This is a genomic window from Chryseobacterium sp. YR221 (assembly GCF_900176315.1).
Taxonomy (GTDB): domain Bacteria; phylum Bacteroidota; class Bacteroidia; order Flavobacteriales; family Weeksellaceae; genus Chryseobacterium; species Chryseobacterium rhizosphaerae.
The window spans coordinates 1-57,671 of record NZ_FWXM01000002.1 but is presented as its reverse complement, the minus strand read 5'-3'; the positions used below and the strand labels follow the sequence as shown (position 1 = coordinate 57,671).

Genomic DNA, 57,671 nt, shown 5'->3' with positions numbered 1-57,671 from the left:
TTTTCCATCCTTCAATTAATGATTAACCATTGAATCATGAAAATATATCTATTAGCTGCTTTATTATTTTCTTCTTTAGTATGGTCTCAAAAGATACAGCTGAAGAAAGACAAGATCCTGGTCAATGAAAAAGAAGCCGGAATTCTAAAATCTCCTTACCGGGATCACTTTGAGTTTTATACCTTAGCCAACGAAAAAGTTTTCGATGCCGATCTCAAAGGGGTTACCCTGGCAAAGGACCAGTTTCTGTATTACCTGGATATGAAATCGGCAGATGGAAAGACCACTCAGATTCCATATGAAGTATTAATCACCTCTTTTAAACCGGACAGAATTGTTGCCCATCAATTAGCTGTAAAATACCATCTCTTCGGTGAAAATGGTTTTGATAAAAATGAGGTGGAGAAATTCTTTGCAACACCGAGAGAAAATTTAGCGGATAAATACCTTACCGCAAAAACCAACAGCATTGCAGAAGATAATGAAAGAAAGAGCAGACTTGATAATATCAGAAGTCTTTATAACCCAAGATTGGGATCAAAAGGTGAAATCCTGATCAATAACGGAAATTATCCCGCTAAAATAATCGGCTATGCCAAAGGGTACAGCTGCGCTGGATTTAATACGGCAGGCTCATGTCTGGAGGTAAGTGATCTGGATGGGATTAAGGTAGCTTCAATGTATCAGACACAAGGGATCAAAACATATGCAGTAAGAACTTTTGATCATAATGAGTTTACTTTTACTGCGACAAGACCGTACGCCCAGTCGGATTATGCTTTTGTCAACGAGTTTATAGCCAACCTTTTTATCCAGGGTTATACACTGGAACATCAGGCGTATTATAAAAATCAGGAGCTTCAGCATGCAAAAGTGACAGATGCCGTCAACCGCAGTATCAATTTATATGATGCTCCGGGGTATCTGGTAGAAAAATCAGGGAAGAAGACGGAAGGAACGATCACGATCTGGTTTGAAATGCTGGATACTGAAAGAACCGGTCAAAAGCTTCCTGAAGGAGGGGCCGACTTTTTTGGACAGCGGGTTACTTTAAAGAAGCAACTGCCGGGAATAAGAAGTATGGCCACCAAAATCTATGATGCAGACTCCGGTGTATATTTTTGTGTTGCTGCCAATGGAAACGAAGAATGCTATTACGGATTGGATGTAAAAGGGGAGTTCATGAAGAAAATGCAGAACTATGGAAGCCTGCACGGTAACAATTCCTATTTCTACAGGCTGATAGCGAAAGAGAATAAAATCATGCTGCTCCAGGATCCTGTTGAGCTGCAAAAATATGTCGTCAAAACAGACCTTCAGCCCAAAGGGCAGATGCTTGATAACAGATCAAACGATAAACTATCAGAAAAGCTGGCTGATTATCTCAAAGATTGTAAAACAGTTTCTGATCAGTTGAAAAAAGAAAGCTTTGATCTTAAAAACGAAGAAAACCTTATGCAGATTATTTCTGACTACAGTAAATGTAAGAAGTAAATAGCAGATCAATACACAACCCGTAATCCGGCAATAGAGCTCTCATTCTATTGCCGGATTATTATTTATAGGGGAAATCATAAGATTTTAATTTTCTTTCAGAAAAAATTTAATGCGTCAAGTTTTGACGTTGAGCGCCTATACTTTTGTTTCAGAAATAAACAACAAGCTATAATGATGATACCACTTTTTATGAAAATGATATTCACATGTCCGAAAATCAAAGATCATAACGAAGGAGTGTAAAATTTTCACATTTTTTTATTACAAAATATAACACGTCAAGTTTTGACGTCAGCCTGAAATAGCTTTGCTTAAGAATCAAACACCAAATCACAAAATAGTAATCATCCATGGATAAACCAAGTGAAAACAGAATAAGAAATCTCCATCCATTGGTAAGGCAAGAAGTCACACAAATTGTAAAAGAATGTGATGAAGCCCTTACCGGGAGAGCAAGAGTGAGGATTACCCAGGGGTTAAGATCCTTTAAAGACCAAGATGCATTATATGCGCAGGGAAGAACAAAAGCCGGAAAAAAAGTCACCAATGCCAAAGCCGGACAAAGTATTCACAATTACGGATTAGCGGTAGATATCTGCCTGATTATCGACGGAAAAGTAGCAAGCTGGGACACTGCGAAAGACTGGGATAATGATGGCGTAGCCGACTGGTACGAATGTGTAAAGATCTTTGCAAGACACGGCTGGGACTGGGGCGGAAACTGGAAAACCTTTAAAGACCTGCCACATTTTGAACGAAGCTCCATCTGGAAAGGCGAGCGAAAGATCAAAGCATCCTGGAGAAACTTACAAAATTTACCAAAAGATAAAGACGGATATGTAATTTTCACCAAATAACCCCGGGATTATTTCACAGTGAAAATCAATAATACAATCAACCGGAATGATTGTAGAGGAAGGGGTTTGTCTTTACCGGAAAAAAAATAGACCTCTTCTTAATTGAACAGTAGGTAAAATCTGAAAAAATTCTGAATAATAAAATTATTGAAGCAGCTAAGATACATGAAGAAAAATCATATTGCCTTTTTAAGGAAACACTACTTAAAAAGCAACCAGGCTTAGTATTCTTAAAGCCCTAATTGACCTTAATCGTTCAGAATGCTTTTCAGTTTTTAGGAGACTGATCATTACTACCGTCTTATCTTTTACTTAACACCAAAAATCACAAAAATGCCACAAAATATTCCATCGGGAAGCTTGTCAACAGCTCCCGACAGCAAAGGGCTTAACGTACGGCCAGATCTGTTGCCGGAGTCTTTCTTCTTCCTGGAGAAAGGAAAGATTTTCTCGCAAGACCCGGCCGGAAAATTTGGAGCCAATGGGACTGTATTCAGGACCACCTCCAAAGTAAGCTTTACCGGCAAAGTATATACCATTTGCCAAGGGCAGGTATTTTTACAACCTTGTGGTGCAGATACCACTAAAGTAAATGCGATCCTGAAGCCTTTTAATCAGCCGATTAAAGGACTAGCGATCAAATATATCGTATACAGAGGCCTGAACAGGTCAGATTTCTTTGAAGGCGACCTGATCAAATCGACAGCCACCACAGGTTTTGTAGACGTTATCAGAAAAGAATTCACAGGACTCTATAATATGCTGGGAATTACTGTGCCTCCGTTTACCGCTCAGCATATCGGGTTTCCGGCAGGAACTAATCAGTCAGTAGATGATCTTATTGATGATTATTTCCTTAAGATTTCTAAAGTTGAAGTCACGGGAAGTACTGCTACTGAACAACCTAAAAAAGCTTTTGAACTGCCTATGATCCCAAGAGGAACCCATCTTGGAAATGTCACTGGAAGCATTGGAATTGATATTGTACTGAACGAAGGAGACTATACGATAGCAAACGATCCGAACCCATTTCAATTGAATCTGGCTTTTGCCCGAAATCCTGACCATGTTTTAGATCAGGCTATTGGTAATACAGCTTTTAAAAAGAAACTGATCAGGGAAACAGCCACCCAGTTCCTTGATATTGCCGCCTTTTATGGCTTACATACTCAGGGAAAAGGAAAAATTCATATGAGTGACAATTCTGTCCTGCAAACGGTAGAACAGATTGCCAGTCAGATTTCAGGCTTTAAAACAGCTGAGACCACCTATTTGTATATCCAGGGCAGCAGACAGAGATCTTATAATTTCTACGGAAATCAGAATCTGGAAGGAAGTACTGACAATATTAAAATCGGACCAACAGCTAGTAATCTTTCCTTAGAGCAGTTTGAAGCAGGCTGGCCGGTAAAAGAGCTGGTTGCACAGCCATCATTGGTAATGCAGCTTACAACTGATAATAATGATGCCGCTGCCATGTACGTAAAACAAGGTGTTTTACATGCAGATACAGCCAATGAAGATTATTTTATCAGAGGTAAAAACTTATTGCAGGAAGAAGGAAATGGAGTAGATACCAATTTTACGAAGCCTATTACTTTCAGTTTAAATAAAACAAGTGCCAATAAAACGGTTGCTTCGTTTATACAGTTGATTTATGAAGGGAAAACAGTGAAAATCACTTCTGAAACGCCAGGTCCAAACCCTGGTGATCCCGCTGTAAGCACAAGCTACGATTTGAAAGACATTGATGACATCTTTGGATTGATTAATGTAACTCCTAAAGTTCAGTCTAAAGGAGGTAATGAGCTTGCTTATATAATTGATCAGAATTTATTATTGATTGATTTTGAAAGTAAAACACGAAGAAAAGACATTGCAACGGTGACCACTAAAAAGGTTGAGGATCTGATCATGAAAAATGATACAGAAAGTTTGCCAAGAGTTACTTATGAAACCTTGTTGAACAATATCCGTCAGAATGTAGGTGGTTTTTTTGAAAGCAGAGCAGCTTATCAGGATAATTCTAATAGTGGAACAATTTCCTATAGTGATAAAAGAAATAATTTTTATCAACTTGCTTTTCCATATTATTTGCAAACAGAAAAATATTCAGGAGCGAATGGGGTACAATTTACTGGAGTATCATTATATATGGATAATGGGACATTACCAAGTAAAAAAGTTTTGGGAATCACTGAAGATGAAAATAATAAAATTAAAACTCTGATTTCAGATAAACTTCTGAATAATCCAAAATTTTATTTTAAAAATGAACTTGAAGAAGAAAGTGCTTTTTATCAATCTTCCGAAGGAATAGAGTATAAAAAATATTTTCTGGCAGTATTAGGAGAGGATCAAGAAGGAAAGCTCACTATTGCTTTTCCTGATACTCCTGTATATGTTACAACTTTAGATAGTCTTGCTTTTTGTTCAGAGGAATATGGCAAATGGCTGCCAATTACAAATAGTATTAACACAGAACCCATTAATTTAAAAATCTTATAACATTATGGAAGCATTATTTTTAGCAACCAGAATTGCTGTAAGAAAAGAAGGTAAAACACCAAATGGAGGATCATATAATCTTTTGCCGACCGGAGCTAATAATACATTTGTATTAACGCCAGAAGGGCAAGTACTCGAATTTAGAATTCAAAAAAGTCCAACTACTTTTCTTACCTATATTTACATTGGTTATGAACTTATTCTGGATACGGATAAACCATTATTAACAGATAAAAAAAAGTATAAATTCGGACAGTTCGGTGGATTTTGTTTGAATACAGTATATGAACAATATAAAAATTTTAAGTTATCACTGGAAAAATTTTTACAGAGCGATAATTGGTTTGATAATAATTTTGAGTATGCGCAGAACTCGGATAGTATAACAATAGATAGACTAGAGTTTAATGAACCGGCTAAATATTATAAACAAAAAAAATACTTTTTAACGGTTACAGAACCTGACATGGACTTTTTTTCGCCGGAGAAATATACGGATTTTGTATTAGACCGATCGGAAAATTTATTACCAACTCCATCAGGAAGATTTTATCAAAAGAATATTCCTGCTATTGACAGTGAGCCAATTAAGAAACAACGTTATACCAAAACGATCACACTTATTGCCTTTCGTGCAGACCTGATTTGTAGAGATATTTTTGGAATTATTTCAAAGGAAAATATTTCTACTATTAAACAAGCTGTTTTCAAAAAATATCAACAAGGTGACGGCTCACAATATAACAGCCTTTTGAAAATTGATCAAATCATTGGAGAGCTATTAAAAGATTGGGGATATATAGATCAGGTAGAACCTACTTATATTTTTGATGGTAAATCTTGTGAGTTTGCAGAAGCCTATTATAATTCGATGTCAAGTTTTTATAGTTCGCTGAGAGGAGCTGATAAAAATACATATTTTGGATATGATAGCCACAATAATCCGTTAGATTTTAATGGAAGACCTATAACTAACGATGGTATTATACAACCGGGAGGAGCTATGGGACAGGCTACTCAACAGGAAAAAAATAAAGCAGATAATGAAAGGAGAATTAATATTTTATTAAAACATCTTACAACTGCGGGAATTGGTTTATTAGACTATGACACAAGGTTGGGCTTTGTTGCTGATATTCTTAATAAGCCTTCATTACCAAAAGAAAGTGGAAGCGAGCTTACCCAAAATAATATTTTAAAAGTTATTTCAACGTTTGCAAATCCAGATGATGCAGATCCTTTTTTAAATTATCTTCTAAAGAAAAATAATGGAAATTTATTAAATTTTCAAAACCTTTATTACAAAATTATTGAATATATTATTGAGATAGACATTCCTGTATTGGGTATTCCGGTAGGAAATAAGGAAAGAAGTAGAAAGGTATTGGTTTATACGCTATTTACAATATGGAATTATTCTAAGTATAATCCCAGCTATATTCCTGCTGGAGTAACACCCAATTCAGAAGGGCTTAATCCAAATAGTTTCTTTTTAACAACTCCGGGAAAATATTATTTTGAAAAACAAAATGGAGAGCCTGCAACAGATAAGAGTTTGGAATTTGAGGCTATTGAAGTAGGGCAAGATGTCATATTTAATTATTATAAAGTTGACGAAGAATTTCATCAGGAAAAAATTCGTATTAGAAAATATGAAGGAAGGATTTATAATATTCAAGACAAAGTTACTGATTTATGGTATCATCTGTATCAGCCGATATTTATTATGGGTTACCAGAACGTAGAATCAGACAAAAAAGAAAAATTCTGTATACCTGAATTTCCAAGAGTTCCTGCGTTTATGTTCTTTTATTTTAAAGAACTTGAAGAAAAGAAAAATACGAATGCTCTTATTAATCTGGGAGTGCAGGTTACTTCTGATATCTTATTGATGTATTTAACTGGAGGAGCTTCTGAATTAATGGAAATTAGATACCTTAAGTACTTATCAGAATCAGGGAAGATTATTTTAAACCCGAATCTTTATAAAAATGCAAGCAATGTCGTAAAATTATGGAATGTTGTAAATACTGCTGAACAGATATCTTTTGTTGCTTCTACATTCGCAAATTTCGCCACTTATCTGGGGGAAACCTCTAATAATCCAAAAGATAAGGAATTTTATGAAAGAATGAGAAACCTTGCATTCTTGGTGATGTTGGGAACAGGTTTTGGATCATTAGTAGCACAGGGAAAAGCTGTAAAAGAAGCAGATGTCATTTTAGGCATGCTAGGTTTACCTGAGGTTACAGTTGTATTGAATGAGGATGCTAAAAAGTTTTTAATATCTCTTGCACAAACGGAAAAGTATTTGGAAAGTATTATAGATAAAATTTCAAAGACTTTCCTTCCAAGTACGGGAATTGATGGAACACCTTTGCTAAATGCAGTTCAAGCTTTGACAAAAGAACAGAAGGTTGCTTTTTATTTTGATTTTATTCATTTGGGGAAAGAAGATCTTCTTAAGATGGGAAAGGTTGTGAATGGTGAAGTTATTGCTGTGTCGAACTGGAAAAAATTACTGGCAGTAGGTTCGTCTGATCGTAATACTATAGCTATCATTACTGATATCTCAAAAACTAATCTGATGGAAAGGTTTTATAAAGAAATTCCAATCAAAAAAATTCTTGAAGCATCTGGATATGATAGAAGATGGACTTTTTTAAATAGCTTTAAAAATATAGATTCTGCAACTTTTAATAGGATTAAACTTTATCCAAAATCTATTTATGTATTTTTTAATCATAATCCTGAAGGTCAAATATCATTATCGCAGAATGCGAATGTTTGGTTGAAATATTTTGAAGCTAGAAAACTATATAAAAATCAGCAATGGAGTGAGATTGCTCATTTATTCCATCCATCAATGAATTCTCCAATTAATGCTTCAGTAACATTCAATAGCTTGCCAGGGCAGAAATGGATAAATGATGGTGATATAGAATTTACGGAGCAAATAGCACATGGAATCTCTGATATCATAAATAATTCTAATGATGTTTCAGCAATTGCGAAATATTTGAATGTATCTGAAAATATTGTTTCATTTGCAAAAGAAAACTTTTTCAAAAAAGATAGGTTTTTGCTTGTAGAGCTTCCTGATGAGACTTTAAAATATTCTTACGGAAGATTTGTTAAGACTACGGAGGATTTACTTGATTGGAAAAATGCTGTTGAAGGAACTCTTGAAGATATAAATTCATTTAAATGTTTTATTGCACATGAGTATATTGAAGGTAAATTAATAGATAACTATGGAATGGGATATAGATCATTTGATGTGTTTGTTGATTTTCAACCATTCTCATTTGGAGCTCATGATATTGCTGTTAGAATTGATAACGGTAAATATGTTCCAATTTCTAGAATAACAGATCCTCCACAGCTTAAATCTGACTTGACAAATGTTGACGAAATTGTAAAGTGGTTTGAAGAATTTTATAAATTAGATTAAAAAAAATAATATGAATTTAAAAGGAATAAATGAAAAAGTTCAAGATATGTACAGTATAGATCCTAAAACTTTTTCTAAGAATAATAATGATAATGTCTCAAGCATTTTATTATTTAAAGATTATATATTTCGTTTAAAAACATGGAAAGATGTTTTAAATATAGAATATGTTCCATTTGGAAAATCTCTCAACTTAGATAGAAATAATCTTTTGACTGATATTAATTCAGAGTGGAATGATGGAATGATACCTTATTCACATTTTAGTAATCATTTAAGTGAGCACCTTAATATAAGTATTCCTCAAGGTCGAATTCAAAACTCATTATTTATTTACTTATTTGCTTATTGGGAAATATATAAAAATGATCTGCAAATATTGCAAATAATGAAAGAAAATCCTCAATTATCTCATCCGTATGAAGGTATTATTAAGATGTTTCGAAATGATTATATCTATACGATGGAAGGAATCAATATATCTGGTATAACAATGAGAAATAGTAGTATGAATCTTATATTACCCTCAATAGAAGATTCTTTTTTAGAATATATTGATTTAGAATGTCAATTAACAGGAAGTGATGGAATTCCTAATCAAGAAAAAGTAAATGAATTATGGCAGCATTTTCAAAGTTTGTAAAGATTATCAATATATAAATTTTTGCTAAAAATCAACAAAAACTTTATATATTTATCTTGACTTATAATAATTCAAAAGATATTTTAAACACTTTTGTTTATTGAAATGCTAATAATGTAAATTTAGAAAGGTTATTATTCTATATTTTTATAATATAAAAATAATTCTACCTAAAAAAACATTACATCCCCACGGGAAAATTAAGTAACCCCTACTTAATAAGGCTTTTGTTTGCCTAAACGAAAGCCTTCCACTCACCCAAACACAAAATTATTTTTATGTCAAATCAAACACCGGTAACACACAGGTATTACCCGAGGTTATCCTCTGTGGTTACAAAAGACGACATCCCGGACATTCTGGGATTCTTAAAACCGGGGATTACTAACCTCCTCGATAAAATCTATTATAAAGATTTACAGTATAGTAAAGGGCCGAAAGGAGATTCCGCGTTTTACAGTTTATCTGTCGTTTCCAAGAGAATCGATATTGAAATTCCGGGAACAGGGATTTCATTAGTCCTGAACGGAACAGATGACACCGCTATCTCCGCATTTCCCATTACCGTTGAATACCAATGGAAGATCCTGGCGTATTTACGCTACTTCAGCTTAGGAAACTTTTCCTTTGAACCTCAGCAGATCTTCGAGGTGGCACTAAGAGTGCTCAACGTAACGGAAGAACAGGCCATCGCGCACTTTGTGAACACATTTGTCTCTCCAGCTAATCAGAATATCACACCTCTGATGCAGTTTGTGAAGGATATTAATGACTCACATAGTTTAGGACTTGCATTACCATCCAATGCCACAACGGTTACAGACGTGGTGCAGGATATTTTTAATAAAACGGCAGGAAAGTATGCTTCATTAGTTGCTTTTGCAACCTACTTGCTTTCCAGCGACATGCAGGAGACAGCAGAAAAGGTAAAAACCTTCTTCAAAGCTTTAATGCCGCAGGATATTGATGAGTTCATCAAAGAAGTAGCCATTCCGAAATTTAAAGCAACCTTAATGCTGTCGGCAGCCATTGAGTTTCCAAGAAGTATTTTAAAACCGGTAAATCCATTAAAGCACCCGACTGCTCCTTTAGAAGTCATTGAAGATGAAACTAAAAAAGTAACCCTTAGTTTTGGGGAAGCTTTATTCTATGCGGATACTGAAAAAGGTTTCGGATACAATATGGATCTTGTTTTGAATATGAGCAACCCTGCTCAGATTGGAAACACAGGTTTTATCATCGATATTCACAACCTTAAAATTGACCTCAGCAAAACGGAAAATATTGCTGAAGCTGATGCAGACGGAAGACCCAAGGAATTTATGGGCGTATATATGGAATACACCGAAATTTTCCTTCCTAAAAAATGGTTTAAAAAGAAAAATCCAGAAGGAAATACTCAGCAGACTATCGGTATTTCAGCCAATCATATGCTGATCGGAACCGGGGGACTTTCAGGAAATATTGCTATTAGGCCTACCTATGCTGTAAAAACAACAGGAACCGAGACAAAAGTTGTTGATTATTTCAGCAAGTTTTTTACGCTGGATTATACTAATCTGAAAGTGAAATCCATGAGCAGTTCTAATGAAACGGCTATTCATAACATGGATGAATTGAAGAATTTCATGAACAGTCTGGCATCGCCTTCTGAACTTAAGTTTGTTTATCCAATGGGATTAAGAACCGTTGCAGGAGATTACAGGGAATTCCAGAAAGAAGAAGACTATTACAAGTTTCTGGCAAGTCTGTCTGTTGATAGTCTTGATAAAGATAACCGTACCTTATGGTTTAATCTTGGGAAAGATACCGAGAAATCATGGGAATTAGGATTCAGTAAATTTGATATTGATTTCCATCAGGGACAGGTAGTACATTCCTCATTACATGCCGGGCTGAAAATCAAAAAATTCAAAGATTATAATGGTCTGGATATGGTCATTGATGTTGTTGGAGAATGGGAAAGCAAAGAAAATTTCAAACTTTCTGCAGCTATTCTGCCTTTTGGTCTGCGAATGAACCTTTTTAACATCCTTAACTTTTATTTACAAAGAATAGAAATTGGAAAGAAAAATGATAATTTCTATGTTGAAGCAGATACCAAAATTACTTTCCCTGAAGATTCATTCGGAGAAAGACTGTTAGGAAAAGAAGGAATTGATCTGCCGGCTATCCGTTATTACGCCAACGGTAAATTTGAAATTGCAGGCGGAAGTTCAATCATTCCAACCAACCTTCACCTGAATTTAGGTCCGGTACGTATGGCCGTTACAGCCATCCACATGGGAACTATACAGCGAATGTATAAAGGGAATATGCGTACTTATAATTACGTGGGATTTGATGGTGGTATTAATATCAATCCATTAGGTCTTGATGTAAGAGGTAATGGGGTAAAATATTATTATACTGCTGATAATGATGAGTTCGGTGGAACTAAAGACGATTATTTCCATATTTCAACCTTAGAAGTTGACTTGGTGATTCCAGGAACGGCGAGTGCAAGTGCTGCAGTAGCCATTATCAAAGGGGCTCTTACCATTCCGGAGCCAGGAAAGTCTACAGAATATAGAGGAAAAGTTTCTCTTCAGTTGCCGAAAATGAATATTTCCGGTTCTGCAGAAATGGCTTTTGATCCTAAATATCCGGGATTCCTGGTAGATGCAAGCGTCGAATTGCCATTCGTGATCCCATTAGGTTCATTTGGTATTTTCGGATTCCGAGGACTCATCGGATACCGATATGTAGCCCATAAAGAGGCAATCGGAATGACAGAAAACGATACCTGGTACGATTATTATGTACATCCGCAGCGAGGAATCAATACAGATAAATTTATCGGCCCTCAGTTTACTCAAAAGTATAGTGCACCTTTCTCCTTTGGAGCAGGAGCTTCACTGGCCACCTTAGACGGGCGTCTTGCCTCATTACGAGCAATGGTATTGCTTTCAGTACCAAGTATGTTTGCCATTGATGCCGGATTAACGATCATTAGTGAACGTCTTGGATTGACAGAAGATGATCCTAAAGTTCCGCCATTCTATGCATTCGTTATCGTAGGTGATAATTCACTGGAAATCGGAGCGGGAGGTAACTTCCAGCTTAACAAAAATAACGGATCATTCATTGACATTAAGGCTGAAGTTCAGATGGGCTTCTTCTTTAAAAATCAAAGACCATGGTATGTTAATTTCGGAACGAGAGACAAACCGATCAGGGCCAGTCTGTTCAAAGATTCAGTGAATATTAAGGCAGAGTCTTATCTGATGATAGCCGCCAAAGGAATTGAAGCAGGAGCAAGGGTAGATTTTAACCTGAACCTGATTATTGTAAAAGTTTTTGCGGCTATTGAAGTAGGAGCCCATATCAGTTTCGAAAGACCTCAGGTAGGAGGATACATTTACGTGGAAGGAGGAGCAGAGATCAATCTTTATATTGTAAGTGTTGCCTTATTTATCTCGATCTATTTCAGAGTGGAACTTATATTCCCGTTCCTGATCCTGGCAGAATTTAAATTCGAACTCAAAATCAAACTGGCGATCTTTAAAATTAAACTTAAAGTTCATTTAAGTATTAAATGGGAGAAAGGGGAGAATCAAGTAGATACAAGTGCTGTTCCACCTCTTACCTACAAATCAGACCCACCAGGGATTGATTATCCGAAAGAAGAGCGATTGAAAAATGCCGTAAAAGGGGTTCATATGTTGACCAATGAGACATTTGATCTTCCTGTCGTTCAGGTTTTCAATGCACCGGAGCCATCCATTAAAGATGATGATAAACTGCCAACGATTCCATTGGATACCTACATCGATATTAAAATTGAAAAAGGACTTATTCCAACGCCGGTTGCAGGTGAGAAAATTGGAGGACATACCAGCGGAGCAACTGAATTTACAGATCTTATCCCGCCTCAGAAAACTCAGCCGGGAGGACATGTACTTCGTCAGGTGAAACACCAGTATTCCATTGAAGATGTAGAGATTAAGATTCTAAATCAACAGCAAAACGTATGGAAGAACTATAATCCTTACAGGGCAGTATTGACTAACGATGAAGCAAACAGCATTGCTAATATTGATAAATTCAAATTAGGATTCTGGCAGAAAATCAATGATAAGTATGACACGATCAGAATTTTGGCGTCTACACCATTCTCATTCTTAGATTCTGCACAGCCGGGATGGTTTATTCCTGAACAGTATGGAATTACGGCTTCTTCATTATTCTGTACACAAACTGAGCCTGTATGGCATGAGTCTAATGTACTGGATAAAACAGTAGGAACGGTATATTACCAGCCGGCGGGAGCACCGTTTAACTTCATTAATGGAGCTTATTACAATCTCTTAGGAACGGTATCAGATGCTACGGATTATATGGCGGTTTCGAATGCTTCCAATCCACATAATTATGCGAAGTCATTGAAGATCACCAATGGAAATACCATGGTTCTTCTTCTTCCGGAAGCCTCTGCTAAAGTAAGATTATTACTTTCTACAATGGCAAGTACGGTGACGATCAGATATTATAAAGATGTATTCTCTACTGCCATTTATCAGAACTATGCTATAATTGATGAGGTAACGAAGACAAAAGCAGAATTAGGAGCAGAGCTGATGTACGATGCAGCTAATTTCGGAGGACAGTATGTAAGTAAGATTGAAATTATTCCATACAATGCTAATCAACAGGAAATTGATGATATCAATGCACAAATAGATCTGATTTGGGCGAATGCTACAGCCAACACGACAGGTGAGGTATCCAGCGTAGTTCTTTCTCCAACGCAACAGGCTGAATACGATAAGCTTGTCGAAATAATGAAGGAATTGAAAGCCGGAGGATGTACCACTGCTCAGTGCAACGAACTGGACTTTGATGTGATGCATGTTGAAAATGGATATAACGGTGCTTTCGGATCAGGTATTGTAAACTTTGGACTGTCTAACGTAGCCACTAAGTGGGCAGATTATGAAACACAATATATGATGATAACAGGAGATACTCCTCCATATGTTGACTTTAATACCCATTCTGTGATCTTCTTGTTTTTACCTGACAGCCCTCTTGCTCAATTTATCAAGCATAATAGTGTTGTCTCGAAAATTACAGACAAAGCCGATGGTATTGATATCTGCTATTCAAGTGATTATCCGAAAGAGAGAACCAACAAAGTAGCGATCATTAAAGTGAGTAAGACCACTCAGAAGCCTCTTAATTTGAAGTTTACCCCTGATTGCGGTTGTGATGCAAAACCGGAGCCTTGTACAAAAGATGTGAGACTTTGTGATTTCCTTGCAGGGCTTATGTATAATCTTAAACAGTGTGTTCAATATCATGGAGTAGATGATGTAAGCGAACTGAGGTATAATATGAAGTGTTTCTTAATCTTCATCGATGCGATCAATAGTTTTGATAAAGAGTTCCCACAATACAACCTGGTTCAGGGTATTGGATATGTAAGAGCACATTTAAAGAAACTGACTGACTATCTTAATACTGAAGGATCCACATTATCAGGAGCACTCCAGTTAACAGAACAGATTCGTGAAATTATCTTTAATCTTGGAAACTGTGGATGTGGTGATGACGATGATAGCGGAAATACAGTTACCCAATGCTATACTTTATTCCATAGAGTGAACTGGATGACTGTTACAGACTACGAATATCAGCAGACGATTCCGTCACAGCCAGCCATACAGGCAGATATGGGACTGATGCAGGAAGCGATGAGTAAAGTGATACAGCCGGTTTGGAGACCTAATAGTGTCTATTACATCAATCTTAAACTGAAAGATAATGTGAACGGAGATACACCAAAGATTATTGACTATTACTTTGCCTTTAAAACAGCAGGGCCTATCGGACATTTTGAAAAGAAAAATGAGAAATATATTGAATACCTTAAAGATGCCAATGGAAATCTGACAGATAAGAAGAAAAATGCAGATGAATACCCAATTACCACTCTGAAATCATATATCGATATGAAAAAATCATATCCGAATGCAGACGGAGATCTTCTGATGGCAAAACCATTATTCTATGGTAACGAGCAGTGTAAAATAGAATTTTTCTTTACCAAGCCTTATATCTATAATATGCTTAAGACATGGCCTGCCCATACAGGAATGGGAGTTAAGGAGATCATTGGAAGTATTAATATTATGATTAAAGATCCTGTAACTAATGTTAGTCTTGAATATCCTTTACCTCAGAACTGGACAACGCAGGAAACAGTACCGGTAACTCAGGAAAGCTGGGCTGAAGATGATCCAAACTTACCGTTGGGAATCCAGCAGATGCTTAACTATGTGAACCATGTTAACCAAGGGAATACGGGTATGGCTTGTAACATTGATCTCGGAGATCCTGTTGTGCCAAAATCATATAAATATTCAGTTGAGCTCACGAATCTGAATCCGGAAAAATTATATACCGCTATTGTATACAATGCCTTTGACGATGATGGAGACGGACATTATAAACCACAGATTACACCGGTACCGGGAAAACCTGATAAGGTATATGAAGAAAACCAGAAGATCCACGAGTTTGTATTTAGAACTTCAAGATATAAAGACTTTAAAGAGCAGGTGGAAAGTTATAAACTTAAAGAATATGATGATAAAGGACTTGTCGTAATAGGACAGAAAGATGCAATATATGAAGTGAAAGCAGATCTTAAGCAACAGCAGCTGGACGACCTTTATATATTAGCTTCAAAAGGTACCGAAAACCCATATTTAAAAGGACTTGCCAATACCTATTCAGAAGTATTTGACCGTGCATTTGAAGGTGTGATGGGATTAAAACCATTAAATCCACCTACCAATACAGAATTTGTCAAGATTGTCAATACAAATAATGACGTAGTTGCCTTACTGATCAGAAATCCGGAACCATTCAATGATCCTAAAATTCCATTGGATGATATGGCAGACTGCTTTAAGGTTCTTAACGCTGCGGGTAATAATGATGACAATTTCAAAGTAATCTATGCTAAAGATTATTCTCAGATTTTAGTGATGCACAAGAGCAAAAAGATCAGAGATCCAAAATTAAAACTGGAATTTATCTATAAGACCTGGGATGGAGTAAAATACGCTAAACAGGGATTGCCAGTAACAATCAATGAATTACAACTAAACAATTAATTAAATCTAAAATGAGTTTTTTTAAATATCATAATTATTTCAATTCCAGTGCCAATTCAGGAATCAATTCTTCTACGAAAAACCAGGGAAATGTAATGCAGGTGGGAGCGATGGACACATCAGGATTGATTACAGTTCTGGATGAAAGCGGTAGCCTGAAATGGAATAAAGTGTTTACTTCTCTTCTGGGAGGAGACACCAAATTTATCAAGGTAATGCCATTTACAAACGGTGAGTTTGCGGTTTTGGGAATGACCTCCTATAAAACTCCTGTTGTGATGAGAATCAAAGGAAATGGAGAAATACTATGGTGTAAAAGTTTTCCATCGATTGAAACCGATGAAAAACGCATTTATGCTGATATATTTATCGATTCAATGGTTTATCTTACTTTTTACAATGTAAACACAAAGACCAGCGGAACTCTTATACTGGGCTGGGACGGAAAAATAGAGTCAAGAGCAGATATTATTAATAACGGTACTCCAGGGGCAACCCTGGAAGTTACCGGAATCAGTACCTACAGTGAAATAGTTCATATAAGCGCCAATGAAACCCTTAATGGAGTAAAACGCGGAGTATCATTATATGGGCAGGTTAGTGCACCGGTACTCACTGCTGATTATGTATCAGCCGGTGGAACTCCTATTGTTCTGAATGGAGTGCATTGCCGCCTTACTCAAGGCGGATATCAGCTGCATATGTCCGGTAAGTTAAATACAACTCCTGTTTTGTTGGGAGCTGATAAAAAAGTATTTTTATATGAAGCCTGGGAAGGTCAGCTGGTAACATTTACCTATGGAAAAGACTTTTTCTATGCCCGTACAGGTGCTGGTCAGAAGTTTTGTTTCTCTTCTTATGATTATATTCCTCAATGGGTGAAAAAATCAGAAGGTAAAGAATTTGTGATTGATCAGATTGTAGGTAATGAGGTAACCGTTAGAGGTTTGTATAACTCTTATTATACAGGGCTTGTTGCCAATACAATTAATACCTGTAACACTTCGCCGATCAGTAATTTCCAATTGTCAAAAAAAGATCTCCAGACAGAAAAGGCCCCTTATGGTTATTCCACAGTAAATGTTAAGGAAGAGGATATCAATTTTAATATTACCGATAAACCTTATACCAATACAAATGCGTGTGGTTCAGATGGAGGTGATGGAACGACAGTTACTTTCAATGAATTTTCAGGATTGCAAACCCCTAATTTATATCTTCAGGCTGCCGGATCCAAAGGAGACGACAGTACAAAAGGAATTCACCTGAGATGGGGGTTCGGAGGTGAATTGGGAGAAAATCACCTTCCTAAAGGGAAATTGGCATCTACTAAAAATAATTTCAACAAACCTGATGACTTTGTAAAAGTATACAGAACCCTTTATACAAAGGAAATTTTTACCCTAGACTTTAAACAGGCTCCTCAGCTTATTGATGAAAGTAAGAAGATGTGGATGTATAAGTTTAATAATGACAATAGAATTTTTTATGTCTATTTCAAAAATAAAACAAAATACACACAGGTAAGACAATCTGTTAATCCGATGGCTGATCCACTTAAATTCATGCAGCTATATGGTAATGAGATTGTAGAAGTTCTTTGTAAGACAGATATTTTCTTTGCTGCAGAATTAAATGTAAATGATCAGAATCCTAATTCACAAGTTGAATTGGAGGCACTTTCTGTAGCAGAACCCAATAACTTATCCCAACAGCAGCTTTCGTATAGAGCAATGCCTTATGGTAATGATCTCGCTAATACTTATTTTAATGCTGAGAACGGAAAGACACTGCGCTTCAGGCCTACCAACTGCGTGGTTACAGGAGTTAAATTTGAATTCTATTCAGATTTTATCATCAGTAGAAATAATGCTAACGCATGGAAGCTAATGGGTGAATTCTCCCTCACTTCTGAAAGAGACACTGCTTTTGAAAGATTAGATCCTTTACCTAAGGAAAATCCTGTTCATGGAGCATGGTTAAGATACAATGATGAAGCCTACGTAAATACTAAAAATTACCATACAAAATGGGAGCATCCTTCTACAGGTCCTTTGGATAGAGATATTCAGACGGTAGTCAAGAGATATGTAGAGCTGAGTAATGATCAGCCGAATCCAAAAGGGAATGAAACGATTTCAATTAATCTTTCGCCTACCGGTTCACAACAGGTGGTTGATATTAGCACGAATCTTCCTCAGGAAGGGGATATGCAGGTTTCCAATCTGGATATTTTAAATATTGCGGCTCTGGATTATCATGTAGCAAGAATGCTGGGATTAGGATATCTTGATATCAAGGATGAAGTTTTCGGAAACGAATATATTTATATCACAGAATATTATACCAATAAAAACCTGGATATCAATTCGGATGATAAAACGTATCAGTTACTTTCAATGTCTCTTCCTGTTTCTACTGAAATCGAAAGACTTTCATTGCCGGTAAAGCTGATGAAGCTGAATAAGGGAATGGACTCTGGTAATCCACAGTCTGCAGGTTTATACGATGCAGAAGGCTATTCTCATAATGGAAAATACCGTTATATCAGTATTTATAATCAACAGGTTCCTGAACTCGAAGTAAACCCTGCATTTATGGGGTTGTATCAGAAGTTTGATGCTTCTTCATTCACATTTCCTGTGTACGGAGGTTTGGAGTATCGCGTCGTAGAACCTGGTAAAACAGATGATTATATCTGGATTAAACCGGAGTTGTGCCACGATACCAAATATCTGAATGTAGATAACTCAGCAAATGCAGCTAATTCTTGGGAAACATTACCTCTTCAGATTCCGGATACCTATGCACCACTGTATATGCATAAGCAGGATAAGAGTGGAACCTATTTTTATAAAGGATATGGGATCAACTGGTTCTCAAGAGCACAGATTGGTGGAGAAGAATTGTCAATTGATACGAAGATTAAACCTAACAACAGATTATTACCTCCTACAGCAACCACAGCTTTCCTTATCCAGAAAGAATATCCTGCAACTTTAACTTCTCAGGGAGAACAGGACCGCAGAAACTTGATTGCAGATACAGATAAGACGTTGGTAAGACTTGGTTTTGATCATCATATTTATCAGGATGAAGTCGTATATCCTATTTCATTTGACTCTACATTGCCAAATGATTATTACCTGGATCCGAATACAATTTTCCCGGATGATAAAGAAGTAATGGCAGATGAAGTGGAGATCTTCTACAGGAATTATACCATGAAGGAGATTTCTGCAAAGGTTGTAAACATAGAACATCATCCTGTTAACCAGCTTCTGGCGGATATTAGAACAGCAGATTATATTCTTCCAAGTTCAGGGGGAACTATTCCTTCAGGATCAGGAACACCTGCTCAGCCTTCAATTCCAACCCATATTTTAAAATCGGAAATTCCGGCAGGAACAACCATTAATGATTTTATCGGAGGAATTTTCTTATTGGATTCTGTAAGTTATATCATTAATGGGATCGAAGTAGAGCCCTCAGGATTGAAATTTACCGTGTTCAAAAAAGTACCAAGTGCGGCTATTATTTCAGGAACTTCACCGGTAATTGACCAGAGCAGTCTGGTACTGCCTACATTCAGTCCTGGGACTGAAGGGTTGTTCAGTGCTACTGAAAATATGCAGAATACATCAACCTGGGGCGTGAAAAACCCAAATTCATTAAAAGTGAAGATTGGAACCAATGATTGGGGAATCCACAGGGAAGTTATTAATACGCAGCAATCGGACGGATCTGTTCAGAGATTCCTTGAAAAAAGTAGAGGATTCTGGAAAACAGCAACAGTGGAAAGACATTTTGAAAAAATTACAATATATCAGAATAGTAAGAATGAGATTATTGAATTTCAGTCTCCTTATCCTATGGTCCATCAGGGAGTTTATAAAATCACATTCCCAGGATTCAAATTGGCTCAGCATTCTCAGTATTCACCTGGTTTGGATTCTGTAGAGTGGGTAAACGGAATTGTAAGATTATTTACAAATGAGCATTACAATAATAATCAGCCTATTGAATCCAGATCTATTTTTAAAGTTGTGCTTACAGAAAATATAGGAACCAATAATGATTTGGTAGTATATGTTTATGATGAAAACTTCAGAATAGAAGAAGATGCTAATAAGCAGCCAAAATTCATATATGATAATGTCACTTCGATAAAACCTTCTGAGCCTGTAATGGGAGCTAATCTTAAGGTAAATTACTATCCTTCTTACAGAGTATATCTGTATAAAAACGCGGCTAATAATCTCATTGAAGATGCTGTGTTACCACCAGAAGGTGTTGATGTAAGATATTCGATCTTTGGATTTAAGAGTGTAGATCATGACAATGTGGATATGCAGGGCGCTCAGTATAAATCTAAATTCAGTGTTCCTGCTGTGATGTTTGCCAACAGGATTGTTGAACCTAAGCCACCAAAACAGCCAAAAGGTTCTAAATATGCAACCAGACCGGATAAATATGGAAAGGCTACTTATAGTTTTATCACGGAATATGATCATAAACCATATTCAGTACAATTCTTCAGAGCGAATAATGCAGTATTACTTGCCTCATTATACGAATCTGACACGATTATCGCCATTAAAGAAATGCTGAATAGCTTAGGAGGAAATGATGAAGTCTTTTTCAATAACAGATGGATGAATTTTGTGGATTTCGATATGCTTACAAAGGGTGAAAAAGATGCCTATGAAACTTTCTCTGACATTATGGATGATACTTTACCATTGCCAGACAATATAGTTTTCTTTGCTGCTATTAATGCGTTTATTAAAGAACATAATTCCCATTATGTATTAACCCCTGGTAACCCGCTTTATTCCCACCCGATTGAGGATACGGCAATAGGAAAAATATCCCTTAATGAGCCTATCATTAAAGAGCTTCCAGGTGTTTCTTCAGTATTGTATTTAGGGCATTTCATCAAAGAAGCGATCGTCAACTGCTTCCTGCCACTTACGGAGGTGCCTATTATTTATCAGCAGATTCATAATTTTGATTTCAATGATATGACAGGTCACAGACCTAAAAATAAAAAACAGAGTATCAGGGACGCTTCGGGGTATTTATTACCTACTACTCATCCGGATTTTGACATGGCTCCAATGGCAGCTGTATACAGCCAAGGCCAGGGAGGTACTGCCCATTCGACATTGTTTACCGATTTTACCCTTGACGGGGCTTCGGATAACTTCTACTTCTATGGAGTAAGAGAATTAGGAAATCAGATGCAGATGAGCGAATTCAGTAAATTCCAGGGACCAATTAAACTGGTGAATACCAACCCTGCCGAACCACCAAAGATCTTAAGCTTATTGCCGGTTGTAGACAATGCAACATTAGGAATCTCTGCCAAAGTAAGAATTGAGGTCAATTCTTATACAGATGTACACAAGATCAATGAGATTTCGGTGTACAGGGCAACCAATAAACTGGATGCAGATTCAATATTGAGCATGAAACACATTAAGACAGTGAAGATTACTGATGTAGAAGTGAATCCTGTAAACGGATCGTGGACAGTGTATGATGAATTTGAAGATCTGGATGAAAAACCTTATGGTGATCCTCTTTTCTATCGTGTCGTTGCTTCAAGAAAAGTAGAGTACACAACCACAAATTATGCTGTTTCACCTCCGGCAACTAAAAATGTACAGGAACAGGCTCCGTCGTTACCTTCAAAAACTACGGTAACGATGCTGGTAGAAAATTATAATCCACCAGCGCCAGTGTTGAGATATCATTCTGAGCCGGTAGACTCTGATGTGATCAATTGGGTGATTCTGTCCTGGGATCAGGTTTGCTATAAAGGGAAATATCACCTTTATAAAATGAGCCCTCAGGGGAACTGGAAAGAAATGGCCAGAATAGATACAGATGAAAAAGATACTTCAAAAGCAAAATTGTATCTGTACGGTAATAATCCGGCAACTAATAAAGAAGAATGGTTCTTTAAGGAAGCATTTGATATGACAGGAAACGAGTTTTTCCTTCCTGTTGAAAAATTAGGACTGGACCCTATGAAAATTAAGGATGCAGAAGGAAGAGTACTTTACCATCATTTCAAAATGGTATCTCAGAATACTTCCAATATGTTCAGTACCGAAGAAAAAATCCTTACGATCTATAAAGAAGAAACCTGGACGGATATCGGAGGTATTTCACATGACGGAACAGACGGAATGATCTTACAGGGAACATTCATTGTAAGACCCTAACTAAATCCTATGTATTAATAAGATGAAAAAAGTTCCTCCTTTCCTATTAGGTGAGGAGGAACTGATCATCAACAAACAACAAATTATGGCAAAAAAAACAATAGCTGCTTTAAAAGAATATTTTAGAGCAGGAAAAAGACCAACAGAAAGCCAGTTTAGTGATTTGATTGATAGCTATGTGCATATGGATGCTTTTAATCCTAATGCTTATTTGCCGCTATCGGGAGGAAAAATGTCAGGAGTCTTAAGTTTAGGGAATACAAGTACAACGTGGATTTCCAGGGATTTGTCAGATGTATCGGTTAATAGTAATTTTTCCAGATATTTTACAAAACTGATAGGTTCTAATGGAGATGTTGACAGTTTTGGATATTATGGAGCTGTAACCAATACTGGATCGGTAACGATGAATTGGGGATTTATTGGTGGAATTGCCTATAATGGGAAAAATGCCATCAGATGGACTCCGGATCAGAGAGTCGCCATAGGAGGAAGTGCTGCCGTAATTCCAACGACCGGATATGCATTAGATGTAATAGGAAATGCGTATGTAAGAGGAGATGTAACCTTTGCCGGTGGCCTGAATACCTATCAGGGTTCGTTGCAGGTTCAGCATCTAAATGTTAATAAACTAAGAGCAGACAGTGCTAACACTATATTGTCGGCAGGATCCAATAGTGGAACAAGTGGAATATTTTTAAGACCTGCAGGAGATACGGTTACCACCAATCAAGTTATCGTTAATGCGAACGGAACTCAATATGTAGATAATTATAACGTACTTTTTGGATCTCAGACAACCACAGGATCATCTGTTTTTCATACCAATGTTTCAGGAGTTAATACCCCTGGTTATGGTATATGGATGGCGCATAATCTTCAGTTTAACGGAACAGATTTTATTCAGCCAAGAGCCTCTTTGAATTCCTGGGCTTTCACAGTTAATAATCATAAAGGTTTTTCATTTAACAGAGCGAATAACAGTACAACAAATGGTTCAGCAGTATCACTTATTGAATTGGTAAAGATATCAGGCACAGGAGTGATCAGTACTTTAAATAATGGAAGTTCTGACCAATGGAATGCAGCTTATGGCTGGGGAAATCACGCAGGAAAATATGTACCCATAAATCATGCTACTCCGGTTAGTGCATTACCTTATCAAAACGATATGTTAGCAGTACCGGTAGGAACGTATGTAGCAGCAGTGAGCTCGGGATCTCCCAATTTACCTTTCACACAGGCAGGTGGATTGATCTCTTTTGGTAATACAGCTGTTTCAACGAGATTACTTGGAGCCAGGGATAATTCAGATAATTTATGGTTTCAGTCCGGTGATGGCAAAGGAGCATGGAGGCAACTTGCATCAAGAGATTGGGTGATTACCCAGCTAGCTTCGGCATCAAGAGCTAAAATGTCATCAGCTGAAGTATCCTCTGCACCAGTAGGGGAAACGAATATGCCTACTAAGAAAGAGTATGAAATTGATTCAGCCTCTTATCTGGAACTAAACGATGAGACAGAGTTCATTACTGTTACAGGTAACCAGCTGTCCGATATGATTTGTAATATAACGGAAGTATATTCTCAACAGGACATTAAAATTATCAATCTATCCACTTCTTCTTTGATTAAACTTCAGATAAAAGGAAGTTCAGCGGTTGTAGTAGAGCCAATGAAATACATGAACATCTATATCACAGAGAATGTAAAAGTAATTAATCTTGGACAGTTTGCTGTAGAAGTTTTGGCTTAAATAAATTAAAATCTTTCCTGTTAAGCCAATAAAAGGAAAGAATAATCATCAAAAAACAACAAATTATGGCAAAAAAAGTAATTACGGCTTTAAAAGAATATTTTAAGGCTGGAAAAAGGCCTACAGAAAGCCAGTTTAGTGATCTTATAGATAGCTATGCCAATTTAGAGGATAAAACTATTTTCCCGGATAACTATAAACATAAAGATTTATATTTCGAATTTCCTGATCAACAAGCCGATATGGCAATAGATGTCCTTCTGGGAAATAACTATCTGAACGGAAGTTTAGTAATTGAAGTTGCAGGTACATTTGCATATCAGACAAGTGTTGGTATTATAAAAAAACAATTTGAGATCGGGCTTAATCCTGATGGAAATCTTTGGTATCCCACTACTTCCAGAATTGTAGAAGCGGAAGGAACTATTTTATATAATATTTACATTGGAGATATTGTATGGGATTCAGCAAGAAATGAATATAAACTAACTATTTACCATACAAGCAACCGACTGAATCCATATGCTATAAGAATCACACAGTTTTCTTACGATAAAGCATTTGTAGACCAGGCGAGACTTTCTGATGTGTATCATAAACCACTTATCGGACAAAAGAAACACTCGGTACATTATAATGAAAATATAGGTATTGGAACAGATAATCCTAAGGCCAAATTAGATGTACGAGGAACCGTTTTTGCAGGCCAGGGTGATGGTACACAAGGTATCAATGCATTTGCTATACGATATGAAAATGGATCTGTAAATAACTGGGGCTCATTAAGAAGTGGTGCAGAAACGTATATGAGCTATGGCGCTAAAGCTGATAATCAGACTGCTTATGGTTGGGTCTCAGGTGATGGTACTTTCGCTGGATGTAAGACTGCTGTAACCCTTGGTAATGAAGGAATTAAATTTTTATCTTCTAATTATCTGCAAGTGCCCCAGGACTCACCGGTGGCGATGTCAGAGCTTATGAGAATAGTTCCCAACGGAAATGTAGGAATTGGTACAGAAAGCCCACAACAAAAGCTTGATGTACATGGAACTATACTATCTCAGATAAACAGCAATGAGGGTGGATCTCTTTTTTTAGAGAATCATAGTAAAACAGCTCCGGGTACAGCCAACAGATGGGCACTCTATAATATGACCGGAGGTTATGGGAATGGCCTTCAGTTCTGGAGTTATTCTGCAGATGGAACATATGGTCCGAAATTATTCTTGTCAGATGCCGGTAATATGGCATTATATGGTAAAATTGAAGCAAAAGATGTGGTCATCACAGCAACACCTACAGCAGATCATGTGTTTGCTTCAGATTATAATTTAAGGGGAATAAAAGACCTTGGAAAATTTATTACTGAAAATAATCATCTTCCTGAAATTCCTTCAGCTAAAGAGATGACAGATGATGGGCTTTCCGTGGGAGATTTCCAGATCAAACTGCTTCAGAAAATTGAAGAAATGTCTCTCTATATTATTTCTCTGGACAAAGAGATTGATATTTTAAAATCAAAATAATCATGGCAAAAAAAACAATTGCTGCTTTAAAAGAGTATTTCAAAGCAGGGAAAAGACCCACTGAAAATCAGTTTGGAGACTTAATAGATAGCTATGTGCATGTAGATAGTTCATCGGAGCTTTCAACCATTGTAGAATTTCCTGCAAATTATCAGGTAGGAGACTATATAGAATTTTTAAATTTTACACCTTCGAATGCCCAGGCAAGTGGTTTCTATGAAATATCTCTGGCATATACCAGAGGAAATATTGCTTGTGGAGCAACCCATATTGCTGCAGTTTCGCATTCAAATCCTAATATCTGGAGAGAATGTGGTGCTATCAATAAAAATAATTATATAGACAGTGAACCTAACTATAGTTTTACGGTTGATGTCAATGGTGGGATAGGTAAGTTTCGTGTCCGGGCAATCCATACTTATGGATCTGTAGATCAGGTGCTAAAAGTTTATATTAAAATAAGATCTATTAATAAAAATGACTCATGGACAGTAACAGATAACAGAGGTAATAGTCTTGCCGCTGTTCCTCTTCAGCCCATGACCAATGAGTGGAACGTCTGGGTGGGAAATCTGAATTCTGCAGAAACAGCCAAAATAGGACTGAAAGTAAATGCACAGGGAAATGTTGGAATAGGAACAGCCAATCCTGAGACAAAGCTGAATGTAGTGCATGAAAACTCGTTGAATCAAAATTCGACGATTGCTAAATTTACTACAAACGGTGCGACAGGAGGTAGTAATATTGTGAGCCTTTCTTACCATAACAAAGCCAATCTGGAATTAAATTCTGGATTTTCAGGCTTAGGAAGAAGATACGGGGATTACTTTGACTTTAATATAGAAAATGATAATTCTTATGATCCAAATTTTGGGTCTATCAATTTCGTGACAAGTCAGAATATTCAAATGACCATAAGACCTGGTGGGAATGTAGGAATTGGGACAGCTAATCCAACATCCAAATTAGATGTTTGGGGAAATGTCCTTGCGGGTAGAACTGATGCTACGGAAGGAATCAATGCATTCTCCATTCGTTACGAAAATGGTTCGGTAAATAACTGGGGCTCATTAAGAAGTGGTGCGGAGACTTATATGAGTTATGGTGCTAAAGCAGACAATAAGACTGCTTCAGGCTGGTTATCAGGTAGTGGTTCTTATGCCAGTTATAAAACGGCGGTCACTGCTGGTAATGAGGGGATCCGATTTTTAGCTTCAAATTATCAGAAAGTTGCCCAGGATTCACCAGTGGTTATGTCAGAACTTATGAGAATAGTTCCCAATGGAAATGTAGGAATTGGTACAGATAGTCCGCAGCAGAAACTTGATGTACAGGGAGCAATCATGTCACAAATCAGTAGCAATGAAGGAGGGGCTATCTATTTGGATAACAAGGCTAAAACAGCGCCAAGTAGTGCGAACAGATGGGCTATCTATAATATGACAGGACAATACACCAATAGTTTACAATTCTGGAGTTATCTTAACGATGGTGGAGGTGGAGCCAAACTCGTATTATCAGATGCCGGTAATATGGCACTCTATGGTAAGCTTGAAGCAAAAGACGTAGTGATTACAGCCACGCCTACTGCCGATCATGTTTTTGCAGCCGATTATAACTTAAGAGAGATCGGCGATCTTGAAAAATTTATTTCTGAAAAAAGCCACCTTCCGGAAATCCCTTCTGCTAAAGAAATGACAGACAGTGGATTGTCAGTAGGGGATTTTCAAATCAAATTACTTCAGAAAATTGAAGAATTAACATTGTATATCATTTCTCTGAAAAAAGAGATTGATTTAAAACCTAATTAATCATGGCAAAAAGAACAGTTACACAATTAAAAAATTATTTTAAAGCAGGTAAAAGACCTACGGAAAGCCAGTTTGGGGATCTTTTGGATAGTTATGTACATCTGGATGACTCTACCATATTTCCAAACACTTTTAAACATAAAGACCTAACTGTCAGATTTCCCAATCTGGAAAGTAATTTGGCAGTAGATATTTTACTGGGAAATACAGTCAATGGAAATATTGAAGTACTTGTTGTAGGTGCCTGGAACAGTGAAAACACTGTAGGGGTTATCAAAAAGCAAATAGTGATTGGAGCAAATCCTAATGGAGGTATCTGGTATCAGCCTTTATCGAGAATTATAGAGGCTTCGGGACCTATCACAGATCATATTTATCTTAGTGATATCGTATGGGATAGTACTATTGCACAATATAAACTGACACTGTATCATACACGTCAGTCTGGAAATGTATATGCAATCAGGCTGATACAGCATTGTAATTCAACTGCTGTAGTTGATAAGGCAGTATTGTCTGATATTTATACCAATGTCCTTACCGGCCAGAATAAACATTATGTCAATTATAATGATAGTGTAGGAATAGGTACCAAGAAACCGCTTGCTCCCTTAGATGTTCAGGGACGGATTTTGTTGAATGCCGGGTCTAGTGTGGTAAGCGGTGTGGGAATTGTTGGGTACACTACCCAGTGGGCCAGAGGATATAACTTTGTCTCACCTGATAATACACAACATTTGGGTGGTTTCGGAGCGTTGGGGACCAATAACCAGATTGATCATTATTTTATAGGAAAATATGGTGGAAGTATCGCAAAATTTTTCGTGGGAGATGATCGTACTTTCCTTAGGGGAAATGTAGGAATCGGAACCGAAGCTCCCGCAACAAAACTAGATGTAGTGGGGGAAGTACTGGCAGGAAGCAGATCTGCAACAGAAGGAGTAAATGCTTTTGCCGTACGATATGAAAATGGATCTTTTAATAACTGGGGTTCTTTAAGAAGCGGTGCAGAAACCTATATGAGTTACGGGGCAAAGGCATCACCTAGCACAGCCTATGGATGGGTATCAAGCAACGGAAGTTTTTCCAATTATAAAAATGCGGTTACCCTGGGAAATGAAGGAATAAAGTTCCTGGGAAGTGCCAATGCACAAAGCGCTATCAATTCACCCGTTGTTATGAATGAATCGATGAGGATCACTCCTAATGGAAATGTCGGAATAGGAACAAAGAATCCTGATCAGAAGCTTGCCGTAAAAGGAAAAATCCATGCTGAAGATGTTATCGTTGATACCAATGTTCCTGCTGATTATGTTTTTCAAAAATATTTTGACGGACAATCTTCTATCAGGCCGGATTATCAAATGCCGACCATTAGTGAACTGGAGTCTTTTGTAAAAGAAAATAAACACCTTCCGGAAATTCCTTCCGGAGAAGAAATCGCAAGAGATGGTGTTCCCTTAGGAGATTTCCAGATGAAATTACTTCAGAAAATCGAAGAATTAACACTTTATATCATCTCTCTGAAGAAGGAGATGGATTCAAAACTAAATTAATCATGGCAAAAAAAACAAGTACAGAATTAAAGGAATATTTTAAAGCAGGGAAAAGACCCACAGAGGCACAGTTTGGGGACGTAATGGATAGTTTGGCCAATCTGGAAGATCCACAGCTGTTTCCTAAGAATTACATTAAAAAAGGACTAAGTATTGACTTTCCTCATCAGGTATCTGATCAGGCTGTTGACATCCTGCTTGGAAACAGGGGAATGTCAGGGTCGGTTGAAGTAGAAATTGTGGGAACATGGATGTACACAAATACTGTCGGAAATATTAAAAAACTGTTTCAGGTGGGATTCAATCCGGATAATTCTGTGTGGTATACACCTACGTCTAGAATTGTGGAAGCGGCAGGACCTATTCTTAATCATATTTATATTGGGGATCTGGTTTGGGATGCTAATACTAATCAATATAAGATAATTATTTATCACACTCATGATACAGGGAATATATATGATGTCAGAATTACTTATCATTGCCCATTTAATACACAGGACTTTAGTGAGGTGAAAATTTCAGATGTCTATACCCATCCTCTTATAGGGCAGAGGGTGCATTATATCCATTATAATGATAACCTGGGAGTAGGTACCTTATTACCGGAAACAAGCCTTCATGTAAAGGCACCAAAAGATCGGGGACATTCCAATGTTGTAGGCGGGTTGTTTGACAGAAGTGAAGCTGCCGGGGGAAGTAATATCGTACAATTGAAATATCATTCCACTGCCGATCTTGAACTGAACTCCTTTTTTACAGGAACTAATTTCAGATATGGCTCGTATGGTGATTTCAATATTGTTAATAATATTGATGGCGGTGTTCATGGTGCTGTTAATATGGTCACCAACGGGCAAACAAGATTAAGCGTAATGCCTAACGGAAATATTGGTGTGGGAACTTCAACGCCGCAAGCAAGAATGAATATTGTTTCACCAATGCATACTGCGGATCAGGAAGGGACATTGATAATAGGAGATGTAAACCAGGCTAATTTAAGATTGGGTTGCAGCGAAAATCATACCTGGATACAGGGGCATGCAGGAATGCCGTTGCATATTAATCCGATTGGTAACAATCTTATTTTAAACAGAGATGCAGGAAATGTAGGAATAGGAACCAACAATCCGGATCAGAAACTTACTGTAAAAGGAAAGATCCATGCTGAAGATGTTATTGTGGATATGAATGTTCCGGCAGATTATGTGTTTCAAAAATATTTTGATGGTGAATCTTCTATCAGACCAGACTATCAGATGCCAACCATTAGTGAACTGGAATCTTTTGTAAGAGAGAATAAACACCTTCCGGAAATTCCTTCAGGAGAGGCTATCATGAAAGATGGTGTCAATTTAGGAGATTTCCAGATGAAATTACTTCAGAAGATTGAAGAGCTGACTCTTTATGTCATTTCTCAGAACAAAGAAATAGAAGATCTGAAAGCTATTATTAAAAAATAGTACTATTCAATGTTATGTTTAACAGTATTTAAAATAAGAACTCCCTCAAATTAATTTGAGGGAGTTTATAGTTTATCAGGATTGCTTATCATAAATGCAAAAAAACCTCTGACTAATCAGAGGTTTTAAAGTGGTTTCTCCAGGAATCGAACCAGGGACACATGGATTTTCAATCCATTGCTCTACCAACTGAGCTAAGAAACCATTATATTTTTGTTTGACTTACTTCGTTGTTTTAAAGTGATGCAAAAGTATAATATTTTGTAATACCGTGCAAGTTTTTTAGGTTATTTTTTCAAAAAAAGATATTTATGGGTAGATCTTTTTTTTAATGAGTTGAGGCACAGTTGATTTATTTTTTTTCTAAGAAACTTATTAATTACAGGCTTAGGATAGCTAATCGGGAAAATATTTAGTGAGGTTCTTTGGTGTAAGCCCCTAAAAACAGTAATTATTTCAAGAATAAATATCACTTCAAGCGATTGTTTTATTATATTCTATATAATCTGTTTATGGTGGTTTTGTTGGGGTTAAATATTACAAAATGCAGAATATTTAATACTAAATATCAAAATATTGTGAAATAAATTAAATTTGTATTTGTAATATTTTTATATTAGTAATCAGTAAGTTAATACTAAAACCATAATCATGAATACTGAAAAATTTAGTACACTTGAGCTGCTTCATAAACAGTTCAGGTACCCGTTCCCAACGTTAAAAAATCCCTATGCAGAACAGCTGCAGGAAATTACCGAAAGTCAATGGATTGATGGTGAATACCTCTGGCTTTATGAGCAGAATCCTGATCTTCGCAAAAAGTACAAGAAGACTAAAACAGCTCATATTGCTGCTCAGTGGTTTCCCACCGCAACCCCCGAACGATTCAAGCCTATCTGCAGATTGATGCTTTGGACACTTTATAATGATGATTTGTATGAAGAAAGTGAACCTGAAGATATTGGATATGTCCATGCACAGTCAATAGCAGTATTAAAAGGAGAAGTAAGTGGTGAAGATTCAGGAATTCCTTTAGGAAAGATGCTGGCTTCTCTAAGATTGGAACTGCTGCAGTTTATTCCGGAGGAATCAATCTTCCGTTTTACACAAATGATCAGTAGATATTTTATAGGCTTAGAAACTGAGTTGAAATACAAGAAAAATAAAACGTATCCTAGTGTGTCAGAATGCATTGCACTGCGTGAAAATTCCATATGCTTATATCCGTTTCTTCAGCTTACAGAAGTAGAAACAGGTGTCACTCTTCCTCCGGAGATTCATAATCATCCGGTGATCCAACGCTTGCAGGCCTTAGCCTGTCATTTGGTTACTTTTTTCAATGAAGTACAGTCCGTAATAAAAGATGAAGCAACAGGCAGTATTTATTACAATATTGTAAAAGTAATCCAGAACGAACACCAAATGTCTTTGAAAGAAGCATGTCTTGAAGATTTGCGTCTGCATAATAAGGACCTGAAAGAGTTTTTAGAACTACAAGCTTCTCTGCCTGATTTTGGGGTATGGCAGGAAGCTGTGGTCAACTGGGTGCATTATATGAGTATGGTGCTCAGCGGTTGGAAAAATATTTCTACCAAACTGGATCGCTACAATAGCATGGAGTTTCCCGATGCTGCTGAACTCCGGGAAAAGCTGAACAAAATATAAATAAGAACGAGGAATAAACTTAACCATTACTATATCATACAAAAACTAAAACAAGATGAAACCCGAAGAATATCATTCAAAAGATTACTTGCCACGTGGCCATTATCCATGGCCGGACCTTATCAATCCACATGCAGAACAAATGGGGAAAGATATGGATGGATGGATTGATAATGACTACACTTTCCTGACAGAAAAACAGCGTGAAACATACAAAAAAATGAGACTGCATATGTGTACTGCACGTATGTGGCCCGATCTAACCTATGAGCAGACCATTCCATGCAACAGATTTATGCTTCAGTATGTGGCTCTTGACGATCAGGTGGAAAATTCTTCTCTGGAAGAGATTCAGCAGTTACGGATTCGTTGTGTTGATATCCTTAAGGGGGATCAGCCAAGAGCAGATGAAAACGCACTTTATCAGCATATGGCGCTCATAAGGGATGAGTTCCGTGCGCTAATGCCTGATCTGTGGGTTGAACGTTTTATTTATTATTTCTACCAGTCTTTCAGATATGGGATTGAATTGGAGTATCCTTATAAAATAGCGCAACGTCCACCGTCACTTACCCTTTTTAAAACCATTCGCGAGTATTCCGTTCTGATGCGTCCATACCTGATCTTAGGTGAAATTGAATCAGGTCTTGTTCTTCCGGAGCATATTTTTGAGCATATTGTTGTTCAAAAAATGATATCGCATATGACTCTGGTAGTTGCCTGGCAAAATGACATTCATTCTCTGCCAAAAGAAATGGCAAAGGGAACTGAGGTTTTTAACCTGGTTTTTGTACTCCAGCAGGAATATAATCTTTCACTGAAGGATGCTTGTGACCAGGCATTTCGGATACATAATGAAGAACTGGCAAAATTACTTGCCTTACATGCTGAATATCGTGAGTTTGGAGAGTATCAGGAGCATGTAGATCAATTCGTTTATTATGCGGGAGTGGGCCTTCAGGGAGTGAATTCCTTTTATCTGGAAACCGAAAGGTACCGGCATGGAGGGGTGGGTTTTGCCTGGCCGGAAATCAGCAAATGACGACCGAAATCCAAAAATCTGGATGACCTTGTTGGTGAATGCTGATAGGGTAGACCATAAGAAATACTGAGATTATTTTATATACCCCTTAAAATTAAATTTTGAGGGGTTTTATATTGAAGCTGGCTATAGAAGATTGTTTACATCTCATATCCTGGATGAGAATCTGAATGATAAGCACTTTAAACAATCTGTTAAAAGATATTACTGAAAAGGATTATTCATAATATTCTTTCATAAGGCTTTTCCGTTCTTTAGTTTCCAGATTGATATATTCAAACTTTTTATATTGGCAGAATGATCCCATATCTTTATCGCCATTAATAAAAATGCCCCCTACCAAAATGACATACTTGCAGGGATAGCTGGTTTCTTTTACCAATACCTCGATACGTTCATCTATAGCTTCATACATCACTTCGGTAGCTTCGAAAATCTGATTCTCTGCATTCAGGATTCTGTCTTTCTTGTGGAGGAATATCTGCTCAATGGTATTCATCTGAAAATCCAGTGAAGTGATATTGCCCTCAATGATTTGCCCGGCTTCCAACTTTCCCAATGCTCCTTTTGCTGCTCCACAGCAGGCAGAATTATTATGTTGTCCTATTCTGCTTATTTCTCCAATTTGTCCGCTTTTGGTAATCCCAATATGAGGGGCGTAAAAAATGACTACAGCTCCGTCCTCAGGAACATGATGAGCAAAAGCTCCCATTCCTGTAAGGCCGGCAAAAGGGAAACCATCAAGTCCTCCCAGGTGAAACGGGCCAAGCATTTCATAAGCCCTCGGTGGATACTGTATTGCATTGACATCATCACAACACATACTGTCGGCATGCATCAGCTGATTAGGTTTTAGTTCTAAATGCTTTTCAAGGGTATCTAATAGTCGGTTGACTGTATCAATAGATGTTAAAGCTTTTGGGTACCATTTTCTTACAGATTCTATACTCATATTTTTGTTTTTTTTTGTACTCAATTTTACCAGCGATATATTCCTGATTTTTACATTAAAATATTATTAACAGGCTGTATAGCAGGAGGCAGTTCTTTTTCTCCAAACATTTCACGTAAATCAATTTCTATATTCCTGCTGATTTGTGTAATTGAAATATCATTTGCATTTCCTTCGAATGGGTTTTCTGTATTTTCGCCAATCTGTTCCAGAACCAAAAATACCCAGCCCAGCAATACACTGAAAGGAACTGTAAACCAGATGATGCCTTCACCAAATTTTTCTACCATTTTTGAAAATTCGCCTATAAACCCCAGGGGCAATAGCAAACACAGAGCATTTGTAAAATACAGATTAATGCTGGAGAATTGCCGTGGATAAGGAAAGTTTTTGATCCTTTCACATTTCCCCTGCTGATCATATAATTCTTTAAACTGATTCTCCAGAGCTGTATAATTATAATCTGAAATCTTGCCCTCTTCATTCAAGGTTCTCAAATGAGTAGACTGTAAAGAAATGATTTGAGTCGCCCGGTTTTTTGTTGTAAGGATATAGTCCAGCTCAGCTTTGTTTAAAAAAGGTTTCAACTCTTCCTCAATAGTATTTTCCCATTCCGGAACTGTATAATATTTTAAATATTCTCTGTTATAGCTTTTTGTTTTTACATGTTCCCAGCTCTTGGTTTCTCTGAGCTGAAATCTTAATGCCGTAAGCCAGGCAAAATGACGGTAGATAATCTGCTGATGTATGGCTGCTTCTTGTGTTTTATCATCAACTCTTATAAAATCCTTTACCAGCATGCCGAAACTGCGGCTGTTATTGATGATTGCCCCATAAATCTGTCGGGCTTCCCAGCTTCGGTTGTAGGTTTGGGTGTTTTTAAACCCCGAAATGAATGCTGCAGCGGTTCCCAGCAGTGCTACAGGAACCCATGGAATGGCCAGCCACTTCCATCCGAGAAAATAAAATAAAGCTGTAGGAATAATGCTTACAATAAGCATTTTATAGATTTTTTTCCTTGTCCATGGAATGAAGTGATAAAGCTTGTAATGTGAGCCTGTATTCATAACAAATTAATTTTTTGATGAAAATTTACTGATCAGAATGCCCACGAGCACTACCGTATAGAACTGCCCGGCTATACCCACAAAAGCTGTTATCAGTTTTGTAACATGGGTATTGGGGGTAATATCTCCAAACCCAATACTTGTAAATGTTATAGAGCAGAAATACACAAGATCAATAAAAGTAAGAGCAGGAGAAGATATATCAACCCCCTTAAAAGAAGCGTGGTTACGATATTGGAAAAACTGCAGGGAAAAAACTGCAATTTCAATCAGCAACATGTATCCGCAGATGGAAGCAGAGATAATATCCGTATTGATGTATCCCGGTTTTATAAGAAACCGTAAAACTTCCATAAAAAGAAAACAGAAGAAGACTACATAATTAATGTTCAAAAATGTAAAATACCAGGAAATGTCTTTAAAAAATGGAATGCCAATAGGCAGTAATAAAATAACAATGAAATGTAGATTTCTGAACCAGTGTTTCCAGCTATGTTTTCCAATAAATAAGAAAACAGACCCCAAACCTAGAATCAACATATTAATTGGCCATATGACATGGGTGTAAAAGTCCATGTCTGTAAGAAATACTCCCACAAATAAATGCTGTAGCAAAGCGAATAGAAGGATCTCATATTTTCTTTCCTGTAACTTTTGGCTGGTCTTTCTTATAAAACCCAGACTCTGCTGTGGATCTTCACCATGTATGGTAATCATTGTATTTTTTTAATATCATCAAAATACAAAAGTGAACTATTAAAATTAAAATAACATGGTGAATTTTTCTGAACTTTCAGTTCCCTGATTATTTGAATCCGATCATAAAGAGATGGCTGATTAATTGAGAAATCACAAGAATTGTTACCTGTAAAATGATAAAGACAAAGAGAGGGGGTGAAATTTGGAATTTCAGGTGTTCCATTGCTGAATATAAAAAAACAAAAAAACCTCTAAATAATTTAGAGGTTTTAAAGTGGTTTCTCCAGGAATCGAACCAGGGACACATGGATTTTCAATCCATTGCTCTACCAACTGAGCTAAGAAACCATTATATTTTTGTGTGTCTTACTTCGTTGTTTTAAAGTGATGCAAAAGTAGCAAGTTTTAGTATACAAAGCAAGTATTCATCGTACTTTTTTTTACTAAAGTTAAAAACCTACTGATTATCAGCTGGATTATTTTCCTGCTCTTTTCTGATTTGTTCACTCATCTCTTCCAATACCGGTTTAATGGTGTTTTCCGGAAGATCACTGATCCTGATATACATTAATCCGTCAATGGCATCATTGAAGTTAGGGTCAACGTTGAAAGCAATTACTTTCGCGTTTTGCTTAATATATTTTTTAATCAAAACAGGCAATCTTAATTCAGGCTCTAAGTCATCAATAATCTTATCAAGCTTATTAAGATCAGACTCCATTTCTTCAAAGAAGATATTCTTATCCCTGTCACGTAGCTTTACCTTATATTCATTTCTTGGAGTGATATATTGAGCCACCGCCGAGTCAAAATAATTGGAACGCATAAATTCAATCATCAGAGATTTGGAGAACTCCGAAAACTTATTCGAAATACTTACCCCACCCATCAGAAATTTATGATCAGAATTTCTCAGGCAGACATGTACAATCCCTCTCCATAAAAGGAAAAGAGGAAGTGGCTTTTGCTGATACTCCTGGCAGATATATGCACGTCCCATTTCAATCACCTTTTTAAAGAAAGGATGAATGTCCTGCTCAAATTCAAATAAAGAACTGGTGTAAAAACCTTTGATGCCATATTTTTTCATGACCTCTCTACCCAGAGCCATTCTGTAAGCTCCCGCCAGTTTCTTTTCACCATTGTCCCAAAGGAAAAGGTGATGGTAATGTTTGTCATATTCATCAAGGTCAAACGGAAGATTACTCCCTTCACCTACGGCACGGAACGTAAGCTCTCTCTGACGTCCTATTTCCCTCATGATAGAAGGTATCTCTTCATAAGTGGTAAAGTAGATCTCGTAATTTCCGTTACTGAATAACATCTTATCAGTACCTCTTAATTTGTCAACATCCTTGATAATGTCCTCTTTAGGTGTTTCATCAATAATGTTCTGAACAATATTTTCTTCTTTTAATAAAGGAAACTTTACGGACAGATTCTGAAGATTGATGCTTTGGGCCAGAGATTTTCTTTTTTCATAATAAGATTTCATCATATAAACCTTACGTTTCAGAAACTCTCCCAGTTCTTCAATCGTTTCCATTTCGTCCATTGCCTTTAATGTAATAGGCCTCCCGATTCTGATTCTGATAGGTCTTTCCCTGTCATTCATCATTTCAGCAGGCAGCATCAGGGTCTGTAAACTCGGATGAAGTTTAGCAACCTGATAAAAAAGACGGCTGTTTTTAGCATGGAAATACATAGGAACTACCGGCACTTTAGCCATTCTTATAAGCTTAAGTGCCGTTTTTTCCCAGTCTTTATCTAAGATTTCTCCGTAAGGGTTATTTTTATTGGAAACTTCCCCTGCCGGAAAAATACCTACACAGCCTCCGTTTTGGATATGCTTGAGCGTTTCACGCATTCCCGAAGAACTGCTGTAGACTTCTTTTCTGTTTTCAAAAGGGTTTACAGGAATTACGTACGGTTCCATAGGCTTGATCTTTTCCAAAAGGAAATTTCCCATGATTTTGAAATCCGGACGAACCTCTGTAAGGATCTTGCACATTAAAATTCCGTCAATAGCACCCAGTGGATGATTGGACACCAGAATAAAAGGTCCCGTTTTGGGAATTTTTGCAAGATCTTCTTCAAAAGCTACATAGCTTAGGTTTCTTTCTCTCACAAATGAGTCGAAAAAGTCTTTACCTTCCTTATCTTTTAGTTTGTCGTATAGTTTATTTACTTCGTTTATTTTAGCAATGCTCATCACAGCAGATGCTACTGGATTCTTTAGAAATCCAATTTTACTTAAGCCGGAAGCTTTGATCAGATCGTTTTTCGAAATTAAACTCATGTGTGTTTAGTCGCAATTAAAATTATTGTGTTACCATTTGAAGTGTATTCTTGGAAATTTGCTCCAGTAATACATTTTTTTCATGGTAAAATTTTTCAATATGATCCATCTTCGCATTTCTTACTGTGAATAAAGATACATTTTTAATTGCTTCGGTTTTAAAAATTTTATGAAGCTCTTCGTTAAGTTCTTCAATGTGGTTAAATTTATCCTCCAGACATAAAGCCAATGAAATAGCAGAATTCTGCATCAAGGAAACTTTAATTTTGTACTTGGATAAATAGCCGAATATAAGGCTCATATGATCCTCTGCGATGAAAGAAAAATCTCTTGTTGAAATCTTCAATAGAGCCTGGTTTTCTTTTAAAATATAAGTTTCTTCCTGTTGGTTTTTGTCTGAAGCGCCTACTTTGGTTCCTTCTTTTGTAGGATCTACGAAAGATTTTACATAAAAAGGAATGTTTTTCTGTTGTAGCGGCTGTAATGTTTTTGGGTGTATTACACTCGCTCCGTAATAAGCCATCTCAATAGCTTCCTCATAAGAAATATTGGAAAGAAGAGTTACATCGTTGAATTTTCTTGGATCTCCGGTCATTACACCCGGTACATCTTTCCAGATCGTCATTGCTTCTGCATCTAAGCAGAATGCAAAAATAGCAGCAGAATAGTCAGAACCTTCTCTTCCTAAAGTTACCGTGAAATTATTATCATCTGAACCAATGAATCCTTGGGTAACATAGCAGATTTCAGGATTTAAATTTGAAATAAAATCCTCAGTTTTTGTCCAATCTACATTACCTTCCCTGTAAGAATTATCTGTTTTAATGTAATCTCTGGCATCCAGCCATTGATTGGTAAACTGGATCTCATTCAGGTATTCACTTACAATTTTAGTTGAAATCATTTCTCCGCAACTCACCACCTGATCATATACAAAACTGTAATTAGGAGATTTGTTTCTTCTTAAAAATGAATCTATATCATCAAAAAAGAGATTGATTTCTGCAAAAACTGCATGATTTTCAGGAAAGAGACCTTCCGCTACCTCAATGTGTTTTCGTTTTATCTTTTCAATCTCTGTTTGATAGTTATCCTTCTTGAAATAAAGTTCTACAACCTTTTCCAACTCGTTCGTCGTTTTGCCCATTGCTGAAATTACCAGCAAGCATTTGGCAAATCCCTGGCTTTTTAGAACCATAGACACGTTTTTTACACTTTCGGCATCTTTTACCGATGCCCCACCAAACTTGAAAATTTTCATTAAATTGTTAAAAATAAAATTGTTAGATAAAAAATTACATGAGTTTTTTACGGACGTCAAAATTATAAATTTACAACGAGATATGAAATAGTCTAGGCATGTGATGAAATTAAGATTTCCTTAAAATGAGAATAATATGGCCTTAATGACAGAAATTTGGATAGGGAATGAGCCGTTATTACTCAATGTTATATTGTTTTTAAGGTGTATGGTGTTGAAAAACAGCGAGTACCGTCTTTTGTAATTAAATTTTCCTAATGCGATAAATTTTCCGAAATTTGGGGAAAACGTAAAAAGAAAAATATGTCAAATCAACCATTACAGACTTTAGGAGAATTTCTTATAGATAAACAGGACGATTTTCAATATTCTACAGGTGAATTTTCTCGTCTTCTGAGCGCAATAAGATTGGCTTCGAAAGTGGTAAACAGAGAAGTAAATAAAGCCGGAATTGTAGATATAACAGGAGCTGCCGGCAACCAGAATATTCAGGGTGAGGAACAGCAAAAACTTGATGTGATCGCTAATGAAATTTTTATTACGGCTTTGTCTCAAAGAGAGGTTGTTTGTGGTATTGCGTCTGAGGAAAATGATGATTTTATTGATATTAAATGTGGGGAGAACGGTCACTTAAGTAAATATGTAGTACTTATTGATCCGCTGGACGGATCTTCCAATATTGATGTAAATGTTTCTGTGGGAACGATCTTCTCTATCTACAGAAGAGTTACTGAACCTGGAACTCCTGTACAGCTGGAAGACTTTTTACAGAAAGGGATTAATCAGATTGCAGCAGGATATGTTATTTACGGTTCCTCTACAATGATCGTTTATACTACCGGAAACGGAGTAAACGGATTTACACTGGATCCTTCTTTGGGAACTTATTACCTTTCTCATCCCAATATGACTTTCCCAAAAACAGGTAAAATCTATTCTATCAACGAAGGAAACTATATCAAATTCCCTCAGGGAGTGAAAAACTACCTTAAATACTGTCAGATGGAAGAAGGAGACCGTCCTTATACTTCAAGGTATATCGGTTCTTTGGTTGCTGATTTCCATAGAAATATGCTGAAAGGTGGAATCTATATTTATCCGTCTTATTCTCAGGCTCCGAACGGTAAACTGAGATTATTATACGAATGTAATCCTATGGCATTCCTTGCTGAGCAGGCAGGTGGAAAGGCAACAGACGGATTCAGAAGAATTTTGGAGGTCGAGCCAACAGAACTTCACCAAAGAATTCCATTTTTCTGCGGAAGTGTAGACATGGTAGAAAAAGCAGAAGAATTTATGCGTATCGATAGTGTGAAATAAACAGCATAGTATGGAAGCGTCTTATTTTAGATATCTATTACAATTTAAACGCCCGAGTGGAACATCTCGTGGCGTTTTGCTTGATAAGGAAACCTTTATTCTTGAAATTTCAGAAAATGGAAAAAAAGGAGTAGGAGAGTGTGCCATTTTCAGAGGATTGAGTTTTGATGACCGACCGGATTATGAAGACAAGCTAAAATGGCTTTGTGAAAACATTGAAAAGGATTTTGCTGATCTAAGAGAAGAACTGAAAGACTTTCCGTCAATATGGTTTGGCTACGAGCAGGCGATTTTGAATCTGAAGCATGAAGGCAGTCTTTATTTCCCAAGTGAATTTACTGAAGGGAAATCTGCTATTACCATCAATGGTTTGATATGGATGGGGGAGATCGGGTATATGGAAGAACAGATTGAAGAGAAACTTGAAAAAGGCTTTCATTGCATCAAACTGAAAATCGGTGTCAACTGGAAAGAAGAACATATCATTCTTCAGAAGCTTAGAGAGAAATTTTCTAAAGATCAGTTGGAACTGCGTGTAGATGCGAATGGAGGATTTAATAAAGAAGAAGCAGTACTTGTTTTGCAACAGCTGGCAGATCTTGATATTCATTCTATTGAGCAGCCTATCAAAGCGGGAAATTGGCATGGTATGAAAGAATTATGTTCAAAAACACCTACACCAATTGCATTGGATGAAGAGTTGATAGGCATAACTGATCCCGATAAAAAGAAGCTTCTGCTAGAAACAGTAAAACCACAGTATATTATTTTGAAACCTGCTTTAGTAGGAGGTTTCGCCGGTTCTGATGAATGGATTTCTCTGGCGGAAGAACAAAATATAGGGTGGTGGATTACCTCCGCACTGGAAAGTAATATAGGATTGAATGCCATTGCTCAATATACAGTAACTAAAAAAAATCCAATGCCTCAAGGGTTGGGCACCGGATCTTTATTTGTTAATAATTTTGAATCAAGCCTGGATCTCAGAAATGAGTTGCTGTGGTTCAAAACTGAAAAGAAAATTAATTAGGACAGGTCGGGTTATCCCAGTGATCATTATCCCAGGCTCTGCAGCATTTGTTTTTCGCATCCCAATTGTTGCAGCCTATGGGAATGGGAGGAGGATTACCGCCGTTAATTGTTCTTAATGCCCTCTTGCCCAATTTCTTCATGTGGTCTTGTTGATTTTTCATAATTGATAGTAATGGTTTGGTCAATAAATATCGAAAATTTTTTCCACCTGAACAATTTTATGGAATCTATATTGTTGGTATTGTGTGAATTATTGATATGATGGCATTTGTTCTGTACTATTCAATGATCATATTTGAACTTTTCCAGAATGACAAAGATGAGTAAGAAGTGCTTATTACGTGAATGAAATATTCTGCATGTTTTCCGATTTCAATCCGAACGATCGATGGAGATATTTGTGTCCTCACAGGTTAGAACATAAAAACACATTCCTCCAATACATTTGTAGGAACAGGATAATATTTTCGACTCTATTTAAGGGATAAAGTAATTTTAGGTTCGGATATTCTGCTTTTTTTGGCGTTATTTTTTTATTAAATCACATTCTTTGCGAAAATTGCTTTCTTAATATATTCTACTATAGAAGAAAACTTGGCTTTAAATTTTTTCATAATAAAAGTGTAATTCTCTACTATTTGAGTTGGCAATCATTATGCCATTCTCTTAAACCTTAGCAACTTTAACACATGCTCATTTTTATAGTATTTTTTTAATTTCTTATTAAGAAATAATTGTGAAAATATTTTCGTTATTCTTTGTTCTGTTGGTGATAAGATTTCGGTCTATTCCGTACAGATTTTGGAAAATATCCCTCTGAACCTGTGAACTGGAAAGGTATCCCCAATGCTTTCCAATCTCAAATTTAAAACTGTTTAAAATATCATCTTTAACGAATGTACAGTCGATAACGGAGACGATATCTTTAAAGCGTTCAATATCACTGGGACCATTTTTTCCAAGTCGGGGGGTGAGGATGTTTTTGGTAAATTGAGAAATACCAAGGATGACATCCTGACGGTTGAGATAAATAGAAATGCGGTTTGCAAGCAAAGGAAGTTTATTAAAAGAATCTTCAGAGTCTTCAAATACTTTATAAGTAACATCTGCATTCAGCAGGATTACCTGATCAATCACTCTCAGGATATTTTCTTTTTTCAGACTGTACAGCATACTCTGAAGGACTCTGTTTCCCAAAGAATGAGTCATAATATGGATTCTTTGGTTGCATGGGATAAGGTCCCGATTGGAAAAAATATCTTTTAAAAATTGAGTGTAAAAATAAAAGAGCCTTAATAATGAGGTTCCGGAATTGATGCTTGCTGCTTTATCATCAAAATAAGTCAGAGGAACAATACTGCTTGAAGCCGGCCAGCTTACAAATAAAATATGTTCAACAGGAGATTCCGGATTATCAATAAACAGCTTTTTAAGATCAATCATAGCTTTTAATTCATCATCAAAATCATAGGCATATCCATGAATGAATATGAGTACATCACTCCGTTCTTTGGTGGAAGACATATTTTTGTATAGCTCGTAGAACATTCTTTGGGTGCCACCGAGGTTCTGAGCTGTTAAAGATGATTTTTTGATGCCTTTTTCACTCAGAAGGACTTCCAAAACCTCTTCGTAGCCTTGTTTTTCGGGTTCCGAAAACAGTTGGTAGTTGAGGATGTTCCTGTTCGTGTAATCTTTCTTCTTTTTGGCCTGTGCAGTAGGTTCTTTATAACCGTCAAAATCACATTTGGCAATTCTGAAATTAGGAATTGAATATTCTTCATTGGAAAAAGAGTCCACTCTTTCACCTTTATGACGCACAATCTTTCGATTGCTTAAGATATAAACAGCCATGATAGTCAGGTTTGTAACTTTCCCTAAGATACAGAAAAATACCGAATTACTAAGCATTGCACTTTTTAATTATCACTTTCGTAAGCCCCAAATTTTCCGTAACTTTGTGCAACTTTTTTTGCTAAAAACAAAAGCTAATTTAATGGAAGAAGAAAAAAAATCACTCAATTTTATTGAGCAAATTATAGAAGATGATTTGGCAAACGGTCTGAAAAGAGATCAGATTCGTTTCCGTTTTCCCCCTGAACCGAATGGGTATCTGCATGTAGGCCACACAAAGGCGATCTGCATCAACTTTGGCCTGGGAGAAAAATACAATGCACCCGTAAACCTTCGTTTTGACGATACCAATCCTGAGAAAGAAGAACAGGAATTCGTAGATTCAATCAAGAAAGATGTTGAATGGTTAGGTTTCAAATGGGACAAAGAATTGTATGCATCAGATTACTTCCAGCAGCTTTATGAATGGGCAGTACAACTGATTAAAGAAGGAAAAGCTTATGTAGATGAGCAGCCGTCTGAAGTGATTACCGAACAGAGAAAAAATCCTACGGAACCAGGAGTAGAATCTCCGTTCAGAAACCGTCCGGTTGAAGAATCATTGGATTTATTTGAAAGAATGAAAAACGGTGAGTTCGAGGAAGGGACAATGTCACTTCGTGCAAAAATCGATATGGTTTCTCCCAATATGAATATGCGTGATCCTGTGATGTACAGAATTCTGAAAAGACCACACCACAGAACAGGAACTGCCTGGAAAATCTATCCGATGTACGACTGGGCACATGGGGAATCAGATTATTTGGAGCAGGTTTCACACTCTTTATGTTCACTGGAATTTGAAAACCATAGACCCCTTTACAACTGGTATCTGGAGCAGGTATCCGATGAAACTAAAGTAGCTCCTAAGCAGAGAGAATTTGCAAGGATGAATGTTTCTTATATGATCACTTCTAAAAGAAAGCTGCAAAGACTTGTGGCTGAAGGCGCTGTGACGGGATGGGATGATCCTAGAATGCCTACTATTTCAGGGATGAGAAGAAAAGGGTACACTCCGGCTTCTATCAGAAACTTTATTGAAAAGGTGGGAGTTGCAAAAAGAGAAAATCTGATTGAGATCCAATTACTTGACTTCTGCGTACGTGAAGACCTTAATAAAGTAGCTAAACGTGTAATGGCGGTCGTAGATCCTGTTAAATTAGTGATCGAAAACTATCCTGAAGACAAGGAAGAATGGTTGGAAACTGAAAATAATCCTGAACAGGAAAATGCAGGAACCAGAGAAGTTCCTTTTTCAAGAGAACTATACATCGAACGTGAGGATTTCAAGGAAGAGGCTAATAATAAATTCTTCAGACTGAAGTTAGGCGGGGAAGTTCGTTTAAAGTCTGCATATATTATTAAAGCAGAAAGAGTAGAGAAGGATGAAAATGGAGAGATCACTACGATCTATGCTTCTTACGATGAAAAGAGTAAATCCGGAAGTGGGACAGAAGAAAGCTTAAGAAAAGTAAAAGGAACATTACACTGGGTATCTGCCAAACATGCTATCCCTGTAGAAGTAAGGGTTTACAACCAATTATTTACAGTGGAGCAGCCGGATGCTGAAAAAGATGTTGACTTCCTGAACTTTATTAATCCTGAATCGGTAAGTACTATTCAAGGTTTTGCTGAACCAAGCCTTAAAGATGTTGCCGTGGGAGAACCTCTTCAGTTCCAGAGAATCGGGTACTTTACCAAAGATCAGGATTCTACAGATGCTACATTGGTTTTCAACCGTACAGTAACTCTAAAAGATTCTTATAAGCCTGAATAATTTCAGGTGATGATCAATATTATATAAAAGCAGGACTTCACTGAAGTCCTGCTTTTCGTTTTTTATATGTGAACCGTTAAGAACGTATTTACCCTTTTACGCCTTTGATCCAATCCTGGAATTTACCTACCTGTTCCATAAAGAAAGATTCATGTTCCTCTTTTTCCTCAGGACGGTTGACCAGAATGTGTTCAAAATAACTTCCTTTCAGTACTTTTCTTAAAATGCCTTCTCCTAAGAATGGTTTATAATCATTAAGAGCTTGGGTAGCTTTCAGTAAATGTCTGATGTCATATTGTAACGGATTGATGTCCGGAACCTGTTTGTTGAGGTTCAGAAGTTTGTATACTGCTATTCTGGCTGTTCTTACTGAACTTTCCATAGTAAATACAACATCATTATTGGTTTCCACAAACTGTCCTACCAAACCTAGATTGGTACAACCTTCGGGAACAACTCTCGGACGGTCACCCTGAGCTCTAGGCATAAACATAGAGGTAATATAAGGCATAAATGCGGTACGAACGATTGTATTTTCTATAACATTATCAAGCTGGTCTGTCATTCCCAAATGATGACATAACTCTGCAAGAATTTCATTTCCGGTACATTGAGGCATTGTTTTTTTGATGTAATTCCCTTCTTTGTCCATCAGTAAGGCATATACCCATACGACAAGGATATCATCCGGCTGGGTAGGGAAGTGTGGCTGTCTGTTGCAGGTAAAGCTCATTACCCAATTGGAATCTGTGATGGTGATAATACCTCCTGTAGCTGTTCTTCCGGAATAAGGATCATTCACGCAGAGTTCTTTCAGTTTCTCTGTGAAAGCAGAAGGTCGGCAGGTTAATGTAGCAGATTCCCACGAAGATTTCTCAATATGGCTACAGAATTTTTCAGGCTTACCAAATACTTCCGATTTGGCAGCAAGATTTTTCCACAGTTTCCATCCTGCACTCTGTCCCGCACTGCTGTTATCTATAGTGATTTCAGGAACCGTATTATTATCTGCGTAGAATGTACTCTCAGTCATTGAACCTGTGGTAACGATCACATAATCATCTTTACCAACAGGTATTTTTACTTCTTCGCCATTTTGTTCAGTAATAATCCCTTCTACTGTTTTACCTTCAGTATTAATATGGATATCAAGGTCTTTTACTAATGTATTAAACTGGATCTGTACTCCTTTCTCAACAAGGAAATTTTTAAGAGGAGTCACATACGTGTCATATTGATTGTATTTAGGGAATACAAGACATGAGAAGTCTTTCATCCCGTCAATGGCATGCAGGAATCTGTGCATATACAGTTTCAGTTCCAGTAAGCTGTGCCAGTTCTCAAATGCAAACATGGAACGCCAGAAAAACCAGAAATTACTGTTAAGGAAAGATTCTGCGAAATAATCTTCAATAGTCAGATCATCAAGCTCCTCTTTTTTCTTCAATAAAAGCTTAACAATTGCCAGCTGGTCTTTTTTTTCAAGTCCGAATTTACTGAAATCCTGGATCTGCCCCTGGTTATGAATCAATCTTGCTTTAGAATAATTAGGGTCATTGTCGTTAATAAGACGGTACTCATCCAATACACTGTATGGAGCGGGTAATTCCAATGCGGGAATATCCTGGAACATATCCCATAGATTTTCATAGGTCATATCCATTTCCCTTCCGCCACGGATGATATAGCCATCTTTTGCGTTTCCTGCTCCATCCAAAGAACCTCCTTCAACATTCAGCTGGTCAAGGAAAATGATGTTTTTACCCGGAACCCGGCCATCACGGATGAAATAATAAGCGGCAGACATCCCTGCAATTCCGCTTCCTACAATATAGATTTTACTGTTTTCATAAGATTGTAAAGGAATCCCTTTATTACGTTGATAGTTTCCGATCTGGTCAGAAAAAGGCATCGTTTTTTCAGGAGTGTTAATCTGAACTTCTTTACTTGAATCCGGTTCGTGGTTTACTTTTCCAAACTGCTCAGAAGCATTTAAAACTTTCTCGAATTTTGAATTGATCGTACTCATTTTTTGTTTTGTTTTTAATTAACAGGTTAAAGGTACACCTATTCAAAAAGCGGTACATATCCCCAATGTCGGAATTATTATCCCCAAATTCTTATGACTGAATATTTTCTTTTGTCCGATACTCTGAGGGTGAATATGAAGTCTGTTTTTTGAAAAAACGGCCGAAAGCTGATGCTGAATTAAACTGAAGCTCAAAGGCAATTTCTGAAATGGTGATGTCGGGATTTCCCAGCATGACATAAGCTTCTTTCAGCAAAGTCTCATCAATGACTTCATGAGGAGTTTTTCCACTGGCTTTTTTAATAATCTCTATAAGGTGCTTATTGGAAATACAAAGCGCATCAGCATAAAACTGAACCGTTCTCTGCTGTCTGATATTTTCCCGGATCAGTTTACTGAACTTCAGGAAGAGATCTTTTTTTCCTTCCTCTTTCTGAGAAACCGTATTGATTTCTTTTTCTATGATTTCTGCAGTCTCAAGCAACAGGTTGAAAATAATGGTACGAATAATCTCTTCGGTAAATTTCCCCTGTTTTCTGGATTTTTTCTTAAGGTAGTCCAGTAGATTCTGTAACTGCAGAGAATTTTTTTCTGTTGTTTTTATAATGCTGTAGGAGCCCTTAGAGAAGAGATTCATTTTCTCAATGATAAAAGGGTTGGATATATTTTTGATGAGAAAATTTTTATCAAAAAATAAGAGCTTCATCATAAAATCATTACTGGTTTCAAGGAATCTTACAATGGTAGAAGGAGCAGCTATAAAGAAACTGTGGGTAGTTACTTTATATTTTTTACTGTCTATTTCAATACTGATTTCTCCCGCCGTACAAATACAGAGAGCATAATAATCCATTCTGAACGGCGCTTTTGGAAAATTGAAAATAGGATTCCCGGAGGAAATATAATAAGACTGGCGGCAATCAATCCTGTAAAAAGAAAGGGTATCATGTAAATTTTCGTAGGTTACCATGTTACGGATTGCTTGAGTTTTTGTTGTTTTTTAGATATTCCGGCCCGGAGATATTGACTCTTACTGCAATTTACAAATTTTATAAGAGCTTTTTATGCTTTGTATATCAAAAATATTCACTTTTTAGCGTATTGTAGAAGAAATTTTACAAATGAAAGAACGTGATGCCAACCTTTTAAAGCTGAATAATTTCTTGAGTAAGAGTAAAACTTAATGCTTCAATTTTTTTAACAATAATAACATTAGTATTTTTGCAGCAAATTAGTCACATGCAAAATTATTTAGAATTCAATTTCAAAATTTCTCCACTGCAACCTTGGAATGAGATATTAATGGCTGAGCTTATCGAGATAGGTTTTGACAGCTTTACAGAAGAAATTCATGGAATTTTAGGATATATCCAGACAGATCTGTTTCATGAAGAACAGCTAAAAGCACTTCCTATTTTTGAAAATGAAAATGTAAAGATTGAGTACTCTTTCGAGGAAATGCCTAATATCAACTGGAATGAAGAATGGGAAAAGAATTTTTCTCCTATCAATATCGATGATAAAGTATTGATCAGAGCAGAATTTCATGAGTCTGTACCGGGAATGCATGAAATTATTATTCAGCCCAAAATGTCTTTCGGAACAGGGCATCACCCTACCACACACCTGATGATCCAGCAGATGATGGATCTTGACCTTACTGGAAAGAAAATATTGGATATGGGTTGTGGGACTTCCGTATTGGCTATCTATGCAAAACAACAGGGTGCCGGAGATACAAAAGCTATTGATATTGATGAATGGTCTGTAGAAAATTCAAAAGAAAACGCGGTAAGAAATGGTGTTGAACTGGATATTGAACTGGGAACAGCCGAAAACTTAGGAAAAGAAAATTTTGATGTTATTTTAGCGAATATCAACAGAAATATTTTGATTTCAGATATTCCAACATATGTTTCCGTATTGAATGAAGGTGGAAAACTGTTGCTTTCCGGGCTTTGCTTCTTTGATGTAGATGATATTCTTGAAGTGTGTAAAGAAAGTGGTCTTGAACTTAAAAAACAAATACAACGCGAAGAGTGGGTAAGCCTGCTGTTGGAAAAATAAATAAAAACAAATACGAATATGAAAACTTTATGGACGGCTTTATTATTACTGATGCTGCAATTTTTTTCAGCACAGGAAAATGAAGTGTATGCGGATGGGATTTTTGGTTTTGAAGAAAATAAAAGCCAAAAGATTTTTACAGATTGGACAAGAATCAGAAAAGAGCCTAATGTCAAATCTCAGGTTATAGACTCATTGCAGACTAATCAACAGGTGTTAATCCTTAAAAAAGAAGAAACCATACTAAGACTGGGGGAAAGAGGTGCCAACTGGTACAGGATCTCTTATCAGAAAGGAGATGTAACCTCTGAAGGATATGTTTGGGGAGGTAACCTTTCTGTAGGATACCGTAATAAAAACGGATATGATTTTCTTTTTGGACTTTCAAAAACCGTAGACAGAAAAAACAAAGAGGTTACTACTCTTGAGAAACAGAATATTGCGGGAATCAAAGTAATGGAAGGTAATATGCTTGTGGATGAGGTTTATTTTGATACCGGAAAAGGAGAGGAGCTGAGCTATGCTACATTCAATATTGAAAGTAATCATAAACTGCAGAATGTGGAACTTACCTTAAAGGCATTGGTTTCCGGTGAAGCTTGTGGTATTGCTAGCTATGACCAATATGTTCTTTTTAAGGATAAGAAACTCATTGCTCTTCCGCAGCTGATGAATGTAGGGGATGCAGATGTTTTTTACCATAGTGAACAATATATTTTCCCTAATGATAAAGGAGGGATTCCTGATGCTTTTATTTTTAAAGTGGAGGAAATGGAAAAAGATGACAAAGATCGGGAAAAGAAGAAACGTTCTTCCAAAACTTATCTTTGGAATGGAAATTCTTATAGGTTGAAATAAATTTTTTTGGTCTTAAAAAATAGAAGTCCTTACTGATGAAGTAAGGACTTTTTCTATAATTGGATACACACAAAAATAGGACGGAAACCAACCTGTCTTATTCAGCAAGGAATTCCAACGTACATTGAGAACAACCTATTCCAGATTGAGTTTAAATTCCTTCTGTCCAATTGCTGAGTGTAATGACATCAGCTTGTCGGGGGAAAATTTTACTCATTAATACACGATGCACTTCCTCATCTTCATCTTTACAGCAGTCTTCAATGACAGTCAATATATAGTCCTTATCTGCAGCTTCTCTTAATGTGGATAAAACAACGCCACTGGTTGATATACCCGTTAATATCAGATGTTCAATATTCAACCCCCGAAGCACAACTTCAAGATCACTTCCTGTAAAAGCGCTAAAACGTTTTTTGGTGATGATGATATCCTGTTCATCAGGTAAAAGATCAGGATGGATAGAAACCCATTCTTTCATATTTACATGAATCATATGTTGTTTTATGGCTGAAAACGCTTTGTTATTTTTGCTGATTTCCGGCATTCCCTGTCTGAATCCTACGGTAATATATATAACCGGGATTTGTCGCTTTCTTGCCGTTTTGATAGCCTCCTGTGTATTGGAAATCAACTTTGTTTCATCAGCTAGCCTGCTTAGAATAGATGATTGCATATCCATCACCAATAGGGCTGTTTTTGCTTTTTCCATTTTAATTATATTTTATTAATAAATTGTTCTTCAGCTTCTTCTAATAACTGTTCGTTGACAGGTTTGGTTTTTCTCTTCTTGAATAATAAGTTTCTAAAGATAAAAGCAATTAAGATTCCTGATATCCCTTCCAGGAGTAAAGTCTTTGGAGCTCCTATTTTTTCTGAAAGAAATCCAATGAATATACTTCCCAAAGGCAGCATTCCGAATATTGCAGTCAATAAGATACTGATGGCTCTTGAACGCATTTCAGGAACAACTTCAGATTGAACGATGATATTACAGGTTGTAAACTGTGCAACACCTCCCAATCCGGTAAGGGTAGCAAAAAACATAGACCAGTAAAAGTTAGTCGTATATGAAAAACATATAAGTCCAATACTCAGGACGACTGTACTCAGAATAAGAATACTTCTCATAGAAGCTCCTTTTTTTAAGCTAGCCAGAAATACTGTCCCAAGAACTGCCCCTATTCCAATGAAACTTGAGATATAACCAAAAGTTTTTGCATCCCCTTTAAAGATTTCTTTGGCGTAAACAGGAATTAACGTGTCATAGGGTAGAATCAAAAAACCGGTAATACTTAGCATAATGATGACTAAATTAATTGAGGGCACTGTTCTGAGGTATCTGAAACCTTCTGCCAATTCAGTAAAAGTTCCTTTTTTGTTTGATTTTTTTTGAATGACTTTCACTTTCATCATGGAAATAGATCCCATTACTGCCGCAAAACTGGCCGCATTAATCAGAAAACAGGTTCCTGCTCCAAACTTTTGGATAATAATTCCGGAAAGGGCCGGACCTGCTAATTTTGCAATACTTGCCATTGCAGCCGTTAGAGAGAGTGCACTTGGTAAATCTTCATCATTGGTTATTACTTCGTTGATCATTGACTGCCGTGCCGGAATATCATAAGCGTTGATAATTCCGAGAAATGCACTTAATATTAAAAAACTCCATATGTTCTGGTGTCCTGTCATAACCAAAAAAGCAAGTAGAGAAGCCTGGATTAAAGATAAAATCTGGGCAATCTGTATAATTTTATATCGGTTGTACCGGTCTGCGGCAACTCCTCCCAGAGCAGAAAACAAAAATGAAGGGAATTGTTCTGCAAAGATGGTGAGCCCCAGCATAAAAGCCGATTGAGTCATGCTGTATACGACCCATACTACAGCGGTACGCTGCATCCATGTTCCCAATTGAGATACGGAACGCCCGAAAAAATATAATGTGTAATTAGTGCTTTTAAAAGCCTGGAATGCATTGATATTACTTAATTTATTCATGCTCTTTGAAATAAACTTTTTGACAAAAAACGTAAAAACGTCAAATTTTAAATAAAAAAAATCAACTGATATGCCTGATAACCATTGATGTTAAGGTGTTTACTATAGGGTTCAGGTTTTTGAAATTGTTTTTTAAAACCATTTCACGCCTTATCCCTCTGATACTGCTTAGCAGGATGAAAATAACGGTTTCTTGTTCCTTAAGACTTACTTTAGGAATTTCATTATCAGTAATGCTTTTTGCAAATACTTTTAATAAAAGATTTTTTTCTGCTTCCATCATCCTGTCGTGAGCATCAGTCATGTGTTTTGATTTCTCTTCTGCATCCATTCCGGTTTCAATAGCTCTGAAAAATGATGCTCTTTCCTGAGATGTTTTTACTTTAGCAATACAGAATTCGTTAATCTTTTCTTCAAAAGATTTTCTTTTATTCATGCTAAGATCAATCTCGGAGATAACTTCTTTAATTAAATTATCCAAAACCGCCTGGAATACCTCCTCACGATTTTTATAATAATAATAAATAGATGTTCTGCTTTTACCAACAGCTTTAGAAATATCATCCATCGTCACTTTCTTTAAACCATATTTCAGATACAGCCCTGAAGCAGTTTCAAGGATCTGTTGTGAAAGTTGGTCTTGTTCTGTAGATGACATGAGTGAAATTTGTGTACAAAAATAAATAAATTTTGACAAAAAAACAAATTTTGTCAAATTGTAAAACTTATTCTGTTACTCAAACACCATGAACAACTTGCTTTTAGATGATATTGAGTCAAAGAAAAAATTATAATTGCAGATGAGTTTTTCCAATAAGTTGAGAAAGAATTCTAATCTATGACTGCCTCTATTGCAAACGGGTATTTTGTTGAACTTTAATACTTTTTTGAATGTATAATAATTGTTAGATTTGGACACCGAATTTGGGATGTAATCCATACACGGTTAAGAAGAAAATAAAAGGACAAAAAAATTGCGAAATGGCTGATGTATTTGAAAATTACCTATCCTCGACAGGAGGATTATCCGCTGAGGAAATCAACTTTTCTGCGCAATTCTTCAAACCGATCCGCTTAAAAAAGGGTGATTTTTTTATTCGTGAGGATGAATCCTGCGGTCATGTTGGATTTATCGCTAGTGGCGCTGTAAAGGCATACGCTACCGACAAAGAAGGAAAGGAAAATATAACCTGCTTCAAGTTTGAAAAGGAATTTGTCACCTCGCTTCCGGAATTTGTGAAACAGGAAAAATCCAGAAGGAGTATCATGGCTATAGAAGATAGCGTAATCTATAGGATAAGTTATCCGGATTATCAGCATCTGCTTGGTCAGGTAACCGCTTGGAACGGAGTTATAAAATCGGTGATAGAGCAGGAGTATAACCAAAAGGAACGTTATCTGCTGAATTACAATAATAGGTCGGCTCTGGATAAATACCGTCATGTTCTGTCTAGCGAACCGATGCTGGTCCAGCGTATAGCGACACAGGATCTGGCATCGTACCTGGGCATTACGCAGCGATCGCTTACACGGGTGAAGGGACAAATACATAGACCCAACGTATTATAGGACAAATGTCCTTATGCAGGCCTGATCAGTGATGTAGATTTGCATAAAAAAAACGATGTTACGTCAAATTGCTCCCGAAGTGTTCCAGATTTCACTGATGCCACGAAACAGTATCAACTGCTATATTATTGAAGGTGTATTGGTAGACTCCGGAATACGGAGTTCATATACCACTGTAAAAAAAGCTCTCCATAAAATCCCTGTTTATCAGCATGTACTGACACATGCGCATGCGGATCATCAGGGCTGTAGCGATCAGATATGCGCTGAGTTCGCGATACCCTTACTCTGTCATCCCGATGAAGTTTTTAGGACCGAAACAGGTATGGTCACCAACGACTATCCAACGCCACAACATTGGGTAGCAAAACTTCAGCAGAAATACTGGGCAGGTCAGGGACATAAAGTAGAACGGACAGTCGTTGAAAACGATAGGATTGGAAATTTTCGGGTAATAGAGACGCCCGGACATTCGGCAGGTCATATTTCTTTATTCCGTGAGCGGGATGGTGTACTGATCATTGGAGATGTGGCGACCAATATGAACCTAATCACGACGGCGACCGGTCTGCGGCTTCCGCCGAACATATTCACCTCGGATCAACAGAGCAATATCAAATCGCTCCAGAAGTTAGCAAAACTGAATCCTGCCATTATCTGTTTCGGTCACGGACCGATCCTGCGAAATACAGACCGAAAGTTTGAACAATTTGTGGCTAAATGCAGTGCGGCTATTTAAAGGTAGATCATGCTGTAATTACGGGTTAAAAGAAGATGTAATGTAGATCTCATCTCAAAAACTACAAAAACCGAAAAAAAGACACTATCACCTTAGGGATTTCGAATTTGCAAAGAAGTCTTGTAGAAAATATATTGAGGGACTTCTAGATAATTTCAAATAAGTAATAGAAGAATTCCAGCTTCAAAAATCGAACAATAGTGAAAGTTTGAGTCACAGATTTTTTATGGATGTAAAAAAAGGAGGCAACTATCAATAGTGCCTCCTTAAGTGCACGAAAGAGCCACTCTCAATTACTTTTATAACGAATTTGGTGCAGTTAGTTTATTTAATTGCTTGATGTCAGTTTTAATTATAATTCTTATATTAATAATCTAAAAAGGCGTTATGATGAATAAATATCTTATGATACAGGATTAATTAAAAAAAACGATTGTATCTATCTGAGTGATGTATTAATTTTAATAACAAATAATTTAACAATGAGACAGGCAGTTTTGATAGCTTTACTTTTTATATCCATACAGGAGGTAATGGGTCAAGAGCAATCGGTTTCCCATGATCGCACTTCCAACTTCTTTGATGAGATTAAAACGGCTTCCATGAAGTACATCAATCTTTGGAATAAAGATTTATATGGACCAATGCTTTTAGTCAATCCACAGACCCGAGAGCTTTTTGCAAACGAAGCAGATACCGCTGGTATCTTAAAGCTTAACAGAAATATCTATTCGGGAATTTTGCCTGATAATATCAATATTGCTAATACTGCAATAAATTGGAATGGAAAAAGATGGGCTATGATTATGCTACCACTTCCTAAAAACAAACAAGAAAGAATTAATCTATTGGCTCATGAATCATTTCATAGTGTTCAGCCTTCGTTAGGGTTTACACTCAAAAATGTTGAGAATAACCATCTTGACCAAAGAGACGGAAGAATTTATCTGCGTTTAGAGTTGGAAGCATTAAAAAAGGCAATCCAATCGTTTTCGGAAAAAGAATTACGATTACATCTAACAAATGCGCTGACTTTCAGAAAATACCGAAATACATTTTATAAAGATTCAAATATTACTGAAAACCAATTAGAACTAAATGAAGGTATTGCTGAATTTACGGGAGTGATAGTTAGTGGTAGAAATAAAACACAAGCAACAACATTTTTTGTAAATGGGATAAATGATTTTTTTGCCAATCCCACATTTGTACGTTCATTTGCTTATTATACTACTCCTGTTTACGGTTATTTACTGTATAATATAGACAAAAACTGGAACAAACAAATTACTGCAAAAACAGATCTGACGAATTATTTTACCAAGGCATTCAATATCAAGATATCAACTGACTTAAAAAAGACGATTGAAAACATATCTAATAACTATAATGGAAAGGCTATAATTCAGGAAGAATTGGAAAGAGAAGAAAAAACGAAAAAACTTATATCCGAATATAAACTGAAATTTGTTGACCAACCCCATTTTGAAATAAGGTTTGAGAAAATGAATGTCTCATTTGACCCAAGAAATATTATACCAATAGAAGATAAAGGGACAGTTTATCCTAATATCAGAGTCACAGATGTATGGGGTATTTTGACAGTTGAAAATGGAGCGTTAATGAGTCCAAACTGGGATAAGATTTCAGTATCGAGTCCTGTCAAAACAGAAGGTAGTAAAATATTTGGTGATGGCTGGATACTTGAATTGGCTGATGGTTATACAATAGAAAACAACGGAGTGAATGATAACTATAAACTGATAAGAAGCAGGCTGATACAATAAATAGATAATTTTTACCGGCTGTCCCGATTTAATGCATATTTTGAAAAAACTAGACTCAAACTTGTGTCATATATGATTTTGTGTACTGAATTTTTTATTTCTCAACCAGCAGATGACGGAGAATTTCCTAAAGGAGAAGAACAAGACGGAGAAAACAAATCAATAACTTTAGAGGTGTTTGGTATTTCAAGGACATTTCTATTTGACAAGTTTCGCGAATTTTTTATCTTAGAAACTATGAACGAAGGCTGACTTCTGGAATATCTAAAAATAGCAAGAATGCCAGCAGCAAAAAAGAGTGCACGGCAAATAACAAAATTATATAAACAAGTTGCGCAATGCTAGAAGTTAATTTAACAGGAGAGATTAGACATCACTATGATGAAGAAAGTTCTTTACCTGCACATAATTTAGTAATAAAGCCATTACTAGAACAATCAAAATCTGCATATATTTTCGGACTAAAAAAGGATGACGAACTGTTCAATGCCAATTCTGATATATTGATTAGCGAACGAGGAAAATTCAGGTTTGACTCTTCGAAAGAATGCGTAATTGGACACGAACAATTATGGAATGCAACAATGTGGAAAAGAGGATCAATAATTATATTACTTCAAGGAGACGAATTTGATTTTTCCGACATTTTTAAAAGCACATACAGACCTGCCTTAACCTTAACACCAAATATGGGAAATACCGTTTCTGCGACAAAAAGGTGTAAAGAAGAACGTGAGTTAGGGAATATTGCTATTTGCTTTCCAGCATCAAATGGAATAGAATGGATGACAATTTATGCAAACGACAAAGCTCTTGAAGAAATAATGAAACAAGCAGAAAACAATTGTAGAGAGAAAGCTTATTACACACGAAAAGAATAGAAAAACGAACGCACAAAAGGATTTAGTTCTAGCGGGCTGAAGTGCAAAATTCAACAGCAGTTTTTCAATTGACCTTTAATTTTTTTGCTCCGTAAGCTTCCCGAATGCTATGCCCTAAACCATTGCCTGAAAGCATAGGAGCATACCGTGATCAATGACTGTATTGCCTGTAAAAGCACGTTTCATAATTTCTTATGAGTTCTTCAGTGAACGCGAAAGGATTCGAACCTTTGATCGTCCCGATTTGTAATCGGGATGCTCTGTTATAT

35 protein-coding genes and 2 tRNA genes are annotated in these 57,671 nt (G+C 36.6%); 23 read left to right on the top strand and 14 right to left on the bottom strand.

Annotated features, from left to right (window positions below):
• The first annotated feature begins 36 nt into the window (after nucleotides 1–36).
• The 12 genes from B8967_RS05245 (at nucleotide 37) to B8967_RS05190 (ending at nucleotide 30,467) form a co-directional block, all read left to right on the top strand.
• Nucleotides 37–1,494, top strand: a complete 1,458-nt coding sequence (locus B8967_RS05245; RefSeq protein WP_084085006.1) for a hypothetical protein — start codon at nucleotides 37–39, stop codon at nucleotides 1,492–1,494.
• A 353-nt stretch (nucleotides 1,495–1,847) separates the two neighbouring features.
• Nucleotides 1,848–2,354: a M15 family metallopeptidase gene (locus tag B8967_RS05240; protein ID WP_084085004.1), complete on the top strand. Its 507-nt coding sequence runs from the start codon at nucleotides 1,848–1,850 to the stop codon at nucleotides 2,352–2,354.
• 333 nt (nucleotides 2,355–2,687) lie between these two features.
• On the top strand, nucleotides 2,688–4,862 hold the full coding sequence (locus B8967_RS05235) for a hypothetical protein (protein WP_084085002.1): 2,175 nt from the start codon (nucleotides 2,688–2,690) through the stop codon (nucleotides 4,860–4,862).
• Nucleotides 4,863–4,866: 4 nt separating this feature from the next.
• Complete coding sequence (locus B8967_RS05230) at nucleotides 4,867–8,316, top strand: hypothetical protein (RefSeq protein WP_084085000.1); 3,450 nt, start codon at nucleotides 4,867–4,869, stop codon at nucleotides 8,314–8,316.
• Between the two features lie 10 nt (nucleotides 8,317–8,326).
• Nucleotides 8,327–8,959 (top strand): hypothetical protein, encoded by a 633-nt coding sequence (locus tag B8967_RS05225; protein ID WP_084084998.1) that lies wholly within the window; start codon nucleotides 8,327–8,329, stop codon nucleotides 8,957–8,959.
• 278 nt (nucleotides 8,960–9,237) lie between these two features.
• On the top strand, nucleotides 9,238–16,122 hold the full coding sequence (locus B8967_RS05220) for a hypothetical protein (RefSeq protein WP_084084996.1): 6,885 nt from the start codon (nucleotides 9,238–9,240) through the stop codon (nucleotides 16,120–16,122).
• A gap of 11 nt (nucleotides 16,123–16,133) precedes the next feature.
• On the top strand, nucleotides 16,134–22,355 hold the full coding sequence (locus B8967_RS05215) for a hypothetical protein (protein ID WP_084084994.1): 6,222 nt from the start codon (nucleotides 16,134–16,136) through the stop codon (nucleotides 22,353–22,355).
• 22 nt (nucleotides 22,356–22,377) lie between these two features.
• On the top strand, nucleotides 22,378–24,111 hold the full coding sequence (locus B8967_RS05210; RefSeq protein ID WP_084084992.1) for a hypothetical protein: 1,734 nt from the start codon (nucleotides 22,378–22,380) through the stop codon (nucleotides 24,109–24,111).
• Nucleotides 24,112–24,176: 65 nt separating this feature from the next.
• A complete protein-coding gene (locus B8967_RS05205) occupies nucleotides 24,177–25,637 on the top strand; it encodes a hypothetical protein (protein ID WP_084084990.1) in 1,461 nt (486 codons plus the stop codon).
• A 2-nt stretch (nucleotides 25,638–25,639) separates the two neighbouring features.
• Nucleotides 25,640–27,448, top strand: coding sequence for a hypothetical protein (locus B8967_RS05200; protein ID WP_084084988.1), 1,809 nt, complete (start codon nucleotides 25,640–25,642; stop codon nucleotides 27,446–27,448).
• A gap of 2 nt (nucleotides 27,449–27,450) precedes the next feature.
• Nucleotides 27,451–29,004 (top strand): hypothetical protein, encoded by a 1,554-nt coding sequence (locus B8967_RS05195; RefSeq protein ID WP_084084986.1) that lies wholly within the window; start codon nucleotides 27,451–27,453, stop codon nucleotides 29,002–29,004.
• A gap of 2 nt (nucleotides 29,005–29,006) precedes the next feature.
• Nucleotides 29,007–30,467, top strand: coding sequence for a hypothetical protein (locus B8967_RS05190; protein ID WP_084084984.1), 1,461 nt, complete (start codon nucleotides 29,007–29,009; stop codon nucleotides 30,465–30,467).
• A 131-nt stretch (nucleotides 30,468–30,598) separates the two neighbouring features.
• On the opposite strand, the gene B8967_RS05185 is transcribed toward B8967_RS05190, so the two are convergent.
• Nucleotides 30,599–30,671: transfer RNA gene (locus B8967_RS05185), tRNA-Phe, on the bottom strand.
• Between the two features lie 447 nt (nucleotides 30,672–31,118).
• Here B8967_RS05185 and B8967_RS05180 point away from each other — a divergent pair.
• Both B8967_RS05180 and B8967_RS05175 read left to right on the top strand, forming a co-directional pair.
• Nucleotides 31,119–32,132 carry a terpene synthase family protein gene (locus tag B8967_RS05180; protein WP_084084982.1) on the top strand — a complete coding sequence of 338 codons (1,014 nt, stop codon included), beginning with the start codon at nucleotides 31,119–31,121 and terminating at the stop codon, nucleotides 32,130–32,132.
• 55 nt (nucleotides 32,133–32,187) lie between these two features.
• Nucleotides 32,188–33,174, top strand: coding sequence for a terpene synthase family protein (locus tag B8967_RS05175; RefSeq protein ID WP_084084980.1), 987 nt, complete (start codon nucleotides 32,188–32,190; stop codon nucleotides 33,172–33,174).
• A 217-nt stretch (nucleotides 33,175–33,391) separates the two neighbouring features.
• Here B8967_RS05175 and B8967_RS05170 read toward each other — a convergent pair whose 3' ends face one another.
• The 6 genes from B8967_RS05170 to B8967_RS05145 form a co-directional block, all read right to left on the bottom strand.
• Nucleotides 33,392–34,126, bottom strand: a complete 735-nt coding sequence (locus B8967_RS05170) for a hypothetical protein (RefSeq protein ID WP_084085857.1) — start codon at nucleotides 34,124–34,126, stop codon at nucleotides 33,392–33,394.
• A gap of 50 nt (nucleotides 34,127–34,176) precedes the next feature.
• Nucleotides 34,177–35,193 (bottom strand): bestrophin family protein, encoded by a 1,017-nt coding sequence (locus B8967_RS05165; protein ID WP_084084978.1) that lies wholly within the window; start codon nucleotides 35,191–35,193, stop codon nucleotides 34,177–34,179.
• A 6-nt stretch (nucleotides 35,194–35,199) separates the two neighbouring features.
• A complete protein-coding gene (locus tag B8967_RS05160; RefSeq protein WP_081989177.1) occupies nucleotides 35,200–35,910 on the bottom strand; it encodes a potassium channel family protein in 711 nt (236 codons plus the stop codon).
• Between the two features lie 257 nt (nucleotides 35,911–36,167).
• A tRNA-Phe gene (locus B8967_RS05155) sits at nucleotides 36,168–36,240 on the bottom strand.
• A gap of 109 nt (nucleotides 36,241–36,349) precedes the next feature.
• Complete coding sequence (locus tag B8967_RS05150; protein ID WP_047493407.1) at nucleotides 36,350–38,191, bottom strand: lysophospholipid acyltransferase family protein; 1,842 nt, start codon at nucleotides 38,189–38,191, stop codon at nucleotides 36,350–36,352.
• 22 nt (nucleotides 38,192–38,213) lie between these two features.
• A complete protein-coding gene (locus B8967_RS05145) occupies nucleotides 38,214–39,452 on the bottom strand; it encodes an aspartate kinase (RefSeq protein WP_047493405.1) in 1,239 nt (412 codons plus the stop codon).
• A 303-nt stretch (nucleotides 39,453–39,755) separates the two neighbouring features.
• Here B8967_RS05145 and fbp point away from each other — a divergent pair, with 303 nt between their 5' ends.
• Together fbp and B8967_RS05135 are read left to right on the top strand one after the other, a co-directional pair.
• Entirely contained in the window at nucleotides 39,756–40,772 is a 1,017-nt protein-coding gene (gene fbp, locus B8967_RS05140) for a class 1 fructose-bisphosphatase (RefSeq protein ID WP_047493402.1), read from the top strand.
• 10 nt (nucleotides 40,773–40,782) lie between these two features.
• A complete protein-coding gene (locus tag B8967_RS05135) occupies nucleotides 40,783–41,802 on the top strand; it encodes an o-succinylbenzoate synthase (protein ID WP_084084976.1) in 1,020 nt (339 codons plus the stop codon).
• On the opposite strand, the gene B8967_RS22400 is transcribed toward B8967_RS05135, so the two are convergent.
• Nucleotides 41,795–41,944, bottom strand: a complete 150-nt coding sequence (locus B8967_RS22400) for a hypothetical protein (RefSeq protein WP_156126094.1) — start codon at nucleotides 41,942–41,944, stop codon at nucleotides 41,795–41,797. The two genes, B8967_RS05135 and B8967_RS22400, sit on opposite strands and share 8 nt — an antisense overlap.
• Before the next feature lie 583 nt (nucleotides 41,945–42,527).
• Nucleotides 42,528–43,658 carry an alpha/beta hydrolase gene (locus tag B8967_RS05130; protein ID WP_157969895.1) on the bottom strand — a complete coding sequence of 377 codons (1,131 nt, stop codon included), beginning with the start codon at nucleotides 43,656–43,658 and terminating at the stop codon, nucleotides 42,528–42,530.
• Between the two features lie 142 nt (nucleotides 43,659–43,800).
• Here B8967_RS05130 and B8967_RS05125 point away from each other — a divergent pair, with 142 nt between their 5' ends.
• Nucleotides 43,801–45,474 carry a glutamine--tRNA ligase/YqeY domain fusion protein gene (locus B8967_RS05125; RefSeq protein WP_084084972.1) on the top strand — a complete coding sequence of 558 codons (1,674 nt, stop codon included), beginning with the start codon at nucleotides 43,801–43,803 and terminating at the stop codon, nucleotides 45,472–45,474.
• Nucleotides 45,475–45,562: 88 nt separating this feature from the next.
• On the opposite strand, the gene B8967_RS05120 is transcribed toward B8967_RS05125, so the two are convergent.
• The gene (locus B8967_RS05120; protein ID WP_084084970.1) at nucleotides 45,563–47,503 is read right to left on the bottom strand and encodes an oleate hydratase; all 1,941 of its coding nucleotides are present in this window, start codon (nucleotides 47,501–47,503) and stop codon (nucleotides 45,563–45,565) included.
• A gap of 91 nt (nucleotides 47,504–47,594) precedes the next feature.
• Nucleotides 47,595–48,473, bottom strand: coding sequence for an AraC family transcriptional regulator (locus B8967_RS05115; protein ID WP_084084969.1), 879 nt, complete (start codon nucleotides 48,471–48,473; stop codon nucleotides 47,595–47,597).
• 269 nt (nucleotides 48,474–48,742) lie between these two features.
• On the opposite strand from B8967_RS05115, the gene prmA reads away from it, so the two are divergent.
• Together prmA and B8967_RS05105 are read left to right on the top strand one after the other, a co-directional pair.
• Nucleotides 48,743–49,570 carry a 50S ribosomal protein L11 methyltransferase gene (gene prmA / locus B8967_RS05110; protein ID WP_084084968.1) on the top strand — a complete coding sequence of 276 codons (828 nt, stop codon included), beginning with the start codon at nucleotides 48,743–48,745 and terminating at the stop codon, nucleotides 49,568–49,570.
• A gap of 18 nt (nucleotides 49,571–49,588) precedes the next feature.
• Nucleotides 49,589–50,428: an SH3 domain-containing protein gene (locus B8967_RS05105; RefSeq protein ID WP_084084967.1), complete on the top strand. Its 840-nt coding sequence runs from the start codon at nucleotides 49,589–49,591 to the stop codon at nucleotides 50,426–50,428.
• Between the two features lie 151 nt (nucleotides 50,429–50,579).
• Here B8967_RS05105 and B8967_RS05100 read toward each other — a convergent pair whose 3' ends face one another.
• From B8967_RS05100 to B8967_RS05090, 3 genes are all read right to left on the bottom strand, one after another.
• The gene (locus tag B8967_RS05100) at nucleotides 50,580–51,140 is read right to left on the bottom strand and encodes a cysteine hydrolase family protein (protein WP_084084966.1); all 561 of its coding nucleotides are present in this window, start codon (nucleotides 51,138–51,140) and stop codon (nucleotides 50,580–50,582) included.
• Between the two features lie 5 nt (nucleotides 51,141–51,145).
• Nucleotides 51,146–52,426, bottom strand: a complete 1,281-nt coding sequence (locus tag B8967_RS05095; protein WP_084084965.1) for an MFS transporter — start codon at nucleotides 52,424–52,426, stop codon at nucleotides 51,146–51,148.
• Between the two features lie 61 nt (nucleotides 52,427–52,487).
• Nucleotides 52,488–53,084: a TetR/AcrR family transcriptional regulator gene (locus B8967_RS05090; protein WP_047493374.1), complete on the bottom strand. Its 597-nt coding sequence runs from the start codon at nucleotides 53,082–53,084 to the stop codon at nucleotides 52,488–52,490.
• A 323-nt stretch (nucleotides 53,085–53,407) separates the two neighbouring features.
• On the opposite strand from B8967_RS05090, the gene B8967_RS05085 reads away from it, so the two are divergent.
• The 4 genes from B8967_RS05085 to B8967_RS05065 all read left to right on the top strand — a co-directional run bounded on the left by B8967_RS05085 (nucleotide 53,408) and on the right by B8967_RS05065 (nucleotide 57,402).
• Nucleotides 53,408–53,995, top strand: coding sequence for a Crp/Fnr family transcriptional regulator (locus B8967_RS05085; protein WP_084085856.1), 588 nt, complete (start codon nucleotides 53,408–53,410; stop codon nucleotides 53,993–53,995).
• A gap of 55 nt (nucleotides 53,996–54,050) precedes the next feature.
• Nucleotides 54,051–54,734 (top strand): MBL fold metallo-hydrolase, encoded by a 684-nt coding sequence (locus B8967_RS05080; protein WP_084084964.1) that lies wholly within the window; start codon nucleotides 54,051–54,053, stop codon nucleotides 54,732–54,734.
• A gap of 482 nt (nucleotides 54,735–55,216) precedes the next feature.
• Entirely contained in the window at nucleotides 55,217–56,521 is a 1,305-nt protein-coding gene (locus tag B8967_RS05075) for a hypothetical protein (RefSeq protein WP_084084963.1), read from the top strand.
• 338 nt (nucleotides 56,522–56,859) lie between these two features.
• A complete protein-coding gene (locus B8967_RS05065; protein WP_084084961.1) occupies nucleotides 56,860–57,402 on the top strand; it encodes a hypothetical protein in 543 nt (180 codons plus the stop codon).
• The last annotated feature ends 269 nt before the right edge of the window (nucleotides 57,403–57,671 follow it).

What these genes read in the sequence shown, in the direction of transcription:
- B8967_RS05245 (WP_084085006.1), top strand. Translation starts at nt 37, where the DNA reads ATGAAAATATATCTATTAGCTGCTTTATTATTTTCTTCTTTAGTATGG.
- B8967_RS05240 (WP_084085004.1), top strand. Translation starts at nt 1,848, where the DNA reads ATGGATAAACCAAGTGAAAACAGAATAAGAAATCTCCATCCATTGGTA.
- B8967_RS05235 (WP_084085002.1), top strand. Translation starts at nt 2,688, where the DNA reads ATGCCACAAAATATTCCATCGGGAAGCTTGTCAACAGCTCCCGACAGC.
- B8967_RS05230 (WP_084085000.1), top strand. Translation starts at nt 4,867, where the DNA reads ATGGAAGCATTATTTTTAGCAACCAGAATTGCTGTAAGAAAAGAAGGT.
- B8967_RS05225 (WP_084084998.1), top strand. Translation starts at nt 8,327, where the DNA reads ATGAATTTAAAAGGAATAAATGAAAAAGTTCAAGATATGTACAGTATA.
- B8967_RS05220 (WP_084084996.1), top strand. Translation starts at nt 9,238, where the DNA reads ATGTCAAATCAAACACCGGTAACACACAGGTATTACCCGAGGTTATCC.
- B8967_RS05215 (WP_084084994.1), top strand. Translation starts at nt 16,134, where the DNA reads ATGAGTTTTTTTAAATATCATAATTATTTCAATTCCAGTGCCAATTCA.
- B8967_RS05210 (WP_084084992.1), top strand. Translation starts at nt 22,378, where the DNA reads ATGAAAAAAGTTCCTCCTTTCCTATTAGGTGAGGAGGAACTGATCATC.
- B8967_RS05205 (WP_084084990.1), top strand. Translation starts at nt 24,177, where the DNA reads ATGGCAAAAAAAGTAATTACGGCTTTAAAAGAATATTTTAAGGCTGGA.
- B8967_RS05200 (WP_084084988.1), top strand. Translation starts at nt 25,640, where the DNA reads ATGGCAAAAAAAACAATTGCTGCTTTAAAAGAGTATTTCAAAGCAGGG.
- B8967_RS05195 (WP_084084986.1), top strand. Translation starts at nt 27,451, where the DNA reads ATGGCAAAAAGAACAGTTACACAATTAAAAAATTATTTTAAAGCAGGT.
- B8967_RS05190 (WP_084084984.1), top strand. Translation starts at nt 29,007, where the DNA reads ATGGCAAAAAAAACAAGTACAGAATTAAAGGAATATTTTAAAGCAGGG.
- B8967_RS05180 (WP_084084982.1), top strand. Translation starts at nt 31,119, where the DNA reads ATGAATACTGAAAAATTTAGTACACTTGAGCTGCTTCATAAACAGTTC.
- B8967_RS05175 (WP_084084980.1), top strand. Translation starts at nt 32,188, where the DNA reads ATGAAACCCGAAGAATATCATTCAAAAGATTACTTGCCACGTGGCCAT.
- B8967_RS05170 (WP_084085857.1), bottom strand. Translation starts at nt 34,126, where the DNA reads ATGAGTATAGAATCTGTAAGAAAATGGTACCCAAAAGCTTTAACATCT.
- B8967_RS05165 (WP_084084978.1), bottom strand. Translation starts at nt 35,193, where the DNA reads ATGAATACAGGCTCACATTACAAGCTTTATCACTTCATTCCATGGACA.
- B8967_RS05160 (WP_081989177.1), bottom strand. Translation starts at nt 35,910, where the DNA reads ATGATTACCATACATGGTGAAGATCCACAGCAGAGTCTGGGTTTTATA.
- B8967_RS05150 (WP_047493407.1), bottom strand. Translation starts at nt 38,191, where the DNA reads ATGAGTTTAATTTCGAAAAACGATCTGATCAAAGCTTCCGGCTTAAGT.
- B8967_RS05145 (WP_047493405.1), bottom strand. Translation starts at nt 39,452, where the DNA reads ATGAAAATTTTCAAGTTTGGTGGGGCATCGGTAAAAGATGCCGAAAGT.
- fbp (WP_047493402.1), top strand. Translation starts at nt 39,756, where the DNA reads ATGTCAAATCAACCATTACAGACTTTAGGAGAATTTCTTATAGATAAA.
- B8967_RS05135 (WP_084084976.1), top strand. Translation starts at nt 40,783, where the DNA reads ATGGAAGCGTCTTATTTTAGATATCTATTACAATTTAAACGCCCGAGT.
- B8967_RS22400 (WP_156126094.1), bottom strand. Translation starts at nt 41,944, where the DNA reads ATGAAGAAATTGGGCAAGAGGGCATTAAGAACAATTAACGGCGGTAAT.
- B8967_RS05130 (WP_157969895.1), bottom strand. Translation starts at nt 43,658, where the DNA reads ATGGCTGTTTATATCTTAAGCAATCGAAAGATTGTGCGTCATAAAGGT.
- B8967_RS05125 (WP_084084972.1), top strand. Translation starts at nt 43,801, where the DNA reads ATGGAAGAAGAAAAAAAATCACTCAATTTTATTGAGCAAATTATAGAA.
- B8967_RS05120 (WP_084084970.1), bottom strand. Translation starts at nt 47,503, where the DNA reads ATGAGTACGATCAATTCAAAATTCGAGAAAGTTTTAAATGCTTCTGAG.
- B8967_RS05115 (WP_084084969.1), bottom strand. Translation starts at nt 48,473, where the DNA reads ATGGTAACCTACGAAAATTTACATGATACCCTTTCTTTTTACAGGATT.
- prmA (WP_084084968.1), top strand. Translation starts at nt 48,743, where the DNA reads ATGCAAAATTATTTAGAATTCAATTTCAAAATTTCTCCACTGCAACCT.
- B8967_RS05105 (WP_084084967.1), top strand. Translation starts at nt 49,589, where the DNA reads ATGAAAACTTTATGGACGGCTTTATTATTACTGATGCTGCAATTTTTT.
- B8967_RS05100 (WP_084084966.1), bottom strand. Translation starts at nt 51,140, where the DNA reads ATGGAAAAAGCAAAAACAGCCCTATTGGTGATGGATATGCAATCATCT.
- B8967_RS05095 (WP_084084965.1), bottom strand. Translation starts at nt 52,426, where the DNA reads ATGAATAAATTAAGTAATATCAATGCATTCCAGGCTTTTAAAAGCACT.
- B8967_RS05090 (WP_047493374.1), bottom strand. Translation starts at nt 53,084, where the DNA reads ATGTCATCTACAGAACAAGACCAACTTTCACAACAGATCCTTGAAACT.
- B8967_RS05085 (WP_084085856.1), top strand. Translation starts at nt 53,408, where the DNA reads ATGGCTGATGTATTTGAAAATTACCTATCCTCGACAGGAGGATTATCC.
- B8967_RS05080 (WP_084084964.1), top strand. Translation starts at nt 54,051, where the DNA reads ATGTTACGTCAAATTGCTCCCGAAGTGTTCCAGATTTCACTGATGCCA.
- B8967_RS05075 (WP_084084963.1), top strand. Translation starts at nt 55,217, where the DNA reads ATGAGACAGGCAGTTTTGATAGCTTTACTTTTTATATCCATACAGGAG.
- B8967_RS05065 (WP_084084961.1), top strand. Translation starts at nt 56,860, where the DNA reads ATGCTAGAAGTTAATTTAACAGGAGAGATTAGACATCACTATGATGAA.